The organism is Ruegeria sp. O5, assembly GCF_056535105.1.
In genome coordinates this window covers 1-57,671 of record NZ_JBQERN010000009.1, presented here as the reverse complement: position 1 = coordinate 57,671, position 57,671 = coordinate 1, and the positions used below count along the sequence as shown (strand labels likewise).

Annotated in this window: 52 protein-coding genes (1 of these 52 running past the window's edge); 39 read left to right on the top strand and 13 right to left on the bottom strand. The window is 59.0% G+C overall.

The window, feature by feature from the left end:
• The 6 genes from ychF to ACR0M3_RS12645 all read left to right on the top strand — a co-directional run.
• Positions 1–192, top strand: the 3' end of a protein-coding gene (gene ychF / locus ACR0M3_RS12670) for a redox-regulated ATPase YchF (RefSeq protein WP_480494836.1). The gene continues 906 nt to the left of window position 1, outside the view; only the last 192 of its 1,098 coding nucleotides appear in the window; its start codon lies off the left edge, out of view; its stop codon occupies positions 190–192.
• Positions 193–257: 65 nt separating this feature from the next.
• Positions 258–1,139, top strand: a complete 882-nt coding sequence (locus ACR0M3_RS12665) for a LysR family transcriptional regulator (RefSeq protein WP_267365476.1) — start codon at positions 258–260, stop codon at positions 1,137–1,139.
• A gap of 85 nt (positions 1,140–1,224) precedes the next feature.
• Positions 1,225–2,928 carry an NAD(P)H-dependent oxidoreductase subunit E gene (locus ACR0M3_RS12660; protein WP_480911107.1) on the top strand — a complete coding sequence of 568 codons (1,704 nt, stop codon included), beginning with the start codon at positions 1,225–1,227 and terminating at the stop codon, positions 2,926–2,928.
• A gap of 13 nt (positions 2,929–2,941) precedes the next feature.
• A complete protein-coding gene (gene fdhF, locus ACR0M3_RS12655; protein WP_480484002.1) occupies positions 2,942–5,725 on the top strand; it encodes a formate dehydrogenase subunit alpha in 2,784 nt (927 codons plus the stop codon).
• A 111-nt stretch (positions 5,726–5,836) separates the two neighbouring features.
• Positions 5,837–6,625, top strand: coding sequence for a cyclase family protein (locus ACR0M3_RS12650; protein WP_480484001.1), 789 nt, complete (start codon positions 5,837–5,839; stop codon positions 6,623–6,625).
• Between the two features lie 10 nt (positions 6,626–6,635).
• On the top strand, positions 6,636–7,157 hold the full coding sequence (locus tag ACR0M3_RS12645; protein WP_480774051.1) for a thioesterase family protein: 522 nt from the start codon (positions 6,636–6,638) through the stop codon (positions 7,155–7,157).
• Between the two features lie 22 nt (positions 7,158–7,179).
• Here the strand turns inward: ACR0M3_RS12645 and ACR0M3_RS12640 are convergent, their stop codons facing one another.
• Positions 7,180–11,268: a translocation/assembly module TamB domain-containing protein gene (locus ACR0M3_RS12640; protein WP_480911104.1), complete on the bottom strand. Its 4,089-nt coding sequence runs from the start codon at positions 11,266–11,268 to the stop codon at positions 7,180–7,182.
• Positions 11,265–13,070: an autotransporter assembly complex protein TamA gene (locus ACR0M3_RS12635; RefSeq protein ID WP_480911102.1), complete on the bottom strand. Its 1,806-nt coding sequence runs from the start codon at positions 13,068–13,070 to the stop codon at positions 11,265–11,267. Before ACR0M3_RS12635 ends, ACR0M3_RS12640 begins: the two co-directional genes overlap by 4 nt.
• A 331-nt stretch (positions 13,071–13,401) precedes the next feature.
• Here ACR0M3_RS12635 and ACR0M3_RS12630 point away from each other — a divergent pair, with 331 nt between their 5' ends.
• On the top strand, positions 13,402–14,337 hold the full coding sequence (locus ACR0M3_RS12630; RefSeq protein WP_267366562.1) for a LysR family transcriptional regulator: 936 nt from the start codon (positions 13,402–13,404) through the stop codon (positions 14,335–14,337).
• Positions 14,338–14,373: 36 nt separating this feature from the next.
• On the opposite strand, the gene ACR0M3_RS12625 is transcribed toward ACR0M3_RS12630, so the two are convergent.
• The 3 genes from ACR0M3_RS12625 to ACR0M3_RS12615 form a co-directional block, all read right to left on the bottom strand.
• Positions 14,374–15,360 carry a type I glyceraldehyde-3-phosphate dehydrogenase gene (locus ACR0M3_RS12625; protein ID WP_480911099.1) on the bottom strand — a complete coding sequence of 329 codons (987 nt, stop codon included), beginning with the start codon at positions 15,358–15,360 and terminating at the stop codon, positions 14,374–14,376.
• Between the two features lie 53 nt (positions 15,361–15,413).
• The gene (locus tag ACR0M3_RS12620; RefSeq protein WP_480911097.1) at positions 15,414–15,737 is read right to left on the bottom strand and encodes a hypothetical protein; all 324 of its coding nucleotides are present in this window, start codon (positions 15,735–15,737) and stop codon (positions 15,414–15,416) included.
• 111 nt (positions 15,738–15,848) lie between these two features.
• Entirely contained in the window at positions 15,849–16,682 is an 834-nt protein-coding gene (locus tag ACR0M3_RS12615) for a bifunctional allantoicase/(S)-ureidoglycine aminohydrolase (RefSeq protein WP_267366556.1), read from the bottom strand.
• A gap of 224 nt (positions 16,683–16,906) precedes the next feature.
• Between ACR0M3_RS12615 and ACR0M3_RS12610 the strand changes: the two genes are divergently transcribed.
• Positions 16,907–17,215: a hypothetical protein gene (locus tag ACR0M3_RS12610; RefSeq protein WP_480488225.1), complete on the top strand. Its 309-nt coding sequence runs from the start codon at positions 16,907–16,909 to the stop codon at positions 17,213–17,215.
• A gap of 15 nt (positions 17,216–17,230) precedes the next feature.
• Here the strand turns inward: ACR0M3_RS12610 and ACR0M3_RS12605 are convergent, their stop codons facing one another.
• Positions 17,231–18,166, bottom strand: coding sequence for a 2-hydroxyacid dehydrogenase (locus ACR0M3_RS12605; RefSeq protein WP_480911094.1), 936 nt, complete (start codon positions 18,164–18,166; stop codon positions 17,231–17,233).
• Positions 18,167–18,397: 231 nt separating this feature from the next.
• On the opposite strand from ACR0M3_RS12605, the gene ACR0M3_RS12600 reads away from it, so the two are divergent.
• From ACR0M3_RS12600 to ACR0M3_RS12590, 3 genes are read left to right on the top strand one after another with little or no spacing between them, the layout of a single operon-like run.
• Positions 18,398–19,201, top strand: a complete 804-nt coding sequence (locus ACR0M3_RS12600) for a thioesterase family protein (protein ID WP_480911091.1) — start codon at positions 18,398–18,400, stop codon at positions 19,199–19,201.
• Between the two features lie 44 nt (positions 19,202–19,245).
• A complete protein-coding gene (locus ACR0M3_RS12595) occupies positions 19,246–19,920 on the top strand; it encodes a DUF1007 family protein (protein WP_480911089.1) in 675 nt (224 codons plus the stop codon).
• A complete protein-coding gene (locus ACR0M3_RS12590) occupies positions 19,905–20,819 on the top strand; it encodes a nickel/cobalt transporter (RefSeq protein WP_480911088.1) in 915 nt (304 codons plus the stop codon). Before ACR0M3_RS12595 ends, ACR0M3_RS12590 begins: the two co-directional genes overlap by 16 nt.
• Position 20,820: 1 nt before the next feature.
• Here the strand turns inward: ACR0M3_RS12590 and truA are convergent, their stop codons facing one another.
• Positions 20,821–21,588: a tRNA pseudouridine(38-40) synthase TruA gene (gene truA / locus ACR0M3_RS12585; protein WP_480911085.1), complete on the bottom strand. Its 768-nt coding sequence runs from the start codon at positions 21,586–21,588 to the stop codon at positions 20,821–20,823.
• Between the two features lie 107 nt (positions 21,589–21,695).
• Here truA and ACR0M3_RS12580 point away from each other — a divergent pair, with 107 nt between their 5' ends.
• The 8 genes from ACR0M3_RS12580 to ileS all read left to right on the top strand — a co-directional run bounded on the left by ACR0M3_RS12580 (position 21,696) and on the right by ileS (position 33,056).
• Entirely contained in the window at positions 21,696–23,111 is a 1,416-nt protein-coding gene (locus ACR0M3_RS12580; protein WP_480911083.1) for a YcjX family GTP-binding protein, read from the top strand.
• Entirely contained in the window at positions 23,108–23,563 is a 456-nt protein-coding gene (locus ACR0M3_RS12575) for an N-acetyltransferase family protein (RefSeq protein WP_480483988.1), read from the top strand. Before ACR0M3_RS12580 ends, ACR0M3_RS12575 begins: the two co-directional genes overlap by 4 nt.
• The gene (locus ACR0M3_RS12570) at positions 23,556–24,545 is read left to right on the top strand and encodes a YcjF family protein (protein WP_480911080.1); all 990 of its coding nucleotides are present in this window, start codon (positions 23,556–23,558) and stop codon (positions 24,543–24,545) included. Before ACR0M3_RS12575 ends, ACR0M3_RS12570 begins: the two co-directional genes overlap by 8 nt.
• 62 nt (positions 24,546–24,607) lie before the next feature.
• Positions 24,608–25,318, top strand: coding sequence for a VIT1/CCC1 transporter family protein (locus ACR0M3_RS12565; protein WP_267367744.1), 711 nt, complete (start codon positions 24,608–24,610; stop codon positions 25,316–25,318).
• A 76-nt stretch (positions 25,319–25,394) separates the two neighbouring features.
• Positions 25,395–26,711 (top strand): SDR family oxidoreductase, encoded by a 1,317-nt coding sequence (locus tag ACR0M3_RS12560; RefSeq protein WP_480538590.1) that lies wholly within the window; start codon positions 25,395–25,397, stop codon positions 26,709–26,711.
• On the top strand, positions 26,711–27,190 hold the full coding sequence (locus tag ACR0M3_RS12555; protein WP_480546341.1) for a DUF2269 family protein: 480 nt from the start codon (positions 26,711–26,713) through the stop codon (positions 27,188–27,190). Before ACR0M3_RS12560 ends, ACR0M3_RS12555 begins: the two co-directional genes overlap by 1 nt.
• Positions 27,191–27,270: 80 nt before the next feature.
• Positions 27,271–29,979 (top strand): DUF2339 domain-containing protein, encoded by a 2,709-nt coding sequence (locus ACR0M3_RS12550; RefSeq protein WP_480870774.1) that lies wholly within the window; start codon positions 27,271–27,273, stop codon positions 29,977–29,979.
• A gap of 164 nt (positions 29,980–30,143) precedes the next feature.
• Positions 30,144–33,056 carry an isoleucine--tRNA ligase gene (gene ileS, locus ACR0M3_RS12545; RefSeq protein ID WP_480911078.1) on the top strand — a complete coding sequence of 971 codons (2,913 nt, stop codon included), beginning with the start codon at positions 30,144–30,146 and terminating at the stop codon, positions 33,054–33,056.
• A gap of 42 nt (positions 33,057–33,098) precedes the next feature.
• Here the strand turns inward: ileS and ACR0M3_RS12540 are convergent, their stop codons facing one another.
• Complete coding sequence (locus ACR0M3_RS12540; RefSeq protein ID WP_480507055.1) at positions 33,099–35,069, bottom strand: hypothetical protein; 1,971 nt, start codon at positions 35,067–35,069, stop codon at positions 33,099–33,101.
• A gap of 132 nt (positions 35,070–35,201) precedes the next feature.
• On the opposite strand from ACR0M3_RS12540, the gene ACR0M3_RS12535 reads away from it, so the two are divergent.
• Positions 35,202–35,657 (top strand): methylated-DNA--[protein]-cysteine S-methyltransferase, encoded by a 456-nt coding sequence (locus tag ACR0M3_RS12535; protein ID WP_480507054.1) that lies wholly within the window; start codon positions 35,202–35,204, stop codon positions 35,655–35,657.
• Between the two features lie 76 nt (positions 35,658–35,733).
• A complete protein-coding gene (locus ACR0M3_RS12530; RefSeq protein WP_267364127.1) occupies positions 35,734–36,201 on the top strand; it encodes a hypothetical protein in 468 nt (155 codons plus the stop codon).
• A 22-nt stretch (positions 36,202–36,223) separates the two neighbouring features.
• Here the strand turns inward: ACR0M3_RS12530 and ACR0M3_RS12525 are convergent, their stop codons facing one another.
• The 4 genes from ACR0M3_RS12525 to fsa form a co-directional block, all read right to left on the bottom strand.
• Entirely contained in the window at positions 36,224–36,919 is a 696-nt protein-coding gene (locus ACR0M3_RS12525) for a CDP-alcohol phosphatidyltransferase family protein (protein ID WP_480483981.1), read from the bottom strand.
• Positions 36,920–36,988: 69 nt separating this feature from the next.
• Complete coding sequence (locus tag ACR0M3_RS12520) at positions 36,989–37,909, bottom strand: tyrosine recombinase XerC (RefSeq protein WP_480911075.1); 921 nt, start codon at positions 37,907–37,909, stop codon at positions 36,989–36,991.
• Entirely contained in the window at positions 37,906–38,613 is a 708-nt protein-coding gene (locus ACR0M3_RS12515) for a DUF484 family protein (RefSeq protein WP_480483979.1), read from the bottom strand. Before ACR0M3_RS12515 ends, ACR0M3_RS12520 begins: the two co-directional genes overlap by 4 nt.
• A gap of 197 nt (positions 38,614–38,810) precedes the next feature.
• Positions 38,811–39,464 (bottom strand): fructose-6-phosphate aldolase, encoded by a 654-nt coding sequence (fsa, locus tag ACR0M3_RS12510; RefSeq protein ID WP_209505487.1) that lies wholly within the window; start codon positions 39,462–39,464, stop codon positions 38,811–38,813.
• A gap of 88 nt (positions 39,465–39,552) precedes the next feature.
• Here fsa and ACR0M3_RS12505 point away from each other — a divergent pair, with 88 nt between their 5' ends.
• The 4 genes from ACR0M3_RS12505 (at position 39,553) to ACR0M3_RS12490 (ending at position 44,456) form a co-directional block, all read left to right on the top strand.
• The gene (locus tag ACR0M3_RS12505) at positions 39,553–41,748 is read left to right on the top strand and encodes a primosomal protein N' (RefSeq protein WP_480911072.1); all 2,196 of its coding nucleotides are present in this window, start codon (positions 39,553–39,555) and stop codon (positions 41,746–41,748) included.
• 85 nt (positions 41,749–41,833) lie between these two features.
• Positions 41,834–43,066 carry an MFS transporter gene (locus ACR0M3_RS12500; protein ID WP_480473741.1) on the top strand — a complete coding sequence of 411 codons (1,233 nt, stop codon included), beginning with the start codon at positions 41,834–41,836 and terminating at the stop codon, positions 43,064–43,066.
• Positions 43,067–43,131: 65 nt separating this feature from the next.
• Entirely contained in the window at positions 43,132–44,010 is an 879-nt protein-coding gene (locus ACR0M3_RS12495; RefSeq protein ID WP_480911070.1) for a 50S ribosomal protein L11 methyltransferase, read from the top strand.
• Between the two features lie 89 nt (positions 44,011–44,099).
• On the top strand, positions 44,100–44,456 hold the full coding sequence (locus ACR0M3_RS12490) for a hypothetical protein (protein ID WP_480911068.1): 357 nt from the start codon (positions 44,100–44,102) through the stop codon (positions 44,454–44,456).
• Between the two features lie 106 nt (positions 44,457–44,562).
• On the opposite strand, the gene ACR0M3_RS12485 is transcribed toward ACR0M3_RS12490, so the two are convergent.
• Positions 44,563–44,778 carry a DUF1127 domain-containing protein gene (locus ACR0M3_RS12485; RefSeq protein WP_267364114.1) on the bottom strand — a complete coding sequence of 72 codons (216 nt, stop codon included), beginning with the start codon at positions 44,776–44,778 and terminating at the stop codon, positions 44,563–44,565.
• 333 nt (positions 44,779–45,111) lie between these two features.
• On the opposite strand from ACR0M3_RS12485, the gene ruvC reads away from it, so the two are divergent.
• The 14 genes from ruvC (at position 45,112) to ACR0M3_RS12415 (ending at position 57,439) form a co-directional block, all read left to right on the top strand.
• The gene (gene ruvC, locus ACR0M3_RS12480) at positions 45,112–45,609 is read left to right on the top strand and encodes a crossover junction endodeoxyribonuclease RuvC (protein ID WP_209598197.1); all 498 of its coding nucleotides are present in this window, start codon (positions 45,112–45,114) and stop codon (positions 45,607–45,609) included.
• Positions 45,606–46,283 carry a Holliday junction branch migration protein RuvA gene (gene ruvA, locus ACR0M3_RS12475; RefSeq protein WP_480507047.1) on the top strand — a complete coding sequence of 226 codons (678 nt, stop codon included), beginning with the start codon at positions 45,606–45,608 and terminating at the stop codon, positions 46,281–46,283. Before ruvC ends, ruvA begins: the two co-directional genes overlap by 4 nt.
• Positions 46,284–46,287: 4 nt before the next feature.
• Positions 46,288–47,307, top strand: coding sequence for a Holliday junction branch migration DNA helicase RuvB (ruvB, locus tag ACR0M3_RS12470; RefSeq protein ID WP_267364110.1), 1,020 nt, complete (start codon positions 46,288–46,290; stop codon positions 47,305–47,307).
• A gap of 64 nt (positions 47,308–47,371) precedes the next feature.
• On the top strand, positions 47,372–47,995 hold the full coding sequence (locus ACR0M3_RS12465; RefSeq protein WP_480870758.1) for a hypothetical protein: 624 nt from the start codon (positions 47,372–47,374) through the stop codon (positions 47,993–47,995).
• Entirely contained in the window at positions 47,992–48,375 is a 384-nt protein-coding gene (gene ybgC / locus ACR0M3_RS12460) for a tol-pal system-associated acyl-CoA thioesterase (protein WP_480538577.1), read from the top strand. The genes ACR0M3_RS12465 and ybgC overlap by 4 nt, the downstream gene beginning before the upstream one ends.
• A 109-nt stretch (positions 48,376–48,484) precedes the next feature.
• Positions 48,485–49,180, top strand: coding sequence for a protein TolQ (gene tolQ / locus ACR0M3_RS12455; RefSeq protein ID WP_209505518.1), 696 nt, complete (start codon positions 48,485–48,487; stop codon positions 49,178–49,180).
• 2 nt (positions 49,181–49,182) lie between these two features.
• Entirely contained in the window at positions 49,183–49,659 is a 477-nt protein-coding gene (tolR, locus tag ACR0M3_RS12450) for a protein TolR (protein ID WP_480483970.1), read from the top strand.
• 9 nt (positions 49,660–49,668) lie between these two features.
• A complete protein-coding gene (locus tag ACR0M3_RS12445) occupies positions 49,669–50,772 on the top strand; it encodes an energy transducer TonB (RefSeq protein ID WP_480911066.1) in 1,104 nt (367 codons plus the stop codon).
• On the top strand, positions 50,769–52,088 hold the full coding sequence (tolB, locus tag ACR0M3_RS12440) for a Tol-Pal system beta propeller repeat protein TolB (RefSeq protein ID WP_480911065.1): 1,320 nt from the start codon (positions 50,769–50,771) through the stop codon (positions 52,086–52,088). The genes ACR0M3_RS12445 and tolB overlap by 4 nt, the downstream gene beginning before the upstream one ends.
• A 72-nt stretch (positions 52,089–52,160) precedes the next feature.
• A complete protein-coding gene (gene pal / locus ACR0M3_RS12435; RefSeq protein WP_267364104.1) occupies positions 52,161–52,670 on the top strand; it encodes a peptidoglycan-associated lipoprotein Pal in 510 nt (169 codons plus the stop codon).
• 4 nt (positions 52,671–52,674) lie between these two features.
• The gene (gene ybgF, locus ACR0M3_RS12430) at positions 52,675–53,499 is read left to right on the top strand and encodes a tol-pal system protein YbgF (protein WP_480911221.1); all 825 of its coding nucleotides are present in this window, start codon (positions 52,675–52,677) and stop codon (positions 53,497–53,499) included.
• Positions 53,490–54,749 carry a tRNA lysidine(34) synthetase TilS gene (gene tilS / locus ACR0M3_RS12425; protein WP_480911063.1) on the top strand — a complete coding sequence of 420 codons (1,260 nt, stop codon included), beginning with the start codon at positions 53,490–53,492 and terminating at the stop codon, positions 54,747–54,749. The genes ybgF and tilS overlap by 10 nt, the downstream gene beginning before the upstream one ends.
• A 75-nt stretch (positions 54,750–54,824) precedes the next feature.
• Complete coding sequence (gene ftsH, locus ACR0M3_RS12420; protein ID WP_267367030.1) at positions 54,825–56,741, top strand: ATP-dependent zinc metalloprotease FtsH; 1,917 nt, start codon at positions 54,825–54,827, stop codon at positions 56,739–56,741.
• A 101-nt stretch (positions 56,742–56,842) separates the two neighbouring features.
• Positions 56,843–57,439 carry an MOSC domain-containing protein gene (locus ACR0M3_RS12415; protein ID WP_480911218.1) on the top strand — a complete coding sequence of 199 codons (597 nt, stop codon included), beginning with the start codon at positions 56,843–56,845 and terminating at the stop codon, positions 57,437–57,439.
• Positions 57,440–57,671: the final 232 nt, after the last annotated feature.

The following is a 57,671-nucleotide window of genomic DNA, read 5'->3' as shown; positions in this document are numbered from 1 at the left end:
GCTCCGCAGGCCGCCGGTGTGATCCATGGCGATTTCGAAAAGGGTTTCATTCGCGCCGAGACCATCGCCTATGACGACTATGTCGCCGCCAATGGCGAACAGGGCGCGAAAGAGGCGGGTAAGATGCGGGCAGAGGGTAAGGGCTATATCGTCAAGGACGGCGATGTGATGCACTTTTTGTTTAATACCTGATCAATTGGGCTGTTCCTGTCGGGTGAGCGGGGTATCCTGCCTTATCCGCAGCATTGGAGCTTTCCTTGATCGAAATCCGCGACCTGCAACTGCTCAGCGCTTTGGCGCGGCATCGGCATTTCGCCAAGGCGGCCGAGGAGTGCGGGATTTCACAGCCTGCGTTTTCTATGCGCATCCGCAATCTTGAGGATCGTTTGGGTGTCTCCATCGTCCGCCGCGCCAACCGGTTTCAGGGCCTGACCGAAGAGGGCGAGATGATCGTCCAGCGGGCGCGGCGTATTCTGGACGACACCAAGGCGCTGGAACAGCAGGTGCTCGCTGCCAAGGGCGAAATAACGGGCACACTGATCCTCGGCGTGATACCGACCGCAATCGCTTTCACGGGACGGTTGGTCAAAAGGCTGCGTGACGCGCATCCCCGTATCGTCACACGCATTGAAACCATGTCAGCCACTGCAATTCAGCATCGGCTGGACGAAGGCAGCCTTGATGCCGGGGTGACTTATGGTGACAGTATCGGCACCGATTTCCGGCAGGTTCAGCCCCTTTACGAGGAAACCTATGTGTTGTTGGTGCCCACGCATCTGACGGACCAGAGCGGCCCGATCCCGTGGGCGCAGGTCGCAGAATTTCCGCTCAGCCTTTTAGAGCCGCAGATGCAGAACCGGCGTATTCTGGACCGGGTGTTTGCCGAACAGGGGCTGCACCCTGACATCGTGGCCGAAACCAGCGGTTTCACGGCGTCAATGGTCATGGTGCGGGAGGGGCTGGCGGCGACGGTTGTTCCTCGGGTTTTGGTACGTGCGCTGGGCGATTTGAAGGGAACGAAAGTGCTGCCGCTGATCGAACCTGTTGTCAGCAAACCGATTTGTCTGGCGACCCTCAGCCGGGACCCCGAGTTGCCGACGGTCAAGGCTTTGCGGGATGTGGTGACCTCTTTGCGGTGATAAGGTGTCGTTATCGTGCGATTGCCAAAAGCGATTTGACGATATGTTTGCCTGATGAGAGACGGAACCTCAATCGGAGGGCATCATGGCACCATTAGATACCAAGCCATCAGGCACACCCAAGGGCGTCTGGAAGTCAGGTAAAGGCAAGGGGCGGCACACACCCAAGGGCCGTCAGTTCACGGATGAGGCGCAGGCTGAAATCACACGCCTGCTGGGCGATCGCCCGCGCCGCCGTGATCTGTTGATCGAATTCCTGCATTTGATTCAGGACGAACACGGTCATATCAGCGCCGACCATATCGCGGCATTGGCCGTCGAGATGCGGATCGGTCAGGCCGAGATCTACGAAACCGCGACTTTCTATGCCCACTTCGATGTGGTGAAAGAAGGCGAGACGCCACCTCCGGTGTTGACCATCCGGGTTTGTGATTCCCTCTCTTGCGAAATGGCTGGTGCCCAGCAGTTGCAGAAGGCGCTGGAAGATGGTTTGGACCCTGCCGAAGTTCGCGTTGTTCGCGCGCCCTGCATGGGGCGTTGCGATACCGCTCCGGTATTGGAGATTGGCCACAATCACATTGACCATGCGAGCCTCGAAAAGGTGCAGTCGGCGATTGCAGCAGGGGACACCCATGCGCATCTGCCCGACTATGAGACCTTCACGGCCTATGAGGCCGAAGGCGGCTACGCCAAGCTGAAAGATCTGCGCGACGGCGGTGATTGGGAACAGGTGCAAGAAGACGTCCTGTCCTCGGGTCTGCGTGGTCTGGGCGGCGCTGGCTTCCCGTCGGGTAAGAAATGGGGCTTTGTTCGTATGAACGAAGGTCCGCGCTATCTGGCGGTAAACGGCGACGAGGGTGAGCCCGGCACGTTCAAAGACCGCTATTATCTGGAGCGCACGCCGCATGTCTTCCTCGAAGGTATGCTGATCGCCGCTTGGGCAGTCGAGGCCGAGACCTGCTTCATCTACATGCGCGACGAATACCCGGCAGTGCTGGAAACTCTGCGCCGTGAGATTGCGGCATTGGAAAATGCCGGTATCGTCGCAAAGGGTTACATCGACCTGCGCCGGGGGGCCGGTGCCTATATCTGCGGTGAAGAATCCGCGATGATCGAATCGATCGAGGGCAAGAAGGGCCTGCCGCGCCACCGTCCTCCGTTTGTGGCGCAGGTTGGGGTCTTTAACCGTCCGACCTTGGTGCACAATGTCGAGACGCTGTATTGGGTCTCAAAAATCTGCCGCGAAGGGCCGCAGGTTCTGAACTCTGTTGAAAAGAACGGTCGCAAGGGCCTGCGCAGTTATTCAGTCTCGGGGCGTGTGGCGAAGCCGGGCGTTTACCTGCTGCCCGCAGGTTCGACCATTCTTGATGTGATTGATGCCGCCGGCGGCATGGCTGATGGCCATGTGTTCAAGGCGTATCAACCGGGCGGGCCGTCGTCTGGTCTTCTCCCCTCGAGCATTGACGACGTCCCGCTCGACTTCGACACGCTTCAACCGCTTGGCACTTTCATCGGGTCTGCCGCCGTTGTGGTTCTGTCCGATCAGGACACCGCCCGCGATGCCGCGCTTAACATGCTGCGGTTCTTCGAGGATGAAAGCTGTGGCCAGTGCACCCCCTGCCGGGCAGGCTGCGAAAAGGCGGTCAAGCTGATGCAGGCCGACAAGTGGGACACCGATCTGTTGGAAGATTTGTGCCAGGTCATGAGCGATGCCTCGATCTGCGGTCTGGGGCAGGCGGCCCCGAATCCGATCCGCCTGGTCATGAAACATTTCGCTGACGAAATCTGAGGGAGACAGAGCCATGCTTGACGCAAGCCCAACCAAGACCGTCACCTTCAACCTGAACGGCGATGACGTCACCGTGCCCGCGGGCACCACGATCTGGGAAGCGGCTAATGGCCGGGGCCTGGTGATCCCGCATCTGTGCCACAAGCCTGCACCGGGATACCGCCCCGATGGCAACTGCCGCGCCTGCATGGTCGAGGTGGAGGGCGAGCGCACGCTGGTCGCCTCGTGCATCCGCCCGGCGGCCGATGGGATGGTGGTCAAGACCGACACCGACCGCGCCGAAAAATCGCGCGCCATGGTCATGGAACTACTGGTGGCCGATCAGCCCGAGCAGCCGCATGACGTATCCAGCCATTTCTGGGATATGGCCAAGCTGAACGATGTCAGCGACAGCCGTTTTCCTGCGAAAGAGGCCGAGAAAATCCCGCTTCTGGATGACAGCCATGTGGCGATGCGTGTCAATCTGGATGCGTGTATCAACTGTAACCTTTGTGTTCGGGCCTGCCGCGAAGTGCAGGTGAATGACGTGATTGGCATGGCTGGTCGCGGTCATACCGCGCAGGTGGTGTTCGACCAGAATGATCCGATGGGTACCTCCTCCTGTGTTGCTTGCGGTGAATGTGTTCAGGCCTGCCCCACCGGTGCGCTGATGCCTGCCACCGTGCTGGACGATCAGCAGCAGGGGGACAGCAAGGATTACGATAGCGAAACCGAAAGCGTCTGCCCGTTCTGCGGTGTGGGCTGCAAAGTGTCGCTGAAGGTCAAGGACGGCAAGGTGAAGTATGTCGAGGGCATCAACGGCCCCGCAAACGAAGGTCGTTTGTGCGTCAAAGGTCGCTTTGGCTTTGACTACATCCACCACCCGCACCGCCTGACCAAACCTTTGATCCGGCACGAGGATGCGCCCGCCAAGGGGCTGAACGTTGATCCGGGCGATCTGTCGACTCATTTCCGCGAGGCGACCTGGGAAGAGGCGATGGACTTGGCCGCGACCAAGCTGATGACCCTGCGCGCCGAAGACCCACGTTCGGTTGCGGGCTTCGGTTCGGCCAAGTGCACCAACGAAGAGGCGTATCTGTTCCAGAAGTTCATCCGTCAGGGCTTCAAGCACAACAACGTCGATCACTGCACCCGTCTGTGCCACGCTTCATCCGTTGCGGCGCTGATCGAGAATGTGGGTTCGGGCGCGGTGACGGCAACCTTTAACGAGATCGAAAACGCCGATGTGGCGATCATCATCGGTTCGAACCCGATCGAGAACCACCCTGTCGCGGCGACCTATTTCAAGCAGTTCGCCAAGCGTGGCGGCAAACTGATCGTGATGGACCCCCGCGGCGTTGGCATGCGTAAGTTCGCGGATGAAATGCTGCAGTTCCGTCCGGGGGCCGATGTCTCGATGCTCAACGCGATCATGAACGTGATCGTTGAGGAAGAGTTGTATGACAGCCAGTACATCCACCGCTGGACTGAGAACTGGGAGGCCGAGAAAGAACACCTGCGCGCCTTCACGCCCGAAGCGATGGCACCGATCTGTGGTATTGAACCGGATCAGCTGCGCCGTGTCGCGCGTACCTTTGCGCAGGCTAAAGCTGGCCTGATCTTCTGGGGCATGGGCGTCAGCCAGCACATCCACGGCACCGACAACTCGCGCTGCCTGATTTCGCTGGCTCTGATGACGGGCAATGTCGGTAAACCCGGCGCTGGGCTGCACCCACTGCGGGGGCAAAACAACGTGCAGGGCGCATCGGATGCGGGCCTGATCCCGATGTTCCTGCCGGACTATCAGTCGGTGACTGACGACGGCGTTCGCGCCAGATTCAATGATGTCTGGCATTCGGATGACTTCTCGAACGAGAAGGGTCTGACGGTGACAGAAATCATCGATCAGGCCTATGCGGGCAATATCAAGGGCATGTATATTCAGGGTGAAAACCCGGCCATGTCCGACCCGGATGTGAACCACGCCCGCGCGGCGCTGGCCAAGCTGGATCTGATGATCGTGCAGGACATCTTCCTGACCGAGACGGCGAACTATGCCGATATCATCCTGCCTGCCTCGGCGCTCTATGAAAAGAACGGCACGGTGTCGAACACCAACCGTCAGGTACAGCGTGTACGGCCTGCCGTTACCCCCCCGGGAGAAGCGCGCGAAGATTGGAAGATCACGGTCGAGCTGGCACAGCGCATCGGGCTGAACTGGGATTACACCGATGTCTCTCAGGTCTTTGCCGAGATGAAACTGACCATGGCATCGCTTGACAACATCACGTGGGAGCGTCTGGAGACCGAGACGATTACCTACCCGTCGCTCAGCGAAACCGACCCGGGTCAGGCCATCGTGTTCGGGGATGGTTTCCCCCGCTCGGGCGGTAAGGCGAAGTTCACCCCCGCCAGCGTCATTCCGCCGGATGAGGCCCCGGACGAGGAATACCCGATGATCGCCACCACTGGCCGTCAGCTGGAACATTGGCACACTGGCTCAATGACCCGCCGGTCCAACGTTCTTGACGCGGTGGAGCCCGAGGCAAACTGTTCGATGAATCCACGTACGCTCAAGCTGATGGGCATCGAGCCGGGCGACATGATCCGCCTGACCACACGCCGTGGTTCGATTGAGATCATGGTCCGCGCGGACCGGGCGATTGCCGAGGATATGGTGTTCATCCCGTTTGCCTATGTTGAGGCGGCGGCGAACATCCTGACAAACTCAGCCATCGACCCTTATGGCAAAATCCCCGAGTTCAAATTCTCGGCCATTCGCGTCGAGAAGATCGAAGGCGCAGTTGCGGCTGAGTGAACCCAATACATATCAAGCAAAGAAGGCGGCCAGACGGGTCGCCTTTTTCTTTTCTTGACAGGCGCTTGCGCTCAACCAACCCTGTCCGGGAATATGGTGGAGGAGTTGCTAATGGCCCGTCGTTTCGTCGATCTGTCCGTTCCGTTGGAAACCGGGATCGTGTCTGACCCGCCAATCATGTTGCCGCAAATCGAATATCTGACCCATGATCAGACGGCAGAACAGGTCATATCTTTCTTTCCGGGTCTGGAACGGCAAGACCTGCCGAACGGTGAAGGGTGGGCCATCGAACGGTTGCAGATCGCGACCCACAACGGCACGCATCTGGATGCGCCGTATCACCATCATTCCACGATGAACAAAGGTGAACGGGCGATAACCATCGACGAAGTGCCGTTGGAATGGTGCATGAACCCTGGCGTCAAGCTGGACTTTCGACACTTCGAGGACGGGTATGTCGTTACCGCGGCAGATGTCGAAGCCGAATTGAAGCGCATCGGCCACGAGCTTTGCCCGCTGGATATCGTCGTGGTCAACACTGCGGCAGGGACACGTTATGGCGCGCCGGACTATCTGGTCAAAGGATGTGGAATGGGGCGCGAGGCGACGCTTTATCTGACGGAACGTGGCGTGCGTGTCACCGGCACCGACGCCTGGAGCTGGGATGCACCGTTTCCGCTCACCGCTCAGGAATACGCAGAGACCCGAGATCCATCAATTATCTGGGAAGGCCACCGCGCGTCGATGGATATCGGGTATTGCCACTTGGAAAAGCTGACCAATCTGGAAGACCTGCCGCCCACCGGGTTCGAGATCTCCTGTTTCCCCTTCAAGATAAAAGGGGCCTCTGCGGGATTTGTCCGGGCCGTGGCTATATTTGACGATGAAGGCGCACAGTAAAGGGGGCCAAATGCAGCTGACTTCGACACCTCCTGGCGGGCATGATGGCCCGTATGCCGCGCCTGTGGAAATTCGCGGCTTTGAAGTACGGCCCGAATGGATCGACTATAACGGCCATGTGAATGTCGGGTTTTACGGTGTCGCCTTTGACATGGCGTTGGAAAAGCTGATGGTTGACCATCTCGGGTTGGGCGAGGTGCAGGTCAAGGCGTTGGGGCAGGGGCCTTACATCCTGCAGTCTCATCTGCATTTCGTGCAAGAGGTCAAAGATGGTTCGTCATTTTATTTCAGGTTCCGTATGCTGGATGCTGACAGCAAGAGAGGACATTACTTCGCCCAGATGCTTTTGGCAGAAACTGACGAGATTTGTGCGACGCAAGAGGCGCTTTTCATGAATGTCAGCCATAGTACCGGGCGATCCGCGCCTTACCCGGATTGGGCAGCGGCGCGTCTTGCGCAAATGGTGGAGGATCACAAGTCTCTGGAACCGGCTTCGCAGATCGGCCAACCGATAGGAATTCGCCGGAAATAGTTTGCTGGGGTCGGACGCGATCCTAATAGTCCTTTGAAAAGAACACTCCGATGCCCGTTTCGCCACGACCGTCAACCGTGCCCTTGACCGAGAAATTGTCGGTTACATCAAGGTTCAGGTTCACCTCGGTATTGCCTTCGGTATTGACGGTAAAGTCGGTATAGAGGTTTTCACCCAGGTAGGCCCCGGCACCCAGTCGGCCCGCGCCACCCTCTGACGCACCAACATCAATCGTATCAACACCGGTAGAGTCGCGTAATCCCTTGGTCGCGTCCCCGCCAGCACCGCTGAGTTGCGCCAGCGATGCGGCCATCTGCGCAATCAGGAACGGTGAGATTTCCGAGAACCTGTTCCCAAAGAGCAGCATCGCCAGCGCCTCTTCAGCCGGACGCTCGGGATCGGAAAACACGTTAACCTCGGGTGAATCCAGTGGCCCTGCGATTTCGATGGTCGCGGTGCCGTCCGAGGTGCTGGCAGAGGATTCAAACTCGATATAAGGCGTCAAGTCGCCCTGTAGGGTCACGATGCCTTTGGTCAGGGCCAGCCTGCGGCCCAGAATATCGAAATTACCGCGGATCAATTCAATCTGGCCTGACGGGACCACCGAGGTCGTCGTACCACCAATGGAGATCCGGCCGCCCAATTCGGCATTTACACCGCGCCCTCTAACGAACACAGCTTTGGGTGCCAGCAAGTTGACGTCCAGTGCTATTCTGGACGTGCGTTGCCCCTTGTCTTCGGTGGCTACCAGACCTGCACGCTCACGCGTGATGAAACTGGCTCCGCTTTCGTTGAAATGCTGTATCTCAGGGATAGGTGCGGCACCTACAGCCCCCGAAGCCGCAGCGAGGTTGATATTGGTCTCACCAAAGGTGATCTGCCCGGCCAGCGAACTGTTCCCGGCTAGGGCGCCGGTCATCGCAATCTGACCGTTCAAAGTCGTCTCGTATAAGAGCCGATCGGTCAGGACGAGGTTGTCGATTGTTGTCGTGATCTGCGCGTTGAACGGGGGCGTCAGATCGACAGGTCCATTGACGGTAAAGCCACCACCGGCCCGCACACCACCGTTCAGCGAGATGGTTGCACGGCTTTGCGCCAGGTCCACCTGTCCGTTGATCCCGGTGATGGTCTGGCCTGCACCGGGAAGTGCAAGGGATGTTCCCGAAGTGGTAATCGACCCGCTTAGGGACGCCAGATCAGCCGGGCCCTTGAGGGCCAGATCAAAACGTGCGGACCCTTCAATCTTGTTAGGCGTGATGAAGACGTTTGCTATCCCCAGGTTTACGCCACCCTTCGCTGAAATATCTGCATTGCTGCTGGTTTCATCAAAGGTGCCTGCAACCGTGCTGACGATGTCTGCGGGACCTTGTGCCTTGGCGTCGATGGTCCAAACGCCACTGTCCCGCTTTGCATTGCCCGCAGCGGTAAGGGTGCCGGGAAACTCTGGCACAAACCTTTCGATGCGGTTGAACTTGGCATCAAAGTCCAGATCGGCGGATCCATTTGTGTCCACCGTACCGGCCACTTTGGCATAGGAACTCTCTGGCCCCAGCAGATGAGCTGACCCTTCCAGCCCGGATTGTGTCGGAGCGACGTTGCCGTCCAGTTTCAGAGGCCCGGAGAGTGTTTTCGACAGCCGCCCCAAATCATCCAGCGCAGCGGTAAAGGTCAGCCCGCCAGCATCGCGGTCCAGTTTGCCGGATGCATCCGCAGAAAGGGCGGTGCCGATCAGCTGGAATGTGCGAATATTCAGACCGGCCTCGTCATTCACCGCATCCACCGTCAGGTTCGTTCGCCCCTGGATCAGGTTGTCAACCGCATTGATGCCGGAATTGATGTCATCAGCAGCCAAGTTGCCTTTGACGTCAAATGCCTTGCTGCCAACCGTACCTTTGCCAGCGACGTCCGCTATGACCGAGCCTGCAATATCTCGCCCGGCAAGGCCTGAAAAAGGTGACAGGTCCGGGACGTTCAGACTAACCTTTCCGTCCACGGCCAGTGCATCCGTCGGATCGTCAATTGTTGCAGTGGCGCTTGCCACAAGGGCTGGACCTTTGATCACCGCGTCGCGGATTTCAATCTGCTTCTGGCTCAGCGCGCCATCGAATGTGATCTCGGTCCGACCGACCAACAGCGGGTCAATCTCGGGCAGGCCCGTTTTGATATCCCGGCTCATCACGCTGGCGGTGCCATCAAATTCGAGCGTCTGAACAGTGCCTTTGCCGTCCAGTTTCGCCTGTACCGCACCGCCAAGCTCACGTTTGGCGAGGCCCGAGAACACGGAAAGATCACGCGCGTTGACTGTTGCTTGCCCGTCAATCGTCACGTTGCCATCAGGGGTGGTAACCCTGCCGTCAGCCTGCGCGCGCAGAGTGTCGCCGATCAGAGTAAAATCACGGATTGTTACGCCATCAGCTCCGCGTTTGGCGTCCAGCGCGATTGTTGTGTTGCCCCGGATCACCGGGTCAATGTCGTCGCGCCCTGTGGAAAGATCGCGCCCCTCGACCTCAAGCTTGCCATCGAAGCTGCCTTCAAGCGGTGAACCCTGGCCCGTCAGCCGGGCAGAGGCCTGACCGCCCAACTCCATTTGCGCCAGGCCCGAGAACCGTGCCAGATCGGTCGCCTGCAATGTCGCGGCACCATTGACGGCCAAACCACTGGACAAGCCGCTGATCTCGGCGTCAACGCCCAGTTCGTAGTCCGAGCCGACCATCTCGACCCCGGACAGGTTCAACGTCTGATCCCTGCCATACTGGAACGTACCGTCCAGCGTAATGCGGTCGCCAACGGCGGTGTTCAGGGCATCGTCAGCCAGGTCGATACCATCCAAAGCTGCCTGCAAATCACCGTCGATCCGCAAAACGTCACCCTGTTCCAAGGTCCCTTGCGCCGTAATCTGCGCGCGTTGCAGGTTCAGGGTGTCGGATCTTACGGCGTTTGCGGTCAGGCTCAGGTCCCAGAGGTTGCCGTTTTTCTCATCAAACAACGCAGAAACCTGAGCAGCCTCGATCGATGTGTCGCCACCTGACAACGGAAGGACGACGCTTTGCCCCTCTCGCGGCGTAATGCGTCCTTGCAGGGCCGCCAGTTGCAGCCGACCGCCCGGCGCCAGTTGCAACGCCCCTTTCAGGTTCAGTGCCTGAGAACTGAGTTCCAGATCACTGATATCCAACGCTCCTTCAGGCAGGGTTCGCCCATCCACGATCAACCGCGTTTTGGGGCCGAAAAATGTATCCATATTCTCGGCGACAAAGGGCGTCAGGTCACCGCCCAGATCTGCCGTAAAGGCGATGCCCTCCTCCGCGCTAGCCGCGGCTGTTGGGGCAGAACGCAACCGAACCTGCCCGGTCACCCGTGGCTGCCCATCACTGCTCAGGCCGATATCGGCCGTAAAATCCGTCACCGGCCCGGACCCTTTTGCGGTCAATCCGATCGGAGGGCTGTCCGGCATTTTTAGCGCGGTCGAGATCAGACCCCCCGCAGCTTCGGTGACCTGAAGGTCAAGATCGATCTGGCTGTCAGTGTTCCTAAAACCCGCAGCCAAGGAGATTTCATCACCGGCCCGATCCAGTCGGGTGATGTCCAGTTTGGTGTCCAGCGTGCCGTCGGCCAGCGACAGGTTGCCATTGACGGCCAGTTCCGCCGCGACTCCGATCAAAGGTTTGCCCAATGCCAGCTCGCCAATACGGATTTCGCCGATTTCGATGGCCACAGGCAGTTCAGGCAGTTGAAAAGCGTGGGTCTCGGCAGAAGGTGGCGGCGTGTCCTTGGTCGTGGTGCCCGGCGCACGGGTCACGTCGATTTCCTGTGCGGTCAGCGCGTTGACCGAAAACCGCCCGCGGATCAGCGCCAACCGGTTCCAATCCAGTTCCGCTCCCCGAATGGTCAGCCAGACCCCTTCATCATCGGCCACCGTGATCTCGGCAATGGTGGCGCGTGAACTCAGCGCGCCTTGCAGGCCTTTGACGGTGACATTCTGATCGTCGCCCGACAGCGTGTCCTGTAGGAACCGCTCGATCATGCTGCCGCCTTCGTCCTCCTGCGCGGGGCCGGCCACTGGCACAAGCATCAGCGTGCCAATCAGCAGAGGGTATGAAAGGTGCCGTCTCAAAACGCTTGCCCGATCCCGATATAGAATTGCAGACCGTCGCCGCTGGAGCCGCTTACCGGGAAGGCCAGGTCAAACCGCAGGGGTCCAAAGCCGCCCAGATCATATCTTACGCCGATACCGGCACCTGCATGATCTTCCGCGCCACTTCCTATAAAGGAAGAGGTATCGACGACACCGTAGTCGTAAAACCCGACCAACGACAGCGAATCTGTCACCTTGCCCCGGATCTCGCCGGAAAGTCCAAGAAAGGACTTGCCGCCTGCGACACCGGTCCCGACAGGGATGCCAAGGCTTTCATAGGGTTGTCCGCGCACGGTTCCCGCGCCACCGGAAAAAAACAGAAAGTCCGGTGTAACGCCACTCGCAGGCGGGCCAATGACCGATCCAAGCTGCGCCCGCCCGGCCAGCACAACCCTGCCGCTGGTTCCAAGGCTGGTATAGACCCGCCCGTCAACAAACAGGCGAAGGCCCGTATCGGTGCCGGAAAAGCCAACGAAAGGCATGACTTCGGTATCCAGATAAAAGCCGCGCGTGGCGCTGACTTTGCTGTCGCGCTCATCCCATTCCGAGCGGAAGGGCAGGATAAAGTACCTAAACTTTCGGCCATTTCCATAGGCGTCGTCAGCATCTGACCACTGTAATCCAGCCGAGGCTTCAGCATAGAGCGTGTCAGAGAATGTGCGGCGCGCACCATATGCCACAGACGCAACCGAGACATTGTAGTTTTCGGTGTTGCGGCGCTCAAGCAACGCGTTCCAGAAAGTATTGTCGTCCGGACCCAGACGATCGGGCTGATCCAGGCGCAATCCGATCCGCCCATCAAGATCTTCGGAACCACCGATATTTCGTATCGCTGCCTCAAACCGCAGACGCTCCGCGCGTTTGAACATGTTGCGATGCATCCAGGTCGCGGTCACATCGACACCGTCGCGCGAGGCCAGCTCGAGCCCAAAGGTCAGCTGACGCTTTGGCAGGTCTTCGAATGTGGCGTCGAAATCCAGTGTGCCGTCGGGGTTTGCTGTCTCATGTTCCTGCAATGACACGACGTTGAACGTGCCGGTGCGGCGTAAACGTGTTCCAACCTTCTGGATTTTTTCTGGTGAGTAAACTTCTCCGCTTGGGAAACCGGCGATTTTTTCGATGGACCGGTGGCGCACATCCGTGTCGCCCTTGATGAACATTCTGCCAAACGTCAACCTGCGCCCCGGGTCCAGATCAATCTGCGCATCCAGACGGGCCTGCGCGTGGCGGGCGATGATGGTCTGATCCTCAATTTTCGCTTTCGCATGGCCCGCATTCCGCCACCCCTGCACACCGTCCGAGCCTGCTTTTTGAATGGCTCCGGTCGTTGCCAACTTGCCGGGGGCGAAACCTTCGGGCAGAACGGTGCCAGACGCCAGGGGCTGAACAATGGCCGTGCCGAATTTGAATCTTGGTCCGGTTTCAACGGTAATTGCGGCTCTGTTGATCTGTGCTGGCACTGTCAAAGAGCTCAACTCAGCGGCTTCCTGCCCGTCAAGCTTGATACTGACAACCGGGCTGAAATACCCTTCGTCATACAAAATCTGCACAAGCGTGCGGTAATCCGACAAAGCGGCAGACAGGATCTCAAGTGGCGTATCCAGGCCCCGCTCTTCCGCTGTTGTCACCGATGATGTCTTTTTCAGGCGTTCAACCAGTTCCTTGGATGCGCCCGGCGCCGTCAGAGAAGTTTCCAGCGCCATCAGAGTGGTCGGGGTCAGTGCCAAGACAATGGCACTCAGCCAGCACTTCAAACGGCCTTGCGGCGTGCGCCCTTGCATGAATTGCCCCAACTGTCCCAGTTCCAAATCTCATCTACCGTGTCATGCACGGCCTTATAGTGTCAGGTTAGAACATCTGAATGCCATTGGGAAAAGGGATAAACGCGGGATCGGGTCATTTTGGCCGAATTGTCCCGGCCTTTGCTGACACAATCGCTTTGCCGCACCTCGATTGGCAGACCGGAATTGCCGCGGTCCGGGCCAAAGCCAACCGTATACAACCAATGTCCGGGCCGGTCCGTGGCCTATGCCCTGTGTAATTCACTAGGCAAACGGGTGGTTCTTCGGTATTCCCAATATATTGTCAATTGGTATCAAAAAAACCGAAAAAATGTCCTATCTCGACAACATCCGAACCTTTGTCAGGGTTTACGATCTGGGCAGCATGTCCGCAGCCGGGCGGGATCTTAGGATTTCGCCAGCGGTGACATCAGCGCGAATATCGCAACTTGAAGACCATCTGGGTGTGCGCCTGTTCCAGCGCACCACGCGCAACCTGTCCCCGACAGAGCAGGGAAAGGCATTCTATCCCGGTGCGGTGGCGGTTCTGGATGCGGTGGACGAGGCTGAGGCTCAGGTCACACATCTGACCGAGGCACCGCGCGGGTCGTTGTTCGTAGCGTCTCCACTGGGGGTGGGGCGGCGATTGCTTGCTCCGCATGTGCCCGAATTTCTTGCGGAATACCCCGAGATTGATGTCCGTTTGCGCCTGACGGATCGCTCGGTTGACCTGACGACGGAAGGTCTGGATCTGGCGTTTTTTATCGGCCAGCCCGAGGACAGCACGTTGCGTATTCGCAAGATTGCCGACTGCCAGCGTGCGCTATGTGCTGCGCCGGACTATGTGGCGCGGCGCGGTATGCCTAAGACCGGGGCTGACCTGATTGCCGACAAGCATGAATGCCTGAATCTGCGCTTTCCGGGGGCGACCGAGTTTCAGTGGATGCTGATAACGCCCGATGGTCCGAAACGTTTTGCCGTGTCCGGGCGGTTTGAATGTGATGATGGGGATGTCCTGACGGATTGGGCGTTGTCCGGTCAAGGCATTGCAATGAAGCCGGTTTTCGAGGTGGCCGAGCATCTGAAATCCGGCCGCCTCGTACCGGTTGCGACGGAAACTCCGCCTGTTTCAGTTCAGATGGCCTGCCTATACACGCATCGGCGCCATCAGGATCCAAAGGCACGCCTGTTCATGGATTTCATGATTGAACGGATCAGTAAGGTGGTCCGTGTTACAGAATACCCTGTCGCGGGGCCTAAACCATAGACACCGACTCGACGCTGAGTACGAAGGTAAGTCCGGTCACGGCGCAGCCATCAGGCGGGCCACGTCCAGCATGCGGGCCGAAAAGCCCCATTCGTTGTCGTACCAGCCGAAAACGCGCACCTGATTTTCACCGACCATGCGGGTTTCCGGCCCGGCGATGACAAGCGATTCCGGGCGCGCCCGCAGATCGGACGAGACCAGCGGCATATCTGTCCAACCCAAAACCGGTGAAGCGACAACAGCCTGACGCAAAGCATGATCGAAATCCTCGGCCCGCATACCGCGTTCCAGCGTGACCACGAGGTCGACCGCCGAAACGCTGGCTGTCGGGACGCGAACTGCGGCACCCGAGATGCGCCCGGCCAGATGTGGAAGGACCACGTCGATCAGGTGTGTGGCGCTGGACGTTGTCGGAACCATGGACAGCGCACCGGCCCGCGACCGGGCAAGGTCGCCGCGCGGGGCGTCAACCATGGGTTGGCTGTTGGTATAGCAATGGATGGTTGTCATATGGCCCGACAAAATACCGCCAATGTGGTCCAGCACTTTGACCAGCGGTGCCAGCCCATTCGTTGTGCAGGAGGCGTTCGATACGATCCGGGCGCTGCCCAACTGATCCTCGTTCGCCCCCAGAACGACGGTTAAGTCGGCCGCAGGCGAAGGACCCGAGATCAGGACCTTGCTGGCGCCCGCAGACAATCCGCGACGCGCCACGTCGGATGCGCGCGCGACCCCGGTACAATCCAGCATCACGTCTACGCCGGATAAATCAACGCGTGTCAGATCGGCACTGTGCGTCATAGGAACAGAGCGTCCGTCTACGATCAGCGCGGCATCGCCCTGTGACACATCGCCGGGATAGGGGCCGAAGGTGCTGTCGTATTTGAACAGGTAAGCACAGGTCTCCAGCGGCGCGATGTCATTGATCAGCACCAGCTCGATATCCGACCCTTCAGGCAGGGCCAGAACCTGCCGCAGGATCGTGCGGCCAATGCGGCCGAATCCATTAATCGCGAGTTTCATGCGCAAGCTATGGCAGGGCGTCGGGGCGACCTCAATGCCTGATCAACAACAGCTTACTTGCACCTGACCTGAGAAAAGAACTGACCCGAAATATTCTGGTACATGCTGTTGAAGATCACCTTGCATCCCGTCGCTTGTTGAATGGCAGCAATTGCTTGCGTTGTCCGAAGGCGTGGGGGCGGACCGAATGGGTTCAGGTTGTTGTTGTCGCGTGTGGCGCGATAAATGACCGGTTCGTCTGCGACCTGTGTCACAGCCCAGTTGCGGCTCATGACGAAGACGGATTTGGTCTCTTCCCCCGCAATGGCGGGTGCGGTGTGCAGGATTGCAGAGGTAGCGAGTGCGGCAACGGCTATCAGGGCAAGGCGCAGTTTCATGGACAAATCTCCAATGCTCAAAACAAGAAGTTACCTGGATTTCAGCAAATTCCGACCCTTGTGTGAAGCCCCGGGGCAAAAGATCACTGCGATTCCCAGCCAGCCCAGCGTTTAGCGGCGCGACAGGGACAGGGGCATATGCCGGTTGACGTCCTTGTAAAGCAGATACCTGAACCGGCCCGGCCCCCCTGCGTAACAGGCTTGCGGGCAAAAGGCGCGCAGCCACATGTAATCTCCGGCCTCAACTTCGACCCAGTCCTGATTGAGGCGATAAACCGCTTTCCCTTCCAGAACATAAAGCCCGTGTTCCATCACATGGGTTTCGGCGAAGGGAATGACCCCGCCTGGTTCGAAATTGACGATGTTCACATGCATGTCATGGCGCAGGTCCTGCGGGTCTGCGAACCGCGTGGTGGACCATCGGCCTTCGGTGCCCGGCATTTCGACAGGCGTCACATCGCGTTCGTTGGTGATGATCGGGTCTGGCGCGGACAACCCGGGAACGGACTCATAGGCTTTGCGGACCCAGTGGAACCGGGCTGCCGTCTGGCCAGTGTTCCGCAATGTCCAGTCGCTGCCGGCGGGGATATAGGCGTATCCGCCTGTCTCCAACACATGGTTTTCCGAGTTCAGCGTCAAAGTGACTGTTCCTTCGACGACAAAAAGCACTGCCTGTGCTTGCGCGTCTGTCTCTGGCTGATCGCTGCCGCCGCCGGGCTGCACTTCCATGATGTATTGCGAGAACGTTTCGGCAAATCCGCTGAGCGGGCGTGAAAGAACCCACAGGCGTGTTCCTTCCCAGAACGGCAGATAGCTGGTGACAATGTCGCGCATCGTACCTTTGGGAATGACCGCATACGCGTCTGTGAACATGGCGCGGTCGGTCAGCAACTGGTTCTGGCCGGGGTGGCCGCCGGTCGGGGCGAAGTAGGTCGGATGGGTCATTTGTGTGCCTCGGGATCGTTTGAATGGCACTATGGGGACAAAGGCGCGGCGCTATTAGGTCCTGACGCGCGATAGGTTTGTTCGGGATATTTTGAAGGTCGGCACCCCGGGGCTTGGCCCTGCTGAAACAGAGGTATATCCTTGGTCGTAAATGATTTCAGTTCTGTGAGGCCACAATGAAAGCCCAGTTTTTACCCGTCATTGCCGCGTGTGGCGCCCTATTGATGACCGGTTCCGCCGGCGCCAAGTCACTCTCCCGAATCATAGCTGAGATGGGGCTGTCCCCGGCAGACTTTGAAGTGGTCAGTGAAACCTCGAATGCCCTTTTGAACAATGGCACGCCCTCCGTAGGGCAGGAACGGTCCTGGCAAAACGACGAGACCGGCTCAAAAGGAACGATCCGGGTGCAAAACGTTCAGGGCAACTGCGTCGGCCTTCAGCATGTCATCCAGCCGGAAGGCAGCGATCAAAGCCGCGAGATCAGAACCCGCCGGTGCAATGACGGTAACGGAAACTGGATCCTGACGCCCTGATCTCTGACTTGGTTATCAGTACCCCAGATCGCGACTGACTTCGTGCAACAGGGGATCGCCGGACCTGAGCCTATGGTAGTTCTCAGCCACATCCGACAGTGCGTCCCCCAGATACCAGCCCGAGACATGCGGTGTGATCGTCACAGAAGGGTGCCGCCACAAGGGACTGTCTTTTGGCAGCGGTTCCTGTGACGTGACGTCCAACACGGCATGGCCCGGTGAGCCGTTATCCAGCGCCGCGATCAGCGCCGCCTCGTCAATCAGGTTTCCGCGTCCGGCGTTCAGCAACTGACTGCCCGGCTTCATCGCGGCCAGCGTCTGTGCGTCAAACAAACCCGCGGTTTGCGGCGTCGAAGGAAGGATGGCACAGACGTGATCACATTGCCCCAATAGCCGAGGCAGCGCGTCTTGCCCATGCAGGCAGGTGACACCATCGATGGACTTTGGTGAGCGGCTCCAGCCCATGACCTGAAACCCGACGGCATGTAACATGCGGGCAGTGCGGGCCCCTATATGGCCCAGACCCAGAACGCCCACAACCGTATCAGGTGTGAAGATAGGTGCGCGCGGCAACCATTCGGCGCGGCTCTGGGATGCCTCGTGAAAAACCATATGGCGCTGAGCGCGCAGAATATAGGCCAGAAACCATTCGGCAATGCCCTGCGCAGGCGCGTCTGGCTTCAATCGCGCCACACGGATATGCGGAGGCAGGTTCGGATGGCCAACTATGGTCTCAACCCCGGCCCCCAGCTTCTGAACCAGTTTCAGGTTGGGCAACTTCGCCGGGTGATTGCTTTGCATGCTGACCACTGCAAGCATCGTAATGTCGTTGGGGTCGCCCAGCGTTCCGGGTGTGCGGATGTCTGCACCGGGCGCTAAGGCTTGTAGTGAGGTGGCGATTTCCTCATCCCCAATCCAGTCCGACAACCCGGTTTCAATCAACAACGCCATATGCGACCCCACTTGGATGTGATGTGGTGACGTCCCGTCACAGCGGTGGACAGGATCAGGTCTGTTAAGCCATCCTCGTGCCTAAAAGTACAGCCCGGTTTCATAACCCGAAAAGGACAGTTTCGTGAAGATACCACTCACCTCGTGCAAGGGAAACCACGTTACTTCGCAACCGGTTACCGGTATGAGTGAGCCGAGGCACACAACGCAGCGAATGACCAGAGGGGACTGATGGCAGGGCTCGACTTCACGGATCAGACCTATTTTCATCAGCGCGAGGATGGGGCGTTTGTAGGACATGATCCTGCACGCGGTCCGTGGTCTGCCGATCATTGCCACGCAGGGCCGGTCAGCGGGTTGATAGTGCGGGCAGCGGAAACTGAGGTTGGCCCCGAAAAGATGCTGACCCGCCTGACAGTTGACCTGTTGCGCCCTCTGCCCTTGGCCGGGTTGCGGGTTGCCGCAGAAACCACGCGCCATACCAAGACGCTGGCGACCACACGGGTTACGGTGCATGATCTGGATGACACACTCTGCGCCACGGCCACCACCATGCATCTGGCGCGACGCGATCTGGGCGCGGTGGCAAACGTCGAAACCAGTGCGCCACAGTTGGAAGACGCAGTAGAAGGTCCTTTTCCAATCGGCGAGATTCGTCATGATTTGAAGGGGTTTGCCCACTACAGTGACATCCTTTATCCCAAAGACGGCAAACAGGGGGCCGGACCGAAAACGGTCTGGATGCGCACCCCAAAGCTGTTGAGCGGCGAAGATCAGTCGCCCATTCAGGCACTGTGCCCGTTGGCGGATTGCGGCAATGGAATCTCGTGGAATGCTCCGACGTCGGAAATGGGGTTCATGAACACCGATCTGACCGTGAATATCCACCGCGAACCGGTGTCAGATTGGCTGGCGTCCCGTTCGGTTTCACATTGGCAACCTACGGGCATCGGCATGTCTCAGTCCGTGCTTTTCGACACGCAGGGTCCTGTAGGAACCGCTCTGCAAACACTTGTGCTGTTCCCGCCAGTCTGAAGGTCGGCCAGTTTCCGCATGTGTGTGTAAAGGCCGTTGTCGCCGTGTCCCTTCAGACCTATCTTGCGCATATGCGCTGGCTGTTCACTGTCATGACCTGTTGCCTGCCGATCCCGGCACTATCCCACCCGCATGTCTTTATCGACACCGGGCTGGAATTCATCGTGGATGAGGCCGGTCACCTGACCCATATCCGGGTGACTTGGGCATATGACGAATTCTACTCTCTGCTTGTTCTGGAAGACATGAATTTGGATCAGGATGCTGACGGCATTTTGACGAAAAGCGAAGAAGAACGTCTGAGCGGGTTCGATATGCAATGGGTCGAGGGGTATAACGGCGACTTCGTGCTCACCAAAGACGGAGCGCTGGTTGCACTGTCCGGTCCAATGGAGCCCAGTGCGACAACGGAAGATGGGCGGGTCGTGACCACCCATATGCGCGCGGTCGAAGGCGACGCGATACCTGCCATAGGGCTTTCCGCCAAGGCATTTGATGAGTCCTTCTATACGGCCTATGAGATAACGCGCCCTGTAACCGTGACGGGCCCGGATTCTTGCCAGATGGATCGTAACGACCCTGACATAGACGGGCAGCTTGCACAGATGCAGGCGTTTCTGTTGACACTGGACGCGGATTACGACCTGGAGGAAAACAATATTCCCTTGGTTGGTGAGAGCTTTGCGACCGAGATCCTGATTTCATGTCCCGTTTCCTGATTGTTCCGGTCGCTCTGGCCTTTGGTTTGCTGCTTTGGTTCTGGGGCAGTGGTGGGTTTGACAGTCTGGCAGGTTGGGCAGCCGGAGAGCAGCGGGACTTTCAGAACCAGATCGCGCGGTCCTTGCGTTCAGCGCGCGCGGAACAGCCTCAGGCGGTGGCCACGCTTCTGACTGTCTGTTTCGCCTATGGGTTCTTTCATGCTGTGGGTCCGGGCCACGGGAAGGTTTTGATCGGCGGCTACGGTTTGGGTCGGCGCGTCGCCTTCTGGCGGTTGTCCGCGATCAGCGTATTGTCCAGTCTTGGTCAGGCGGTGACGGCAGTTGTGCTGGTCTACGCGGGGGTGCTGGTCTTTCAGATGTCCCGCGAAAGCCTTGTTGGGGCGACCGAACAGGTCATGGCTCCGATCAGCTACGGAGCCATTGCGTTGATTGGGCTTTGGCTGGTTGTACGGGCTGTGCGCAATTTCGCACGACAGCAAAAAAAGCATGTCTCTAACGATCACACCCATCAGCACCATCATGATGACGGAGCCTGCGCGGAGTGCGGTCATCGTCATGGTCCAACCGCGGACGAGGTCGCGAATGTGGGCACGTTGCGCGAAGCCCTGATCCTGATCGCAGGCATAGCAGCTCGGCCTTGTACCGGTGCCTTGTTTGTATTGATTCTGACGTGGCAAATGGGCATCGCCATGGTGGGGATCGCGGGTGCTTTCGCCATGGCGCTTGGCACGGCGACTGTGACTACGCTGGTCGGATGGACGTCTTTTGGCCTGCGCGGCGGGCTGCTGGCTTCGGCTTCGGCCACGCGCTTTGCGTCGGTTTTGGCACCCTCCATCGAACTGGTGGCCGGACTTGTCATTGCGGTGATTGCAGGCGGGTTGCTTCTGCGCGCGGTTTAGATCAGTCGAACACCGGTTCCGGGTATCCGACCCGCGCCAGATACAGCCCGTGCGGCGGACATACCGGCCCGCAGGCAGCGCGGTCGGCGGCTTCTAAAGCCTCACGCACATCTTCCGGGGTCCACGCTCCGGCGCCCACACGTTCCAACGTTCCGACGAAACTGCGTACCTGATTGTGCAGGAACGACCGGGCGCGCACGTGGAAATGAACCTCGGGGCCGGAAAAGCCTGCGACCCGTTCAACGCGCAGTTCATCCAGGGTTTTGACCGGGCTGGCCGCCTGGCAGATCGACGACCTGAACGTGGTGAAATCATGCCGGCCCAGCAGCATGTTTGCCCCTTCCTGCATGGCGTCGACATCCAGAAGGTGGCTAATCTGCCAGACCTGTCCCCGGTCGTGGGTTGCGGGCGCCCGGCGCATCAGGATGCGGAACAGATATTGCCGTTCAACCGCTGAAAACCGCGCGTGCCAATCCTCGGTCACGGGGGCGGCCTTTACGATGGCCACTGGGAGTGGCTTGAGGTGATAGTTCAGCGCCTCAGACAGGCGGAACGGGTCCCATTCCTTTGCCATGTCGCAGTGGGCAACCTGCCCCAGGGCGTGAACACCGGCGTCCGTGCGCCCCGCTGCGGCAATTGTGTGGTCGCCCGGCTGAATACGGGACAGGGCCTGTTCGATGGCGCCTTGTACAGATGGTTGATCCTTTTGCCGCTGCCATCCGGCAAACGGTTCCCCCTGGTATTCAACTTTCAACGCATATCTGGGCATGTGCCGCTGGTACAGCGCAGCGCAGGATCGGGCAAGGGGGCGAAAGCGCTGGTATGTGCCGCGACCGCTACCTATCTTGGGTAAAAGGAAAATTGCGGGGCGGCGGATTGGTGATCTCTTCACTGGCAGACAGTCTTGCACGTGGCGTCGAAAGTATCGGCGACAGCGTGTCCGAGACATTTTTCGAGCCGGTCATCCGTTTGGGTGTCACCGGGCTGGCGCGGTCCGGTAAAACAGTATTCATCACTTCGTTGGTTGCCAATCTGCTGGATCGGGGCCGTATGATCGGGCTGGTTGCGCAGCAGGAGGGGCGAATCAATGCCGCCTTTCTGCAACCCCAACCGGATGACACTGTGCCCCGGTTTGATTATGAATCGCACCTGTCCGCCCTGACGGGACCGACACCGCACTGGCCAGACAGCACGCGCGCGGTATCTGAATTGCGCTTGTCCTTCAAAGCCCGTCCCGCCGGGCTGCTTGCCGGGCTGCAGGGGCCGCGCACGGTCCATCTGGATATTGTCGACTACCCCGGTGAATGGCTGCTGGACCTGGCCTTGCTGGACAAGTCTTACGCAGACTGGTCTCAGGAAACACTGGCACGGATTAAGACCCGCGCCGAGGCTGCCGCGTATCTGGCGCTGGTCCAAGATACAGACCCGTCGGTAGGGCACGACGAACCTGCCGCACAAGCTCTGGCCGCGTCGTTCACCGCCTATCTCAACGCAGCGCGCGATGCCGGGTTTTATGACTGTACTCCCGGTCGGTTCCTGTTGCCGGGTGATCTGGCGGGATCTCCGGTTCTGACCTTTGCACCGTTGGCAATCACTGGCCCGTCGCGGCGCAGGACCCTTCAGCGCGAGATGGAACGGCGGTTCGACGCTTATAAATCTCAGGTCGTGAAACCGTTTTTTCGGGATCACTTCTCGCGGATTGACCGGCAGGTGGTTCTGGTTGACGCGCTGGGCGCAATTCACAAAGGTCCTCAGGCCGTTGAAGATATGCGCCGCGCGATGGCCGATATCCTGTCGGCTTTTCGTCCGGGACGGAACGCATGGCTGAGCCAGCTTTTGTTGGGCAAAAAGGTCGAGCGCATCCTGTTTGCAGCGACAAAAGCGGACCACCTGCACCACACTCAGCATCCCCGCCTGACCGCGATTATCGAAGCTTTGACGCGCGAGGCACGCGATCGTGCGAATTTCGCCGGGGCCCGGACTGCGGCCCTGTCTCTGGCCTCGCTGCGTGCAACGACCGAAGAGATACGCAGCCATGACGGAACCGATCTGCCATGCGTGCGTGGCACTTTGTTGGACAGCGGCAAACAGGCTGCTTTTTATCCCGGAGAATTGCCCGAGGATCCGGCGCATCTGTTGGGTCCGGCGCGAAATGGGGCGGAGAGCTGGTTGAACGAAGATTATGGGTTCATGGCCTTTGCGCCTGCAAAACTAACCCTGAAACCTGGTGACGGCCCCCCGCATATTCGACTGGATCGTGCAGCGCAGTTTCTGATCGGAGAAAGATTATGATCGCGACACTGCGCCCCGCACGCACCACAGATGCCGGTACAATCGGTACGATCCTGCACGATTTCGCTTTGGAAAACGACTGGATGCCCAAATTGCACAGCTGTGCTGAAACCATCGCCTTTTGCGGCCGGATGATTGATCAGGGCTGGGTCACTGTGGCCGAGGCAGAGACGGGCGTGGTCGGGTTTCTGGCGCTGAATGGTGGTGAAATCCATTCACTTTATCTGGATGCACAAGCTCGGGGGCAGGGGATTGGTCAGCAATTGCTGGGTCACGCGAAAGCAAGCCAGCGGCGGCTGGGCTTGTACTCGTTTCAGGATAATTCCCGCGCCTGTCGGTTCTATGAGCGAAACGGCTTTGCCGAGGTGGCGCGCAGCGATGGGGCAGAAAACGATGAAAACCTGCCGGACATAAGGTTTGTCTGGCACAGCAGGGATACGACAAATGGCTAAAGGTCCGGTTTTGATCGATCTTGACGATGATGAACCCGCTGCTGATGTCGCGCAGGCAAAACCGGTGCCGGATATTGTGCCGCCTCAGGGGCAGGCGATGCAAAGCGCGGCCCGGCTGGCGGCCCGCAAACCCTCGGCCCTTGCGCGCTGGTTCTGGGGGCTTGCGCTTTCGGTGGTCGGGGCGGCCATATCGGTGGCTGCCTGGGATTTTGTAACCTCTCTGGTGGAGCGGACGCCCGTATTGGGTTGGATCGTTGCCGGACTGTTGGCTGCATTGGTTCTGGTGGCGGTGATCATCGCGCTGCGCGAGCTCGCGGCTTTGGGGCGGTTGTCCCGTGTTGATGGGATGCGCCGTGCTGCAGATACTGCACTGGCTGATGAAAACCTGGCTCAGGCGCGGGCCGTCACACACCGGATTATCGCATTCTACAAAGGGCGCGAGGATACTCGCTGGGGTCGTGAGCGATTGTCCGAGCGTATGGGAGAACAGTTCGATGCAGAGGCGCTTTTAATCCTTGCCGAGGATGAGCTGTTGGCCCCGCTCGACGCCGCCGCCAGCCGTGAGGTTGAGGCCGCAGCACGGCAGGTTGCCACCGTGACCGCTCTGGTCCCTCTGGCACTGGCGGATGTTGTAACGGCACTGGCTGCGTCCCTGCGGATGATCCGTCGCATTGCGGAAATCTACGGGGGGCGGGCTGGCACGTTGGGAAGCTGGCGTCTGACGCGTGCCGTCTTTGTGCATCTGGTCGCAACTGGGGCGGTGGCCGTTGGTGACGATCTGCTGGAACCTGTTCTTGGCGGATCCGTTCTCAGCAAGTTGTCCCGACGGTTCGGAGAAGGTTTGGTCAACGGTGCGCTCAGCGCCCGAGTGGGCGTGGCCGCGATGGAAGTCTGCCGCCCCTTACCATTCTCAAAACGCCACAAACCTTCCACGCGAGGCATCATTAAACGCGCCTTGCAGGGTCTGTTCTCCAAGGGTTGATCCAGAGCAAAGCGTCAGACCACACCCTTCTGCACTCTGCCAGTGAACAATAGGAGCAAACCATGACGGATCACGGTCACAGTCCGCAGGAAATTGCCGACCGGATCAACGCTCCGCCCGGGCGCGGTGTGTTACGCGACGTTGTGTATGGCGGCATTGATGGTTCCGTCACCACATTTGCCATTGTCGCCGGTGTCGCGGGGGCGGGCCTTTCCCCGTTTGTTATCGTGGCACTTGGTTTGGCAAACGTTCTGGCGGACGGGTTTTCAATGGCTGCCGGGAATTACTCGGGCACCAAGGCCGAACTGGACAACATACGGCGCATTCGGGCGATCGAGGAACGCCACATCGCACTCTACCCCGACGGCGAGCGCGAGGAGGTCCGTGAAATTCTGTCGCAAAAAGGGTTGTCAGGGGAAATTCTGAACGAAGCCACCGCCGCGATCACGTCGAGCCACGAACATTGGGTCAACCTGATGATCGAGGGTGAATATGGGCTGGGCAGTGTCGACCCACATCCGATGAAAGCCGCGTTGGCAACGTTCTTCGCGTTCCTTGTGGCCGGGATGATCCCGCTGTTGCCGTTTTTGGCGTCGGTGGAGAATGCTTTCGAGATGTCGGTCTGGATGACGATGGGGGTCTTCTTTGCGATTGGTGCGTTCAAAAGCCGGTGGTCGTTGGCGCCCTGGTGGCGGTCAGGTATCGAAACGCTGTTGATCGGTGGTCTGGCGGCACTGATCGCGTATCTCGTCGGGTCTCTGTTCCATCCATAAATGTCGCAGCACGGTAGTCGCGACTGGTCAAAACTTCCCGGATAGGTAGAGTGGCGCAAAACAGGTGCAAAGGACGATGGCAGATCACGAGCTTTCTGGAAAGAACGTATTGGTTCTGGGTGCTTATGGGTTCATCGGCACCGCCGTCACGCGGGCATTGTCGGCCGCAGGTGCCACGGTTCAGGGCATGGGGCGCAATCTTGCTCAAGGGGCAAAGGTCCTGCCGGGGGTTTTGCTGAAACAGGGCGATATGCGCGATCTGTTGCACAAGGACGATTGGCAGGACCTGCTGGCCGACGTCGATGTCGTGGTGAATTGCGCAGGGGCTTTGCAGGATAACGCGCAGGACAACCTTGAAGCGGTGCACCATATGGCGGTCGCAGCCCTTGCAGGGGCCTGCGCGGAAGGTGGCATAAGCATTGTTCAGATTTCGGCCATCGGAGCAGAGCCGGACGCCAGCACGCATTTCCTGTGCAGCAAGGCACGCGGAGATGCCGCTTTGCGCGCATCGGGCGTAACACTTTGGATTCTAAAGCCAGGGCTTGTTATCGGGCAAACGGATTATGGGGGAACGGCGTTGCTTCGAATGCTGGCGTCTGTTCCTTTTATTCAACCGCTGGCTTACCCCGATACACCCGTTCAATGCATCGGGATGCCCGATCTGTGTGACGTCGTGATTGCTGCCGTTGCCGGTCGTCTGCCGCAGGGTAATTACGATCTGGTCGAGGATACCCCGCATAGTTTGTCGGACGTGGTGCGCTGCACGCGGCAGTGGCTGGGGTTTCCCGCTGCGCGCTTCCATCTGGTCCTGCCGCCTGTCCTGACAAAAGCCGTTGCGGCCATGGCGGATTGTCTGGCCCTGTTGGGTTGGCGGTCTCCGCTGCGCAGCACGGCGATGACGGTCATGGCGGATGGCGTGATCGGCGACCCTGGCCCCTATCGTGCAGCGGCCGGGCGCGGAAATGCCGCCTTGCCTGAGGTTTATGCCATGCTGCCTTGCGCGCGCGAGCATCGGTTGACCGCGCGGATGACGCTGTTGATGCCGCTGATCGTTGCAACACTCAGCCTGTTCTGGTTGCTGTCGGGCCTGTTTGGGCTGGCGGGTTTGTCTACGGCTTCTGGTATGCTGGTCGAAGCGGGGTGGTCATCCGCCTTGGCGGTGACCAGCGTTGTGTTCTGGTCCCTGATCGACATAGCACTTGGTCTGGCCATCCTGTGGCGCCGATGGGCGGCGCGGGCATGTATGGCGCAGTTGACTGTGGCCATATTCTACCTGATTGCCGCTTCGGTCACGATGCCGGACTTGTGGTTGGACCCGCTGGGGCCGCTGGTGAAAATCCTGCCCGCGATGATCCTGTCGCTTGTGGCGTTGCCCTTGTTTGAGAGCCGATGATGGACCCTGAACTGATCTTGCGATGGCTGCATGTCATCGGTGCATGTGTGCTGCTGGGAACAGGGGCAGGGATCGCCTTTTTCATGCTGATGGCGCACCGGACAAACGACCCGCGCGTCATCGCCCATACGGCGGGTATCGTGGTGCTTGCCGACCTTCTGTTCACCACGACTGCTGTCATCCTGCAACCAGTGACCGGAGCGCTGCTTGCCTGGCAGATCGGGTGGTCTTTGGGTGAAGGTTGGATCGTGTTGTCTCTGGTGCTTTATGTTTTGACGGGCTTTTTCTGGTTGCCGGTGGTTTGGGTTCAAATCCGGTTGCGCGACCACGCGCGAATGGCGGCAGAGCGGGGAACGCAACTGCCACCGGAGTATCACCGCTTGTTTCGGTTCTGGTTCGCCTGCGGGGTTCCGGCGTTTCTGGCGGTTTTGACTATCCTGTGGCTGATGATCGCCCGTCCGGCGATTTCGGTACTTTAGACTTTGTCACGGCTTTCCTGACTGTTGCTGACCGACAGCACAAGATAGCTTGGCCGAAATTACGGATCGGAGAGACTCGGTTGGAAACGTTGCTTGTTCTTATTGGCCTGGTTGTTTTGGCCATCCCGGTGACATTGATTGCACTTCTGGTCGGGCATTCCCGATTGCGTCGCCGGGTCGAACAACTGGAAGCGCAGATCAATGCGTTGGTGTCGGGCGATGCGCTTGCATCGCTGCAACCGGAACAGGATGCACCTGCACCGCAACCTATGGCAGAGGAACAGGTTCACAGCCCGGGGCCGTGGGACGCGCCAAAGCGACAGGAAGACGAAAGCGCCGAAGATGTAGACACCGACGCCGCTACGCCTGCAATTGTATTTCGCCATGACAGGTTTGCCGCGCTGGGCGCGTGGCTGCGTGAGAACTGGTTTTATGCGGTCTCAGCACTGTCGCTGGCATTGGCCGGTATTTTCCTCGTGCAATATGGCGTTGAGAACGGATTGTTACCTCCGGCGGCCCGCGTTTTTGCCGCGCTTGGCTTCGGCTCGGTTTTGATTATCGGGGGTGAGGTTCTGCGCCGCAGGTTCGGGGATGACGAAGCGGTGGCCACTGCCTATTTGCCATCGGTCTTTTCCGGGGCCGGCCTTGTTACCTTGTTCGGCGCCATCCTGTCTGCGCGGCAGCTTTATGGCCTGATCGGGGCCGAGACGGCCTTGGCAGGAATGGTTGTCATCGCGCTTGTTGGGCTTGTTCTGGGGTGGTTCCACGGCCCGCTGCTGGCTGCGGTTGGACTGATCGGAGCTTTTGCAGCACCCTTTCTGGTTGGAGGCGCATCTGACGATCCATCGTGGCTCTATGCCTATTTTCTTTTGGTTGCCGTTTTGGGGCTGGGAATCGACACGGTGCGGCGCTGGGCGTGGATTTCGGTTCTGACGTTGGTCGGGGTATATGCGGCAAACCTGCTTTTGGTCAGTGGCGCTCCGAATACGGAACCGGGATATCTGGTCGCGACAACAGTGCTCGCACTTCTGGCGACGGCCATTCCGGTGCGGCGCGTTTGGCCCGATCATGCAGGGTGCATGATGTCTCAGGTGATCCGCACCCCCGGAACCCGCCCGTGGCCCGAGTTTCCAACTCGGCTCGCCGCCGGAGCGATTGCGGCCAGCACAGCAATCCTGTCCTGGCATTGGGCAGACTCAGCGGCTGAATTCTGGTTGGGTGTCTGCCTGCTGTCCGCCCTGCTTCTGGCGCTGCTATTGTGGGCCAAGGATGCGCCTGCGTTACAGGATCTGACCGTCCTGCCTGCGGCGGGCCTTGTGTTTTTTGTGGCCTCTCACGGCCTGGAATACGGAGTAGTTCTGCGCAGTTTCACCGACACTTATGCCGAGACGCCCGAGGCCGACTTTCCGAGGGCGGCCACCGCGCTGGTTGCTTTGGGCGCGTTTATGTCGATTTTGATGGCATGGCGGTCATTCAGGGCAAACCAGTATCGTGCAATCTGGGCCGGGGGCGCTGTAGTTTTTGCACCCGCGCTGGCTATCGCTTTGGAAATGGGCTGGCATCCTGCCACGGTTATCGGTGCGTACGCTTGGGCCCTGCACGCGATTGTCCTGGCAGTTCTGATGGTGGTTCTGGCCGGGCGTTTTGGTCGCGCCGATGGCGATGACCGGATGCGGGCTGCTCTGGCCACGTTATCGGCGCTGTCCTGTCTGGTCTTTGCTTGCGTCATCGTGCTCAGCTCGGCCGCGCTGACGATTGCGCTGGTGGCCAGCATCGTCGCAGCAGCAGCCTTGGATCGCAGGTTCACCTTGCCGCAGATGAGTTGGTTTATCTGGGCCGGTGTCTTTACGGTCACGGTGCGCTTGGTGCTTGACCCGGGTCTGGACTGGGCCAATGCGGCCCCGGTGCCCGAAATGGCGATGGTCTATGGTGCGGCCACGTTGGGTTTCGTGGCTGGCTGGTGGCTGTTGCGTCCCTTGCAGCGGCCGGTTGCAGCACTGTTGCTGGAAAGCGCGGCATGGGCGACGGGCGGCATCCTGCTGTCCCTGTTGCTACTGCGGTGGCTTGAAGGTTTCGGAGAAGGCGGGGCCGACAACAGCCATTGGGGTCTTGGCCTGCTGGCGGTCATCTGGCTGCTGCTGGCCTTCGCTCAGGTTCAGAGGTTTGGGCTGGGTGGCAAACTGAATTATGCACGGTACGTGTTGGCGGCGTTCTTTGCCGGTCATGGCGTGTTCCGACTGACCCTGGCTTTGACCGACCAAAACCCGCTTCTGAACCCCAACGCCGACCCGGTGCTTGGCCCACCGGTTCTGAACACTCTTGTCCTTGCCTATCTGGTGCCTGCACTGACCATCGGATTCTCGGCATGGCGGATCAGGGACATGCCAAAGCAGATCAGGCTGGCAAGCTATGCCATTGCGGGTGCGTTGGTTGCCGTGTGGTTCGGGTTGACCATCCGCCATTTCTGGCAGGGCGCAGCAGGCATGTTTGAAGGCAACGGCGTCACGCAGCCCGAGCTTTATACATATACCCTTGTTCTGCTGCTGGTCGGGGCGGCGCTGTTCTACCAATCTCTGGCACGTGGTTCGGATGCGATGCGCAAGGCGGGGTTGGTGGTGATCGGGCTGGCGGTGGCCAAGGTCTTTCTGATCGATATTGCCGGTCTGGGCGGGCTGATCCGCGTGTTCTCACTGCTGGCGCTGGGGCTTGGGCTGGCCGGTCTGGCATGGTTGAATCGCTGGGCCAAGCTGCGCCATTCGCCGCATGGGCCGGAACCTCTGGACCATTGAAGGCAGGCGTCTTATAAGCGCGGCCATGTATGACCGGACGGCCATCATTATTCGAATTATATCCCCGGCGCTCTGACCCTCTGAGACGCCGGGCAAAGGTGTTTGAGAATTCGCACCGACCGCTTCGATCCTAGTACGACCAGATCATCCAAAGGACGCTCAAAATGTGCGCCGACACGACCCAAACGCCTGACTATAAAGACACGCTGAACCTGCCCAAAACCGATTTTCCCATGCGCGCGGGCCTGCCTGCACGCGAACCCGCATGGCTGGAGCGGTGGGAGACCATCGGTGTCTATGACCGCCTGCGCGAGAAAACGGGGCGCAAACCCTTTACTCTGCACGACGGCCCCCCCTATGCGAACGGCCACCTGCATATCGGCCACGCACTGAACAAGACGATCAAGGACATGATCGTGCGCTCTCATCAGATGATGGGCTTTGACGCGCGTTACGTGCCCGGTTGGGACTGCCACGGCCTGCCGATCGAATGGAAGATCGAAGAACAGTACCGCAAGAAGGGCAAGAACAAGGACGAGGTGAACATCGTCGACTTCCGTCAGGAATGCCGCAAGTTCGCCGAAGGCTGGATCGACATCCAGCGGGAAGAGTTCAAACGTCTGGGCATCACCGGCAACTGGCCTGATCCCTACATCACCATGGACTTCCATGCCGAGGCCGTGATCGCCGACGAGTTCATGAAATTCCTGATGAACGGCACGCTCTATCAGGGTTCCAAGCCCGTGATGTGGTCGCCCATCGAAAAAACTGCGCTGGCCGAGGCCGAGGTCGAGTATCACGACAAGGAAAGCTTTACCATCTGGGTGAAGTTCAAGGTCGTGAACGCGGGTGATCTGGATGATGCGTTCGTCGTAATCTGGACCACCACTCCTTGGACAATGCCGTCGAACAAGGCGGTCGTGTATGGCAAAGACATCTCTTACGGCCTGTACGAAGTCACCGGCGCGCCTGAGGAATGCTGGTCTAATGTGGGTGACAGATTCCTGCTGGCTGACAATCTGGCCGCAGATGTGTTGGGTCGTGCCCGTCTGAACGACGATCAGTGGACCCGTGTACGCGGTGTCGCCACCGATGAACTTGAAGGTGTTCAACTGACCCACCCGCTGGCCGGTGCCGAAGGTGGCAATGGCGAATGGGACGATATCCGCGACTTCCGCGCGGCTGACTTCGTGACCGATACCGAAGGCACCGGTTTCGTCCACTGTGCACCGTCACATGGTATGGAGGAATTCGAACTCTACCGCGATTTGGGCATGTTGGAGCAGGTCATCACCTATAACGTGATGGATGATGGTTCGTTCCGCACCGATCTGCCGTTCTTTGGTGGCAAATACATCCTGTCCCGCAAGGGTGGTGAGGGTGACGCGAACAAAGCTGTCATCGACAAGTTGGCCGAGGTCGGCGGGCTGCTGGCGCGTGGCAAGATCAAGCACAGTTATCCGCATTCGTGGCGCTCCAAGGCTCCGATCATCTACCGCAACACGCCGCAGTGGTTTGCATCCGTTGACCGCAAGCTGGATGACGGCATGGGTGAGATGGGCGACAGCATCCGCGAACGTGCGCTGCGCTCGATCGACGAGTTGGTGAAGTGGACGCCGCAGACCGGTCGTAACCGCCTCTATTCGATGATCGAAGCGCGTCCGGACTGGGTTCTCTCGCGCCAGCGTGCCTGGGGCGTGCCGCTTACCTGTTTCACCAAGAAAGGTGCCTTGCCAACCGACGCGGATTACCTGCTGCGCAACGCCGAGCTCAACGCGCGCATCAAGGCGGCGTTTGAGAAAGACGGCGCGGATATCTGGTACACCGACGGGTTCAAAGAGAAAATTCTCGACGGCATCGCCAACCCCGATGACTACGATCAGGTGTTTGACGTGCTGGATGTGTGGTTCGATTCTGGATCCACTCACGCCTTTGTTTTGCGCGACCGCGAAGATGGGACCGAGGACGGTATCGCCGACGTCTACATGGAAGGCACCGACCAGCACCGTGGTTGGTTCCATTCGTCCATGCTGCAGGCTTGCGGCACCAAGGGCCGTGCGCCATATCGGAACGTCGTCACCCACGGCTTCACGCTGGATGCCAAGGGCAACAAGATGTCCAAGTCGCTGGGTAACACCATCGTACCGGAAGAGGTCGTCAAGCAATACGGCGCCGATATCCTGCGTCTGTGGGTGGCACAGACCGACTATACCGCCGATCAGCGGATCGGGCCGGAGATCCTGAAAGGCACCGCCGACAGCTATCGCCGTCTGCGCAACACCATGCGGTTTATGCTGGGCTCGCTGACGGATTTCACCGAGGCCGATCGCGTTGCGCCCGAAGATATGCCGCGCCTGGAACGCTGGGTGCTCAGCCGGCTGGCCGATCTGGATGAGCAGGTTCGCAAGGGCTATGCGTCTTTCGATTTCCAGGGCGTATTCAGCGCGGTCTTCACCTTTGCCACGGTTGACCTGTCGTCCTTCTACTTCGACGTCCGCAAGGATGCTCTTTATTGTGACGGCGACACGCCGCGCCGTCGTGCTGCGCGGACGGTGTTGGATATCCTGTTCCATCGCCTGACCACGTGGCTGGCGCCGGTTCTGGTTTTCACCATGGAAGAGGTCTGGCTGGAGCGCTTTCCGGGCGACGATAGCTCGGTCCACTTGGTCGACTTCCCGGAAACGCCTGCGGATTGGCGTTTCGCCGAACTGGAAGAGGCCGTTGCCAAAGTGCGCCGTGTACGCCGTGCAGTGACAGCTGCGCTTGAGATCCAGCGGCAGGACAAGGTGATCGGCTCCAGCCTCGAGGCGGCACCGATTGTGCATGTTGAGGACAGTGAAACCCTTGATCTGCTGGCGACCTTTGACGTGGACGATCTGTGCATCACGTCAGGCCTGACCGTGACCGGCGACCCGGCCCCGGCCGAAGCATTCCGCGTACCCGAAATCGAAGGCATTGCCGTCGTGTTCGAGAAGGCCGAAGGCGAGAAATGTCAGCGCTGTTGGAAAATCCTTCCTGACGTGGGCCGCCACGCCCATGTCGGAGTTTGCCGACGCTGCGATGAGGCGCTAAGCTGATTGAAACCGCCCTCTCGATCCTTCGAGGGGGCGTTTTTCGTTTCACGTCTGCGCGGACTGCGGTGTCGGATTAAACAGGTCAAAGCCTATAGCTGAGTCCTTCAGGGCCTTCCAAACCTGATAATCCGTGAAATATCCGGTGTGACCACCGGGCTCGACCGGAATGTTGCGGTTTGCGGAAATCAGCCCGCCTTCAATCTCGGTCCCTACAAAGTCATCCTGCCTGAAGATGTTGAACCATGCGGCGTTCAGGTTTTTGGGAACGACTGTGAACATCTCGGGAAAATAGCGCTGATAAATATGGGTCACAGGACAGCCCATCGTAATCAGCGTCACGTTGCGCCCGTTGATAAGCTTTTGCACGCGTGGATCAGCCAGCATTTGCGTGGCAATCACGGTGCCTTGTGAATGTGAGATCACCGTGATGTGGTCCGCGGCAAAGATATCCACCACATAATGCAGTGCACGATAAAATCGTTCATCAATCGCCTTGCGATCCGGATAATTGCGCAGCCTCGTTTTCAGGTCCGCTTTCAGTAAACACTTGTCGCGAATGGCATAGGTGACAATGTCCCGTGCCACACCCAGCCCTGCTGCGACGAAATCGGAAAAGCGGTACATCAATGCTGTTGCACCCAGGACGATCAGGCCAATCTCGCCCTGTTTGCTTGCCAGTTTGTTCAAAACCCGGCCAATCAGGTTGCAATTGTCCGTTCCGATCTGACACAGGGGATCGACGTGCTGGCTCAACGCGATTTCTCGGATAGTGACCATCGCCAGTACGATTGCACCGAACAAAAAGACCCATTGTGCAAAACGATTGAGGATGGCGCGGCTGATCAGCCCGTCGCGGATATGCAGGTTTGCCTTCAGCCCTCTGCGACCGGCAAACAGGCCAACACCGACAAACGCAAGCAGGACAATTGCCGCGAAGGCAACACTGAGTGTTTCGATGGAGTCACTGAGGAAATTGTCAAAAAGACCGGTCAGTTTTCCATCTGACAGCCCCGGAACCGTGTCGAGCATTTCCCGCAGCATTAGCCACAACCCGGATATAAAGAACATCCAGAACACCAACATGCCTGCACATATGCTGGGGTACAGCCGCCTGTGTTCTTTCAGATTGTCTGCCTGAACCTTTTCATCAAGGCTGGTCGCAGAAAGCACGTACAAAATGATTGTCATGAAGATCAGCGAAGCCCAGAAAAACGCGAGCAGGTAGACCTGAAAGGCCACAAACTGCTCTAGCGCCGAAGGGCAAACCGGGCTGTCCGGCAAGGGTGTGCAGGCTCGGATTTCCAGACCAAGCGGACCAATGATCAGGCAGATCAGCAGCAAAAACCCTATCCCGAAAATGCCGCGCCAGAATACGCGTCTTAGATAAGTCGGGGCTGCAAAGCTGCGCCTTAGTCCGTATGCGGCCCCTCCGGCGTAAAGCGTGAACAAGAGCCAGAACAGCAGGATCGTGCTTTGAAAGAAGATCCCGGGAACGCGATCAACCATAACGGCTATGGCACCGATCAGAAGATAGGCATTCAGGGTCGCAACTGCGCCGAAGAAAACCCAAGTAAAAAGGTGAACCAGCCGCGCGGGAAAAGTGTTCCTGCCGTTGGCTTGGTCCGAGGCCACATCCGCGCGGCTATGCGTTTGTTCGGCATTGTCCATGGCCAGATAACCCAGCGCAAGAACAACCCAGATCAGGTCCAATGCTGTCTTAATGGCTCCTTTCGGGGCGGGTGAGCGGTCGGCCCAGAAAACCTCGGCAAACATGGCCTCGTCCTGCGGTACTGACGGTTTCGTCACCTTGCGCAGGTTGACCGGGAACAGTTTCGCGCTTCGGGGGGTGCCGTCGAAGGTTGTTTCGGCCAGCTCGATCATCCCACGCTGAACCTCAATCGGGGGTTCGGGATTGCCATCCAGCCAGGTTGTCGCGGCCCCGACGACCTGATCGACGGTCTCACCGGGTATTTGTTCGCCAATTCCGTGAACCGTCAGGATCAAATGACGACCCATCTCATGCTCCAAATCTCTTTTTGACAATGCGGCTAGGCTAACATGATTGCCGCAACTCGCAAAATCCGCGCGTCGCGCAGCCCCATGGCTTCGCCACTTGAACTTGGAGGATTGATCTGAAACCGTCAGCCCATGGCGATGATTGCAGTTGATACTCAGTTCGGAAGACTTGGGATCGAGGAAACGGATGGTGCCCTCACGCGGCTGGTCTGGGACGGTCAGGACGACGGCGAACCAACAGCTCTGCTGCGCGAGGCGGCGGCGCAGCTGATGGCCTATGACGCTGGACGACTTGACCGCTTCGATCTGCCCTACCGCATCCATGGATCGCAGTTTCAAAGGCGGGTCTGTGATCTTATGTATGCCATTCCTCTTGGGGAAACGCGCACCTACGGGGATATCGCCAAGGCGCTGGGACAACCGGCGCAACCGGTCGGTCAGGCCTGTGGGGCAAACCCGATTCCCGTTATTATTCCCTGCCACCGGGTGCTGGCTGCCAATGGGCTGGGCGGGTTTTCGGGGTGCGGCGGGATCGAGACAAAGGTTGCACTGCTACGGCATGAACGGGCGGCGGGTCTTTTGATCTGAGCCTCGAAATTCGGTTGCAATCCGGTTCTGGGAAGCACAACTTATATCAGTTGCTGAATTTGAAGGATCGCATTGAATGAGCACCGAAAAAGATCGCGCAGCCCAGAAGAAGGCCATTATCGACCGGTTGATGTCGCTTGAGGCAGAGGAGCTTGCAACGGCGCAGGCCCATTACGATGCATTTCTGAAGGATGCCCAACTGGATGACCGGGAAGGCCACGACAAGGATGACATAGCCGCATCGCGCGAAAATGCCGATCTGGCAGCTGCATTTGACGCGCCTGTTCATGCGCATCATGCCAAAATCGATGTGATTGAGAATACCGATTTTGGTCTGACAGATACAGTCAGGCCGGGATCGGTGATCAGGTTCAACAACCGCAGCTTTGTCGTCTGCGTTTCGACGACCCGGTTCGAGGTGGGTGGAGATACATATATGGGGATCTCGACACAAAGCCCGATCTACCTAGCCATGGCGGGCCTGCAAGCAGGCGACGTCTTTACCCATAACGGTACTGAATTTGAGGTTCAGGACGTTCTTTAAATCCGGTCCGGCAGCGCTCGTGTCAGGTACGGCGCTGCGGAACAACCTGTTGTGCGATACCCGCAAATGTCAGGTACAGGCTGGCGATGACCAGACCCCAGTGGGCCCAGCTTTCGGGATGAAAATCGACCCATGCGGCCCAGCCCGCAAAGAACGTCCAGGCAAGGGCGACCGGCAAGGTCAGACTGCGCCAACGCTCGGTGCGCACGGGGTGAACGAATTTCAAAGGTAGAAACATCGCAAGCGACAGCAGCGTGACCAGCAGCAGGATGATCCAGAAATTGGGCTCCAGTGCGAAGATCACGACAACGAACATGTTCCAGCATCCGGGAAAGCCGGAAAAGGAATTGTCCTTTGTTTTCATCCGGGTGTCCGCGAAATACATCGCGCTGGCAAAGGTGATGACGATGATTGCGAACCAGCCGGTCCATCCATCCATCAATCCGGATTTGAACAGCGCAAAGGCTGGGATGAACACATAGGTCAGATAATCGATGATCAGATCCAGCAAGACGCCGTCAAACTCGGGTGCGTTTTTCTTGACGTGATAGTGCCGCGCCAACGGGCCGTCGATGCCATCGACAATGAAGGATACAACCAGCCAAAGGTACATGAGGCTCCATTTCTCTTCCACGGCGGCCAGCATGGCCAGCATTGCGAAAACAGCACCAGTGGCAGTGAAGAGATGTACGGCAAGAGCTTTGAATCTGAGTGTCATGCTAGGGTCATGACCGATGCACGCCAGAGATGCAAACCAAAAGCCCGAGGTTTCTGTTCGATGTGTCGGTCACGCCTTTGGATGCGCACGGTTGTAGACCTCCATCAGCCGTGCGGTATCCACGGCGGTATAGGTCTGTGTGGTTGACAATGAGGCGTGTCCCAACAGTTCCTGAATGGCTCGCAGATCTCCTCCGGCGGACAGCAGATGGGTGGCAAAGCTGTGTCGCATGGCATGAGGCGTGGCGGTTGAAGGCAGCCCCAGTTGCATACGCGCCTTGGCCATGACGCCCTGAATCGCGCGCGGGTTCAGCGGACCGCCACGGGCGCCCCGGAATAGGGCGGCGTTCTTCGCTTGCGGGTGGGGGCAAAGTTGCAGATACCGGTCAACCGCGTCTCGGGCGGCTGGAAGAACCGGAACGATCCGTTCCTTGTCGCCCTTCCCGACAATGCGCAATGTCTCGGGCAGGGGCGCGTCTGCACCGGTCAGGGACAAGGCCTCGGATATCCGCAGGCCGCATCCATAGAGCAGCGTGACAACCGCAACATCACGGGCCGCGACCCAGTCGGACACAGATTGCAGCTCGACCGTGTCAATCATGGCGAGCGCGGCGTCTTCGGCCAGAGGGCGGGGCAGTTTCTTGGTGAATTTGGGCGCGCGGGTCGACAGAACGGCGGTGGGTTCAAATCCCTCTCGCTCGGCCAGCCAACGATAGAAGCTTTTGACGGCGGACAGTTTGCGCGCAAGGGATCGCGCGCCGATATCCCCGCTGCGCTGATCTGCCATCCAGGCGCGCATGTCCGAGACGGTGATCCGTTCCAGCGCCTTCAACCCTTGTCGTTCCCCGTGATGAAGGGTCATGAAAGACAAAAACTCGGTGACATCGCCGCGATAGGCGGTCTGGGTGTTCTGGGACCGCCCCGCCAGCGCGCCCAGAGTGTCCAGCCAGTGCTGGAGCGCGTCGCGGCAAGCAGGTGAGATAAGGTTCACGACAGCCAGTGGCGCATCGAGCGTTCGAATACGCCGGAAAAGAAGGTGAGAAGATCGGTGCCGAGTTGCGGTGTGAAATGCCGCGGATCACGGGCCCCCATGACGATCATGCCCGGCAGGCGACCCGGACCGAGGTCCAGCTTCAGGCAGGCTTCCGAGCGCAACTGATCCGCCAGCGCGCCGAAAACACGTCGGTTCGGCTGATGAGTTTCGCGCAAGGTCACGTCGCGGACAGGGCCGCCGCGACCATTGGTCAGGTATTGGTTGATGAAGCCGGGCTCTGCGATCGTCAGAACGCCTCCAAGCCTGTCGATGGCAGGATCGTTCTGAGCCACGGTGGTTTCCAGAACCAGCGTGATATGGTCAACCCGCAGGATATTTGCGACATCGGCGCCAAGGGCACGCAGGAAATCCTCGAATTCGACGGGTTCCAGCAAGCGCAAAATCGCGCGGTGTACCTGATTGGTGCCTGCAAGGTTTTCATAGGCCGCAGCGATGACCGAGCGGTGGGTATCTTCCAACCGGTCCAGCCGCGCCTCGAGCCGCTGCATGGCAATGCCGCGCAGATCGATCACATTATCACCCCGGGCGCGTTCGTTCGCGGCCACAAGGGCTTGCATCAGGTCCTTGTCGTCCAGAACGACGTCGGGCTCGGCCAGAATTGCCGCGCGGAGATTATCCTCGAGTTTGGGATTGCTGCTCATGTCCTGTCCGGTCTTTTTTTGTTGGGCGGGTTATAGCATGCCGAACCGGATTTGCCTTGGGAAAAATGCACGCAAGAGTGGATTTCCCCGGATGCTGTGGCGGATAGGCTCCCGCCTGCCACGCCTGATCACAGATCAGGCATTGGGCCGTTGGGCCGGGCGCGGCGCCTGATAGCGCCGCGCGGTTGCACACCAGATCAGAGGATTTTCTGACCGGTTTTGGCCCAGTCTGCCAGAAAGGTTTCCAGACCTTTGTCGGTCAGCGGGTGATCGGCCAGTTTCTTGATTACGGCTGGCGGCGCGGTGATGACGTCCGCACCAATGCGGGCACTTTCGGTGACGTGGTTCACGGTGCGGATCGAAGCAGCCAGAATTTCGGTTTCGAATCCGTAATTGTCATAGACCTGACGGATGTCGGCGATCAGATCCATGCCATCCAGGTTGATATCGTCCAGACGGCCGATGAAGGGCGAAATGAAGGTCGCACCTGCTTTTGCAGCCAGAATCGCCTGATTGGTCGAAAAGCACAGGGTGACGTTGACCATCTGCCCTTCGTCGCTGAGCGTCTTGCAGGTTTTCAGACCGGCCCATGTCAACGGAACCTTCACGGCGATATTCGGGGCAATCTTGGCCAGCTTGCGGCCTTCGGCGATCATGTCGTCAGCTTCGGTGGCGACAACTTCGGCGGAAACGGGACCGTCGACCAGATCGCAGATCTCCTTTGTCACTTCCAGAATGTCGCGGCCCGATTTCAGGATCAGCGAGGGGTTGGTGGTCACGCCGTCCACCATGCCCAGATCGTTCAGTTCAGCAATGGCGTCGATCTCGGCAGTGTCTACGAAGAATTTCATGAGGGCAGTCCTTTGATGGGTTGGCCTTGGTCGCGGATGGCTTTACCTCAAAGAGAGCCATGCTGGAACCCCCTGCAAAGGATATGCTGTGAGCGCTAACGGATTTTTCGACGAGGGAGAGCTGATTGCGGTGCTGACAACGCAACCGCTGGACCGGACGTTGGATTACAAAGCGCCGGAAGGAGGATGCTTTCTGGGTGCGTTTGTCGAGGTGCCACTTGGTCCGCGCAAGGTGTTGGGCGTGGTCTGGGGGCCGGGGCAGGGCGGTTTCGATCTGAACAAGGCGCGATCGGTGATCCGTCTGCTGGAAGTTGCACCGATGCGCGAGGAAATGCGGGCATTCCTCGGCAAGGTTGCCGACTATACCCTGACACCGATGCCCGCGATGCTGCGGCTGGCGACCCGCGCGCCGGGGCTGGGTGACCCGCCGTCCATGCGCAAGATCTATCGTTTGGGAGCCACCCTGCCAGACCGGATGACCGACGCCAGAACCCGTGTACTTGACGTGTTGCGCGACTATGGCGGGTTGGCATTCACGTTAAAGGAACTGGCGGAACAGGCAGGGGTAACTTCGTCCGTTGTCAAAGGCTTGGTCAAGCAAGGCGCGGTTCGTGAAGAAGACAGCCCGCGCGACCTGCCGTATCCGCATCTTGATCCCGATTTGCCGGGAAAGGACCTGACCGAAGATCAGGCAAGTGCGGTTGCGCAGCTTCGCGCCGGGCAACGGACGGGGAATTACGGCACGACGCTGCTGAAAGGCGTGACGGGTTCCGGCAAGACAGAAGTCTATCTGGAGGCCGTGGCCGAAGCGCTGCGCATGGGGCGGCAGGCGCTTGTCCTTTTGCCTGAAATTGCGCTGACCGCAGAATTCCTGACACGGGTTGAGGCGCGGTTTGGCGCGCGCCCTGCCGAGTGGCATTCGGGCGCGACCATGACTGAACGCAGGCGAGTCTGGCGGATGGTCGGGCAGGGGGAAGCTCAACTGGTTGTTGGCGCGCGGTCAGCCCTGTTTCTGCCATATCGCGATCTGGGGCTGGTCGTGGTCGACGAGGAACACGACACCTCGTACAAGCAGGAAGACGGGGTGCATTACAGCGCGCGCGACATGGCGGTCCTGCGGTCGGCCATCTGCGGCGCGCGGGTGATTCTGGCAAGCGCAACCCCCTCGCTGGAAAGCTGGGCAAATGCTGAGGCAGGTAAATATGATCGGATCGACCTGACTTCGCGCTTCGGCGCGGCAGTGTTGCCCGAGATGAAGCCCATCGACATGCGGGCCGAACAGATGCAGGCCGGAACGTGGATATCTCCGACTTTGCGGCAAGCGGTGCAGCAGCGGATCGAGAAAGGCGAGCAGTCGCTTTTGTTCATCAATCGTCGGGGATATGCTCCTGTAACCCTGTGCCGCGCCTGCGGGGAACAGATCGCTTGTGACCATTGCGACGCGCGCATGGTCGAACACAGATTCCTGAAGCGCCTGATGTGCCACCAATGCGGCGAGACCAAGCCGATGCCCGAGATCTGTCCTTCCTGCGGGGTCGAGGGCAAGCTGGCTCCGGTGGGGCCGGGCATTGAGCGTTTGGCCGAAGAGGCCGAGGTGACTTTCCCCGAGGCCAAAATTGCCATGCTAAGTTCTGATCTTTTCGGCTCAGCCCGCGCACTAAAGGCCAAGATCGAAGAGATTGCGGCCGGGGATGCCGATATCGTTGTCGGAACGCAGCTGGTGGCCAAGGGGCACAACTTTCCCAAGCTGACATTGGTGGGGGTGATCGACGCGGATCTAAGTCTGCATGGCGCAGACCTGAGGGCTGCCGAGCGAACATTTCAGTTGATGCGGCAGGTTGCGGGGCGTGCCGGTCGGGCTGAAAAACCGGGGCAGGCGCTGTTACAGACTTTCCAGCCGGAACACCCGGTGATCCGGGCGATTCTGTCGGGTGACGAAGAGGGCTTTTGGAAGGCCGAGGCCGCCGGTCGGCAAGCGGCCGGTGTGCCGCCTTATGGACGTATGGCGGGGATCGTGTTGTCGGGCCCCGAGGTCGGCCCGGTCTTTGACATCGGCAATGCCATGGCGCGCAACGACGGTCCATTGCGCCAGATCGGTGCACAGGTGTTTGGCCCCGCCCCGGCGCCGATTGCCCGTATTCGCGGACGTCACCGTGTCCGCCTGTTGGTCAAGGCACCCAAGGGCGCACCAATCCAGGATGCTATCGCCCGTTGGATTGCCCCGTTACGCCTGAAAGGCGATATCCGCCTGACCGTCGATATCGATCCACAAAGCTTTTACTGACGGTGACGTCTGCATTAACGCAGGGCCATTGTGCGCCGGTCGCTTCCCCCTCGCCAAAGTTGGGAAATGGGCGTAGAGGATTCTCATGCTGAAACCTATGCCCCTTGCCGAGGCGCAGAGCCTTCCGTTCTGGCGTCGTCCTGTCACGCTTCTGTTCGTGATGGCCTTGACCATGCCCATCGCGTTTAATGCGTGGAGCGCGCTGTTGAACAACTTCGTCATTGAGGCAGCGAATTTCGACGGGGCCGATATCGGCCTGCTACACACGGTGCGCGAGATTCCGGGCTTTCTGGCGGTCGGCGTGATTGCCGTCATCATTTTCATTCGCGAGCAGGTGCTGGCCATGATCTCGCTGATGATGCTTGGGGTCGCAACGGCTTTTACGGCCTGGTTCCCAAGCCTTGGCGGATTGCTGTTCGTGACCTTGTTCAGTTCAATCGGGTTTCATTACTATGAGACTGTAAACCAGTCGCTTCAGTTGCAATGGCTTCCCAAGGATCGCGCGCCGCAGATATTGGGATGGCTGGTCGCAATGGGCTCGGCTGCAACGATGGTGGTTTACGGGCTGATCGTTCTGACCTGGGAGCGGTTCGATCTGTCCTATAACTTTGTCTTCATGGCTGCTGGCGGTGCAACAGCTTTGCTAGCCCTGTTTTGCCTGTTCGCCTTCCCGCAATTCGATGCCCCCACACCGCAAACCAAGAAACTGATCCTGCGCCGTCGATACTGGCTATATTACGCGCTGCAATTCATGGCCGGTGCGCGGCGACAGATCTTTGTCGTCTTTGCCGGGTTCATGATGGTCGAGAAGTTCGGCTTTGAAGTGCATGAGCTGACCAGCCTGTATCTGATCAACCTGATGATCAACATGATGGTTGCTCCGTTGCTGGGTAAAGCGGTGGCCAAGTTTGGCGAACGGCGCACGTTGATCTTTGAATACACCGGTCTGGCGATCGTGTTCGCAGCCTATGGTGGCATCTACTGGTTTGGCTGGGGCGTGCTGTTGGCGGCGACGCTCTATGTCATCGACCATGTGCTGTTTGCGCTGGCGCTGGCGCTGAAAACCTATTTCCAGAAAATCGCCGATCCGGCGGATATTGCGCCAACTGCCGCAGTCGCGTTCACGATCAACCATATCGCTGCTGTTTTCCTGCCCGCGTTGCTGGGTTTGCTCTGGGTCATGTCGCCAGGCGCCGTATTTGGCCTAGCGGCGGCGATGGCGGTCGTTTCTCTGCTGCTGTCCCTGCTGGTTCCACGCCACCCGGAACCGGGCAATGAGACCGTCCTGAGCAAATACGCGCCAGCCCCGGCGGAATAGGTCGCAAGCTTGACGTTGGCGGCGCACCGTCCTACGCGCAGTGCCAACTGAAACAGGAGTTCCCCATGCCCACATTCACTGCGCTGACCACGCTGACAGGTAAGAAAGCCGCCGAAGGTTTGGGCGAAGCGATGGAGCGGCTGGAGCCCGAACCAACCGGCGTCGGTGTGTTCGAGGTCGAAGATGGCTCGGGCCTGTGGGAAGTGGGTGGATATTTCACCGAAGCCCCTGACGAGGCCGCACTGGCCGTTCTGGCAGTTGCCTTTGAAGCCAAACCTTTTGTTGTGTCGGAATTGCCTGAAACCGATTGGGTGGCCCATGTGCAGCGAGAGCTTGCCCCGGTTGAGGCGGGCCGCTTTTTTGTCTATGGCAGCCACGATGCCGACAAGCTGCCCGACGGTCGCATTCCACTGCTGATCGAGGCGGCAATGGCCTTTGGTACCGGGCATCATGGCACCACGCTGGGATGTCTGAAAGCTCTGGACCGGTTGTTGGATGAAGGATTCAGTGCCTCGAAAGTAGCGGATATCGGTTGCGGCACGGCCGTTCTGGCCATGGCGGCAGCCCGGGTATGGGATGGCGATTTCATTGCCAGCGATATCGACGAAGTGGCCGTTGAAGTGGCCGAAGCCAACCTGAAGGCAAACGGTATGTCCGGCGCGGTTCGGTGTGTTGAAGCCGCAGGTTTCGATCATCCCGACCTCAAGGCACACGCACCCTACGATCTGATCTTTGCCAATATCCTCAAAGGGCCTTTGGTGGCCTTGTCACCCGAAATGGCAGCGAATCTCCGCCCAGGTGGGCATGCGATCCTGTCGGGAATCCTTAACGAACAGGCCGATGACGTGGTTTCCGTTTATTCACAAAACGGGTTCAATCAGACCTATAGGGCCGAGATTGGTGAGTGGACGACCCTAATTTTAACCAAACAGGGCGCGAATTAGGCTATTTGCAGGAGTTTTATAGGTTTTTGCCACGTTTTTGTCGCAATCTCTTTTTACCGTTTTCTGAATGAAGTCGAGGGGGGCGGTTTTTGGAGGCTGCCATGACGGGTAAACAACTGGAGTTCAATCAGCGCGTAAATCGCCTGAACAAGAAACACCAAAAGATGAGCCGTGGCTATCGTGCGACGATGCGCAAGGATGGCCTGGTTGTGATGAGGCCGCAGCGGGTGAGCTCGGCGGTGCCAGCAAAGGTGCTGCTGCTTACGCTTGTGGGTTTCTTCGCCTTCAAAGCATTTCTTTTGTCCCACCTTGGCCCGACCGGCTATCAATATCGGATCGACAGCCTGAACGAAGGTACGCCAGTCGAAAAAGCCGGTGCCTGGGTGATGCAAATCGACCCTGTGTCGCAAGCCCTCGCCGCTCAGCTGAACAAAGTTTTCTACTAATCCGCTCCCTCGGATTAAAAAAACACCGCGTACCCTTATGGTGCGCGGTGTTTTTGTGTGCCCCTCAAGGGAGGAGGAAGGGGCAAATAAGCGTAGTGGCCGGTTCTTAGCGGCGACCTTCGGCGATGGAGTCGATGTCACCACGGCACAGGCCGATATCGTCCAGTTCGCGGTCGGTCAGACCGGTCAGCGCGTTGCGGGTTACGCGGGCGTCATTCCATTCAACTGCGGCGTTAACGGCCGACACGAAAAATGCGCCGATACGGCCAACAAGGCCGAACGAGCCAGTGGTAGCGACGCGGGTTGTGTCCAGTGCAGCCATATCCTGTTTCCTTCTGGTTAGTGTTCACATTGCATTTCTGCGATCTGCGGGGCATCTAGTGCTGTCATTTCGTTAGCACAAGTTCAGTTTTTGCATGTGTCCTATGCGTTTTCTGCAAGGCTTCACGAAGCTGTAATCCCCTTTAACAATTGGTGAAAAAGCCTTTGGGAAAGTGTCGAATTCAGACTTCACTGGGTCGCAAAATGCGCCCGAAGTCGCGCCTGAGACACGCGTGTCGTTTTCAGCCCTAGGGTCAATTCGCTTGGAAAATGTTCACGCTTCGTGCTAGGCGTTGAAAAAAGATCACACAACCCGAGCAGGCCGAGGCAAAATATGCGAATTCTGGGCATCGATCCGGGGCTTAGAACCCTGGGATGGGGCGTCATCGAATCAAATGGCAGCCGCCTGAGCCATGTGGCCAACGGGTTGTGCAAATCGGATGGGGACGATCTGGGCGAGCGGCTGCTGTCGCTGCACAATCAGATTGTCGAAGTGATTGCGGATCACAGACCCGACCAGGCTGCTATCGAACAGACATTCGTGAACAAGGATGGGGCCGGAACCCTCAAATTGGGGCAGGCGCGTGGTGTGGCGTTGCTGACGCTGGCACAGGCCGGTTTGCCGGTGGGGGAGTATGCACCCAACCGGGTGAAAAAGACCGTGGTGGGCGTGGGTCATGCCGAGAAAGAGCAGGTTTTGCATATGGTCAAACTGCAATTGCCGGGCTGTTTGCCGAAAGGGGCCGACGCGGCGGATGCACTGGCGATTGCGATCTGCCATGCCTATTACGGGAAAACGCAACAGGCGCGTGTGAAAGAGGTGCGGGCATGATCGGCAAACTGACAGGGCGGCTGGATTACCGCGCGGTGGATCATGTGCTGATCGATGTTCGGGGCGTCGGCTATCTTGTCTATTGTTCCGACCGAACCTTGGCGGCATTGCCGGGGGCGGGCGAGGCGGTCTCGATCTACACTGACATGGTCGTCCGCGAAGACCTTATGCAGCTTTACGGGTTTCTGTCGCTTGTCGAGAAAGAGTGGCATCGCCTGCTGTGCTCCGTTCAGGGGGTCGGCGCGAAGGTGTCGCTGGCGATCCTGAGTGCATTGGGGCCCGACGGTGTCAGCCGCGCAATTGCCCTGGGGGACTGGGGTGCTGTCAAGGCGGCCAAGGGCGTCGGGCCAAAAACCGCCCAGCGGATCGTGTTGGACCTCAAGGACAAGGCACCCGGAGTGATGGCCATGGGCGGCACGATTGCTCAGGCGATGGACGGGCCGGAACTTGAGGTTGTTGAGCCGAATGATTCTACACCCGCGCCGAGACGTGTTCCGAAACCGCCATCGGGTGCCGCGGCCGCGTCTGCCGGGGCGTTGTCGGCGCTGGCCAACCTTGGATATGGGCCATCCGAGGCGGCAGGTGCCGTGGCTGAAGCGGCTGCAAGCCAGCCGGATGCGGACGAGGCTGATCTGATCCGCGCGGCCCTCAGGCTGCTGGCTCCGAAAGGGTAAGTGAATGGTTGACGCTGATCCCACCCTGCGCCCGGAGCCCCTGCCGGAAGACAATGACCGCGCTTTGCGTCCTCAGGGGCTGGATGAATTCATTGGTCAGGCTGAGGCGCGTGCCAACTTGCGCATCTTTATTCAATCCGCCCGGCAACGCGGCGAGGCGATGGACCACACCTTGTTTCACGGACCTCCGGGGTTGGGTAAGACGACCCTCGCACAGATCATGGCGCGTGAACTGGGGGTGAACTTTCGCATGACCTCTGGCCCGGTTCTGGCCAAGGCGGGGGATTTGGCGGCGATCCTGACCAATCTTGAATCGCGGGATGTGTTGTTCATCGACGAGATTCACAGGCTCAACCCGGCGGTGGAAGAAGTGCTGTACCCGGCGATGGAAGATTTCGAGCTGGATCTTGTTATCGGCGAAGGCCCTGCTGCGCGCACTGTACGGATCGAGTTGCAGCCATTCACACTGGTGGGGGCCACCACGCGGATGGGCCTGCTGACAACGCCCTTGCGTGACCGGTTTGGTATCCCGACCCGGCTTCAGTTCTACACGGTTGATGAATTGCACGAAATTGTCACTCGGAACGCGCGAAAACTGGGCGCGCCTGCGGATAACGATGGTGCGCGCGAAATCGCGCGCCGGTCGCGCGGAACGCCACGTATCGCCGGGCGATTGCTGAGGCGTGTTGTGGATTTCGCGATTGTCGAAGGGGACGGGCGGATCACACGGGACCTTGCCGATGGTGCCTTGACCCGTCTGGGCGTCGATAATCTGGGCCTTGATGGTGCGGACCGGCGGTATCTGAAGCTGATTGCCGAAAACTATGCAGGTGGCCCGGTGGGGATTGAAACCCTGTCTGCCGCGCTGTCCGAAAGCCGCGACTCGCTTGAGGAAGTGATTGAGCCCTATTTGCTGCAACAGGGGCTGATCCAGCGTACTCCGCGCGGGCGGATGTTGGCGCAGAAGGCGTGGACGCATCTTGGGATGGCCGCGCCCAAGCGGCAAAGCGATCTGTTCGGTTGAAGCCAGCGCGCTTAGATTTTATGCCTTTCGGCGAGAGTATTTTTGAAAAGATGAAGGGCTGGCGGTGACACCGGAAGAAATTGAAGCGCTGTTCACACGCGAAAGCGGCGAGTTTCTGTTTGCGCGCTGGGGGCGGCCTATTGTTCCGATCGTTTTCGGCGTCGAAGACGAGACGCTGGCCACCGTAAAAGGGGCTTTCGAAGCCGTTGTCACGCTGGCCGGTCACCAAATGGCCGAGACGGACCCTGAGCTTGGCGCGAATTGCATGGTTTTCTTTTTCCGGGACTGGCAGGAGCTGCTGGAGGTACCGGACCTTGATCGATTGATCCCGGATCTGGAACCTTTGGTCGCGCGTCTGGTCGCGGCAGATGCAAACCAGTACCGCATTTTCCGGTTCGAAGAAGATGGCGCGGTCCGCGCGGCGTTTGTGTTTCTGCGCATGGACAAGGAATTGTCCAAGGTTCCGGCGGAAACCCTTGCGCTCAATCAGGTCGTGCAGACCATCTTGCTCTGGTCGGACACTGCATTTCGCAATCAATCTCCACTGGCAATCGCAGGTGAGGCCACGATCCTGCGTCCCGACATCGCGTCCTTGATCCGGGCGGCCTATGATCCGGTTTTGCCACGGGCGGCACAGGATGCCTCGCATGCGTTAAGGCTGTTTGCCCGACTGGAGGCGTTGCAATGAAACACACCTACCCCATCCGCGTGTTTTATGAAGACACCGACATGGGTGGGGTTGTCTATCACGCGAACTACCTGCGCTATATCGAGCGCGCGCGCTCGGACTGGGTGCGTAATCTGGGCAATGACCAAAACGCCATGCGGGAGGAGGGCATTGTTTGGGTCGTGCGGCGGGTCGAGGCCGAGTATCTGGCGCCTGCAAGGTTTGATGATGAATTGATTGTTGAAACCGAGGTCACCGAAATCTCGGGCGTGCGTCTGACTATGGCGCAGCTTGTTCGCCGCGGTGAGACCGAAATATTTCGTGCATCTGTCACGGCTGTTTGCATCAATAAAGCGGGCAAACCGATCCGATTGCCGGCAGAGATTCGCGCATTGATGTAACAATTTGCGGACCATGGGTGGTTCTGTTGGCTTTTCATGACCAACTGAGATAGCGTTTGGCAAAACAAGGCCAAACGAACGGCCATCAGGCAAAACAAAGAGCAGGTTCATGGAAGCTGAAACGCTGGCGCTGGCGCAGGAGATCGACTTCTCCATGTGGGGGCTGTTTGCCCGCGCGACCTTTATCGTCAAACTGGTGATGCTGGTACTTACCGGCGCATCCATCTGGTCCTGGGGGATCATCATTCAGAAGCTGATCAACTATCGCGCGGCCCGACGCGAGGCGCAGGTTTTTGATGAAAGCTTCTGGTCGGGCAACCCGTTGGATGAGTTGTTCGAGCAGATCGGGACGCAGCCGGATGGCAGCTCGGAAAAGATCTTTGCGTCAGGCATGATCGAATGGCGCAGGTCGCATCGAAATGACGGCGGGCTGATTGCCGGGGCAACCGCGCGGATCGACCGGTCGATGGATGTCGCCATCGCGAAAGAGGCGGAAACCCTGCAAAAAGGTCTTCCCATTCTGGCAACTGTCGGCTCCACGGCTCCGTTTATCGGGCTGTTTGGCACCGTTTGGGGCATCATGAATGCATTCATCGAGATTGCCGAACAGCAAAACACCAACCTTGCCGTTGTGGCCCCCGGTATTGCCGAGGCGTTGATGGCGACAGGGTTGGGCCTTTTGGCGGCGATCCCGGCGGTGATTTTCTATAACAAACTCAGCGCCGATAGTGACCGGATCGTTGGCGGCTATGAAGCCTTTGCGGATGAATTCGCAACCATTCTGTCGCGCCAGTTGGACAGCTGACGATGGGCGCTGCGATCCAGCAATCTTCGAACGGCAATGGGCGCAGACGTGGTCGGCGTCGCGGTCGCGCGCAGCCGATGGCCGAGATCAATGTGACGCCATTCGTGGATGTCATGCTGGTGTTGCTGATCATCTTCATGGTGGCCGCGCCATTGCTGACGGTCGGTGTTCCGGTCGATCTGCCCAAGACCGCAGCCAGTGCGCTGCCCGGCGACAATGAAGAGCCTTTGACCGTGACCCTGACCGCAGACGGCCGCGTGCAGATCCAGACCACCGACGTGTTGCGCGAAGAATTGATTGGCAAGCTGCGTGCCATTGCGGCAGAGCGGAGCAGTGACCGGGTTTTCCTGCGGGCCGATGGCGCAATCCCTTACGCACAGGTGATGCAGGTCATGGGTGCGCTGAACGCGGGCGGGTTTTCCAACGTTGGCCTTGTGACCGATACCGGCGGGCCGACGCTGGATGAAGGTGGAGAGTGAGGTCGCACGGTGGATACCGGCACCAAGATTTCAGCGATTGCGCATGTCAGCCTGATCGGATGGGCGATGTTCGGCGGCACCTTCCGGTCCGAACCGTTGCCGATGGCTGTGCAGGATGTCTCTGTGATCACGGCTGAACAATTCGCGGCCATGACGGTCCAGCGGGATGCGCCGGAACTCCCCGAAGTGCCGACCGCGTTGCAGCAACCGCCCGAGCCGGAGGCTGTGACCAAGCCCCCGGAACCCGAGAGTGACGAACAGCCCCGCCCTGAACCTGTTGCACCGGCTGAACCGGAACCAGAGCCAGAGCCCATCATCGTGGAAGCGCCGCCAGAACCCGAGGTGCCTGACGAGCCTCCGGTTCTGACGGAACCTCAGGTTGAACCTGTTGCACAGCCTGCGCCGCCCGGTCCGGAGGCACAGCCGCGCCCATCAGACCGCGTCGCGCCCGAGGCAATAGCTCCGCCACCGCCCGAGGCAAAGCCTGATGATTTTGAAACGCCTCCGGTATCCCTGGATGAAGGCGCAGAGGTTCAACAGGAACAGCAGGATCAGACCGCGCCGCAAGAGGCAGCCCCGGAGATTGTGACCGAGGCCGAGGAAACCAAGGACCAGTCGCCCCTGACATCTCCGCGACCGCGCGTGCGCCCAAACCGGCCAAGCCCGCCGCCGGAACCCGCAGTGGCCAAAACGCCTGAGGCGACCCCGGAACCTGAGAAACAAACCGATGAAACGGCAATCAACGACGCCCTGGCCGAAGCCTTGGGCAGCGGGTCCGAACCTTCTGGCCCACCGCTGACCAGCGGAGAGAAAGACGCGATGCGACTGGCTGTCTCTGGGTGTTGGAATGTGGGTTCCTTGTCCACGGATGCGCTGAACACTGTGGTTGTTGTCGCGTTTTCACTGAACCGTGATGGTACGGTCGTCGGTGGCAGTGTTCGGATGCTGGACAGCTCTGGTGGCTCTGCCGGAGCCGTTAAACAGGCCTACGAGGCTGCGCGACGCGCTATTTTGCGCTGCGGGGCCAAAGGATATGAATTGCCTGCTGACAAATACGAACATTGGCAGGATGTTGAGATTACATTTAACCCCGAGAGGATGCGGATCAAATGATGAAGCTTCTGACCAGCCTCTTTGTCGGCCTGACACTGATGTCTGCGCCGGTTTATGCACAGAACGGGCCTTTGCGTCTGGAACTGGATGAGGGGATTATCGAACCCTTGCCCTTTGCCGTTCCGAATTTTGTGCCGGACAGTCCGGCCGCAGCACAGTTCGCGCAGGATATCTCGCGCGTGGTGGCGGCTGACCTGACCGGGACCGGGTTGTTCCGCGAAATCTCCTCGGATGCGTTCATCAGCCGGGTCAGCAGCTTCGAAGCTCCGGTTCAGTTTGCGGATTGGAAGGCGATCAACGCTGACGCGCTGGTCACCGGCGCTGTCAATGTGTCCGGTCAGAAACTGACGGTCCGGTTCCGGGTGTGGGATGTGTTTTCGGGCCAGGAACTGGGCAATGGCCTTCAACTGGCAGGTACCACAGACGGGTGGCGGCGCATGGCGCACAAGGTGGCCGATCAGGTCTATAGCCGGATCACAGGTGAAGGCGGTTATTTTGACAGCCGCGTTGCCTTTGTTTCGGAAAGCGGGCCGAAGGACCAGCGCCTGAAGCGTTTGGCGATCATGGATTACGATGGCGCGAATGTGCAGTACATGACCGACAGCGCCGCAATCGTTCTGGCGCCCCGGTTCTCACCCACCGGTGACCGGCTGCTCTATACCAGTTATGAAAGCGGCAGCCCGCGCATTTACGTGACTGAAGTCGGGCGCCCGAAACCACGGGAACTGAAGACGCAGGACGGAACGATGAGCTTTTCGCCTCGGTTCTCGCCGGATGGCCGGTCGATTGTCTATTCGCTGATTCAGGGCGGCAATACCGATCTGTGGAAGATGGATATCGTTTCGGGTCAAAGCACGCGCCTGACCAACACGCCCGCAATTGAAACTGCCCCCAGCTATTCACCCGATGGCAGCCGGATCGTCTTTGAAAGCGACCGCTCCGGCACGCCGCAATTGTACGTGATGGCAGCAAACGGGGGCGAAGCCACGCGGATCAGCTTTGGTGCAGGTCGCTATGGTACCCCGGTCTGGTCACCGCGCGGCGACCTGATCGCCTTTACCAAGCAGAACCAGGGCCGGTTCCATATCGGCGTGATGCGCATCGACGGGTCAGAAGAACGTTTGCTGACAGCGTCTTTCCTGGATGAAGGCCCCACCTGGTCGCCTAATGGCCGGGTCATCATGTTCACCCGCGAAACGCAGGGGGCCAGTGGTAGGGCATCGCTTTACTCGGTGGATATCTCGGGCAGGAACCTGCGCCCGGTACGTACACCGGACGGCGGCAGCGATCCGTCCTGGGGCCCATTGCAGAATTGATCGCAGCAAAGTTCACAACAAATCGTCCCTGTGGTAGACAGGCGGCAATAAACATAACACGAGGCACCTGAAATGAACGTATTGAGCAAAGTTCTGGCGCTGGGCGCGCTGAGTGTGATCGCCGCCTGCACAAACAATGACCCCTCAGCCTTGGGTGGCGGTGGTGGTAGCGGAGGCATTGGATCCATTGTCCCCGGATCACCGAGTGATCCGCGCTCGCCCGCGTATTTCCAGCAAACAGTCGGGGACCGTGTCCTGTTTGCCGTTGACCAGTCAACCCTGTCGCCCGAGGCGCAAACAGTGCTGCAAGGGCAGGCGGACTGGCTGCTGGCCAATCCGGATTTTGTCGCAACGATCGAAGGCCACGCGGATGAGCAGGGCACGCGGGAATACAACCTTGCGCTGGGCGCACGCCGGGCGAACGCTGCGCGTGAGTACCTGATTTCGCGCGGTGTTGCGGGCAGCCGCCTGAACACCGTGAGCTATGGCAAGGAACGCCCGATCGAGATTTGCAGCACCGAGGAATGTTATTCCAAGAACCGCCGTGCGGTAACGGTTCTGACCGGGTCAACTCTGGGGTAAGATGATGCGCATTGCAGGATGGGTTTTGGCGGCGGTTGTGGCGACGGCTGGTGTAGCACAGGCACAGGATCAACAGACCCTTGCGGACATCCGTCAGGAACTGACGGTGCTACATGTGGAAATTCAGCGTTTGAAACGCGAATTTTCCACTACGGGTTCACCCGCACCTAACCTGTCCGGCAGTTCGGTCCTTGAACGGGTGGATGCCATCGAGGCCGAATTGCAGCGCCTGACCCGCCAGACCGAGCAATTGAACCAGCGGGTGCAGAACATTGTCACCGACGGCACCAACCGCATCGGTGACCTTGAGTTCCGGCTGGTTGAACTGGAAGGCGGCGATTTGTCGACGTTGGGTGAGACCTCGACACTTGGTGGTGACACGGCCACTGTGATAACCGGACCAACAAGTATCGAAACGCCAACGGCAACTGATCATGGTGAACTGGCCATAGGTGAACGCGCTGATTTTGACGCAGCTTCGCAAGCGTTGGCCGACGGCGATTTCCAGACTGCTGCCACGTTGTTTGCGCAGTTTGAAACAAGCTATCCCGGCAGTCCGCTGGCGCCCGAAGCCAACCTGAAACGCGGTCATGCCCTAGAAGGGATTGGCGACACACGAGAAGCAGCCCGGGCATTCCTGGCCAGCTTCACGGGTGATTCCGAGGGAGCATTTGCACCCGAGGCACTGTACGAACTGGGCGCGGCGCTTGGCCGTTTGGGACAGACCGATCAGGCCTGCATCACGCTTAATGAGGTCGGAGTACGCTTTCCTTCTGCGCCAGAGTTTTCGAGCGCCACGCAGGAGATGACCGCGTTGGGATGTACTTGAACCATCACTCCGGCAAACTACTTGCGGACCTGCGCGCCCGGCTACCCGAAACACTTCCGCGCAAGTTGGGGATTGCAGTTTCGGGAGGCGGGGATTCCGTCGCCTTGATGCATCTTTTGCATCAGGTGGCGCAAGATGAGGCCATCACCTTTTTCGTTGCCACGGTCGACCACGGTTTGCGACCCGAATCCGCGTGCGAGGCCGAAACCGTATCCCGGCAGGCGGCTGCGTTGGGGATGTCTCATGATACGCTGCGTTGGTCGGGATGGGACGGTACCGGCAACTTGCAGGACCGGGCACGTCAGGCGCGATATGATTTGTTATCCGAATGGGCGAAGGGCCGCAGAATCGATGCCATTGCGCTGGGCCACACCGCAGATGATCAGGCGGAAACACTGCTGATGCGGTTGGGCCGATCATCCGGGGTCACGGGCCTGTCTGGCATGTCGGCTATTCGGAAACAGAGGGGTCTGACGTTGCTGCGTCCGATGCTGGGGATCACCCGTGAACAGCTGCGCACCTATCTGACTGAGGCTGGCGTAGCATGGGTGGACGATCCTTCGAATCAGGATGCCCGTTTCGATCGGATCAAGGCGCGCGAAGCTTTGGGTGGGCTGGAACCTTTGGGAATTGATGCGCTTTCATTGTCCCGCGTGGCGGACAATCTGGCGCAGGCACACACGGCACTTGGCCTCTGTGCGCAAGAATCCGCAGGGTCCGTGGCGCAGGTGGATCAAAGTGACGTGAGGGTGAACAGGGCTGGATTTACCGCGTTGCCCCTTGAGATTCGGCGTCGTGTCCTGCTGGGAATCCTCTCATGGATTGCCGGGTCGGGTTATCCTCCACGTCAGGCGGCAGTGGATCAGGCAATGGATGCAGTTGCGAATGGGCAATCGGGGTCAGTGGGCGGTTGTCTGATTGTTCCACAAGGCGGGAGTGTTTGGATTTGCAGGGAATTTAATGCCGTGAAATCTCAGATCGCGGCGCCCGGTGCTGTGTGGGATGGCAAATGGCGGCTCAGCGGACCGGCAATAATGGGCGCAGAAATCCGCGCTTTGGGCGGTGAGGGGTTGCAACAGGTGCCCGAGTGGCGTGCAACCGGGCGTCCCAGGATAGCGTTGACGGCGACGCCTGCGGTTTGGATTGCGGACAGGGTGCTGGCCGCCCCGCTTGCGGGGCTCGCGAATGGTTGGCAGGCCAGGCTTGCGTCAGATTGGCCCGAGTTCCACGCATCTTTTTTATCGCATTGAACATACGACAATCCTCTCTATTTTAAGAGGTAACTTGGCAGCGTCTCACCTGCCGGAACTTTTAGGAGAATTTCCTTGGGCAACGCTCGCAATATCGCGTTTTGGGTCGTTTTGTTCCTGCTCATCCTTGCACTGTTCAATCTGTTCAGTGGACCGGGCGGAACGCTTCAGAGCAACGAGAAAACCTATTCCGACTTTGTCGGTGCCGTCCAAAGCGGTGAAGTCAAGAACGTGACCCTGGATGGTGAACAGATTCGCTATACCCTGCAAAGCGGTGCCAGCTATGTCACGATCAAACCCGGCGACGCCGAAGTGACCAAGCTTCTGATCGAGGAAAACATCCCCGTTCAGGCCGTAAAACAACAGCAATCAGGCTTTCAGTCGTTCCTGATCACGCTGCTGCCTTTCCTGCTGCTGATCGGTGTCTGGGTCTATTTCATGAACCGGATGCAGGGCGGCGGCAAAGGTGGTGCGATGGGCTTTGGTAAGTCCAAGGCCAAGATGCTGACCGAAAAGCATGGCCGCGTGACCTTTGACGATGTTGCCGGTATCGACGAGGCCAAGGAAGAGCTGGAAGAGATTGTCGAATTCCTGCGCAACCCGCAGAAGTTCAGCCGCCTTGGTGGCAAGATCCCCAAGGGCGCGCTGCTGGTTGGCCCTCCGGGTACCGGTAAGACGCTTCTGGCCCGTGCCATTGCGGGTGAGGCGGGCGTGCCGTTCTTCACCATCTCGGGTTCGGATTTTGTCGAAATGTTCGTTGGCGTGGGTGCGTCCCGCGTGCGCGACATGTTCGAGCAGGCGAAAAAGAATGCGCCCTGTATCGTGTTTATCGATGAGATTGACGCTGTGGGTCGTCATCGCGGCGCCGGGTATGGTGGCGGCAACGACGAGCGGGAACAAACGCTCAACCAGTTGCTGGTCGAAATGGACGGGTTTGAGGCCAACGAAGGTGTAATCATTCTGGCAGCGACAAACCGCAAGGACGTTCTGGACCCCGCGCTGCTGCGACCGGGCCGGTTTGACCGTCAGGTCACAGTCGGCAACCCGGACATCAAGGGCCGCGAGAAAATTCTGGGCGTTCACGCACGCAAGACGCCGCTGGGCCCCGATGTTGATCTGCGCATCATCGCGCGCGGTACGCCCGGCTTCTCGGGTGCGGATCTGGCCAACCTCGTGAACGAGGCCGCGTTGATGGCCGCGCGCGTGGGTCGTCGCTTTGTCACCATGGAAGATTTTGAAAACGCCAAGGACAAGGTGATGATGGGGGCCGAGCGCCGCTCGATGGTGCTGACGCAGGATCAGAAGGAAAAGACAGCCTATCACGAAGCGGGTCATGCTGTTGTTGGTCTGTCACTGCCGATGTGCGATCCGGTCTACAAGGCGACAATCATACCGCGCGGGGGTGCGCTGGGTATGGTGGTTTCGCTGCCGGAAATGGATCGCCTGAACTATCACCGGGATGAGTGCGAACAAAAGCTGGCGATGACCATGGCGGGTAAAGCTGCCGAAGTCATCAAGTATGGCGAAGATCACGTGTCGAACGGCCCTGCCGGGGACATCATGCAGGCCAGCCAACTGGCACGCGCCATGGTGATGCGCTGGGGTATGTCGGACAAGGTCGGCAATATCGACTATGCCGAGGCGCATGAGGGATACCAGGGCAATACTGCCGGGTTCTCGGTATCGGCTCATACCAAGGAACTGATTGAAGAAGAGGTAAAGCGCCTGATCCAGCAAGGCTATGAACAGGCGCACAAGATTCTGACTGATCAGAACGAGGAATGGGAACGTCTGGCCCAAGGTTTGCTGGAATACGAAACACTGACCGGTGACGAAATCAAACGCGTCATGAACGGGGAGTCGCCCGGCGACAGTGATGACCGGAACGACAAGTCAGACGAGGGCAGTGCGCCCAGCGTGACAGCCATCCCCAAGACCAAGGCGAAGAAATCACCGCCTGAGGGTGGGATGGAACCTGAACCGACAGCATAACCAGCAAGAACCCGGGCTCTGCCCCGGGTTTTTTTTATCTTTCCATCAGAGCGTTACTGGGCATTATGCGCTGGCAGGCACCAATGGGAAGGGAAGCACGTATGCCGCTTTTGCGGGAAACCGAATTTGCAGCCGAAGTTCTTTGGCTGGGCCTTGTTCCTGCCGGCGGATCGCTTCGTGCCAAGCCCGTTGAGTTGCTGGATCTTGGGTTTGAGGGCGTGAAAGGCGAACGGCACGAAGGTCTGAACCGTGCGTCCTGTGTTCGGGTCTCGAACCTCTATCCCAAGGGCACTGAAATCCGCAATGTTCGTCAACTGTCGGTGCTGTCCTTGGAAGAGTTGCAGCAGATCGCGCAGAACATGGGGCTGGACCAGCTTGACCCGTCTTATCTGGGCGCATCCATAGTGCTGAAAGGTATTCCGGATTTCTCGCATATTCCGCCGTCCTCGCGTCTTCAGGCGGTCAACGGGCTGACGATCACTGTGGATATGGAAAACGCACCCTGCGTACTGCCCGGTCGCGAAATCGAAGCGGATCATCAGGGGTATGGTGCAGGGTTTAAACCTGCTGCCGTCGGGCGTCGCGGTGTCACGGGTTGGGTCGAACGTCCTGGGCGCATTCAACTGGGCGATCACCTCAAGCTCTTTGTTCCGGACCAGCCTGCCTGGAGCCCTGAAAATATGCAGGTTTCCGATTAGTTACCGATGAAGTGACCTGACGACGCTTCGCGACGCCAGAATGTCGGAATCCATGGCTAATCAGATTGTACACAAGGGTATGGAATGCGTAGCGCCGACGTTGGACGTCGGTTTTGCACGGTATTCAATCAAGGACCCCGGCCAATGAGCTATAAATCCGACATCGAAATTGCGCGTGAAGCGAATAAGAAGCCGATCCAGGAGATCGGCGCGAAGCTTGGAATATCCAGTG

What these genes read in the sequence shown, in the direction of transcription:
- ybgF (WP_480911221.1), top strand. Translation starts at nt 52,675, where the DNA reads ATGCGCATTGCAGGATGGGTTTTGGCGGCGGTTGTGGCGACGGCTGGT.
- ACR0M3_RS12525 (WP_480483981.1), bottom strand. Translation starts at nt 36,919, where the DNA reads ATGACACTCAGATTCAAAGCTCTTGCCGTACATCTCTTCACTGCCACT.
- ACR0M3_RS12415 (WP_480911218.1), top strand. Translation starts at nt 56,843, where the DNA reads ATGCCGCTTTTGCGGGAAACCGAATTTGCAGCCGAAGTTCTTTGGCTG.
- ybgC (WP_480538577.1), top strand. Translation starts at nt 47,992, where the DNA reads ATGAAACACACCTACCCCATCCGCGTGTTTTATGAAGACACCGACATG.
- fdhF (WP_480484002.1), top strand. Translation starts at nt 2,942, where the DNA reads ATGCTTGACGCAAGCCCAACCAAGACCGTCACCTTCAACCTGAACGGC.
- pal (WP_267364104.1), top strand. Translation starts at nt 52,161, where the DNA reads ATGAACGTATTGAGCAAAGTTCTGGCGCTGGGCGCGCTGAGTGTGATC.
- ACR0M3_RS12535 (WP_480507054.1), top strand. Translation starts at nt 35,202, where the DNA reads ATGGCGATGATTGCAGTTGATACTCAGTTCGGAAGACTTGGGATCGAG.
- ACR0M3_RS12575 (WP_480483988.1), top strand. Translation starts at nt 23,108, where the DNA reads ATGATCGCGACACTGCGCCCCGCACGCACCACAGATGCCGGTACAATC.
- ACR0M3_RS12610 (WP_480488225.1), top strand. Translation starts at nt 16,907, where the DNA reads ATGACCGGTTCCGCCGGCGCCAAGTCACTCTCCCGAATCATAGCTGAG.
- fsa (WP_209505487.1), bottom strand. Translation starts at nt 39,464, where the DNA reads ATGAAATTCTTCGTAGACACTGCCGAGATCGACGCCATTGCTGAACTG.
- ileS (WP_480911078.1), top strand. Translation starts at nt 30,144, where the DNA reads ATGTGCGCCGACACGACCCAAACGCCTGACTATAAAGACACGCTGAAC.
- tolR (WP_480483970.1), top strand. Translation starts at nt 49,183, where the DNA reads ATGGGCGCTGCGATCCAGCAATCTTCGAACGGCAATGGGCGCAGACGT.
- tolQ (WP_209505518.1), top strand. Translation starts at nt 48,485, where the DNA reads ATGGAAGCTGAAACGCTGGCGCTGGCGCAGGAGATCGACTTCTCCATG.
- ruvC (WP_209598197.1), top strand. Translation starts at nt 45,112, where the DNA reads ATGCGAATTCTGGGCATCGATCCGGGGCTTAGAACCCTGGGATGGGGC.
- ACR0M3_RS12565 (WP_267367744.1), top strand. Translation starts at nt 24,608, where the DNA reads ATGACGGATCACGGTCACAGTCCGCAGGAAATTGCCGACCGGATCAAC.
- ACR0M3_RS12500 (WP_480473741.1), top strand. Translation starts at nt 41,834, where the DNA reads ATGCTGAAACCTATGCCCCTTGCCGAGGCGCAGAGCCTTCCGTTCTGG.
- ACR0M3_RS12540 (WP_480507055.1), bottom strand. Translation starts at nt 35,069, where the DNA reads ATGGGTCGTCATTTGATCCTGACGGTTCACGGAATTGGCGAACAAATA.
- ACR0M3_RS12515 (WP_480483979.1), bottom strand. Translation starts at nt 38,613, where the DNA reads ATGAGCAGCAATCCCAAACTCGAGGATAATCTCCGCGCGGCAATTCTG.
- ACR0M3_RS12485 (WP_267364114.1), bottom strand. Translation starts at nt 44,778, where the DNA reads ATGGCTGCACTGGACACAACCCGCGTCGCTACCACTGGCTCGTTCGGC.
- ruvA (WP_480507047.1), top strand. Translation starts at nt 45,606, where the DNA reads ATGATCGGCAAACTGACAGGGCGGCTGGATTACCGCGCGGTGGATCAT.
- tilS (WP_480911063.1), top strand. Translation starts at nt 53,490, where the DNA reads ATGTACTTGAACCATCACTCCGGCAAACTACTTGCGGACCTGCGCGCC.
- ACR0M3_RS12660 (WP_480911107.1), top strand. Translation starts at nt 1,225, where the DNA reads ATGGCACCATTAGATACCAAGCCATCAGGCACACCCAAGGGCGTCTGG.
- ACR0M3_RS12605 (WP_480911094.1), bottom strand. Translation starts at nt 18,166, where the DNA reads ATGGCGTTGTTGATTGAAACCGGGTTGTCGGACTGGATTGGGGATGAG.
- ACR0M3_RS12615 (WP_267366556.1), bottom strand. Translation starts at nt 16,682, where the DNA reads ATGACCCATCCGACCTACTTCGCCCCGACCGGCGGCCACCCCGGCCAG.
- ACR0M3_RS12625 (WP_480911099.1), bottom strand. Translation starts at nt 15,360, where the DNA reads ATGAAACTCGCGATTAATGGATTCGGCCGCATTGGCCGCACGATCCTG.
- ACR0M3_RS12555 (WP_480546341.1), top strand. Translation starts at nt 26,711, where the DNA reads ATGGACCCTGAACTGATCTTGCGATGGCTGCATGTCATCGGTGCATGT.
- ACR0M3_RS12495 (WP_480911070.1), top strand. Translation starts at nt 43,132, where the DNA reads ATGCCCACATTCACTGCGCTGACCACGCTGACAGGTAAGAAAGCCGCC.
- ACR0M3_RS12570 (WP_480911080.1), top strand. Translation starts at nt 23,556, where the DNA reads ATGGCTAAAGGTCCGGTTTTGATCGATCTTGACGATGATGAACCCGCT.
- ACR0M3_RS12630 (WP_267366562.1), top strand. Translation starts at nt 13,402, where the DNA reads ATGTCCTATCTCGACAACATCCGAACCTTTGTCAGGGTTTACGATCTG.
- ACR0M3_RS12650 (WP_480484001.1), top strand. Translation starts at nt 5,837, where the DNA reads ATGGCCCGTCGTTTCGTCGATCTGTCCGTTCCGTTGGAAACCGGGATC.
- ACR0M3_RS12635 (WP_480911102.1), bottom strand. Translation starts at nt 13,070, where the DNA reads ATGCAAGGGCGCACGCCGCAAGGCCGTTTGAAGTGCTGGCTGAGTGCC.
- ACR0M3_RS12600 (WP_480911091.1), top strand. Translation starts at nt 18,398, where the DNA reads ATGGCAGGGCTCGACTTCACGGATCAGACCTATTTTCATCAGCGCGAG.
- ACR0M3_RS12530 (WP_267364127.1), top strand. Translation starts at nt 35,734, where the DNA reads ATGAGCACCGAAAAAGATCGCGCAGCCCAGAAGAAGGCCATTATCGAC.
- ACR0M3_RS12645 (WP_480774051.1), top strand. Translation starts at nt 6,636, where the DNA reads ATGCAGCTGACTTCGACACCTCCTGGCGGGCATGATGGCCCGTATGCC.
- ACR0M3_RS12590 (WP_480911088.1), top strand. Translation starts at nt 19,905, where the DNA reads ATGTCCCGTTTCCTGATTGTTCCGGTCGCTCTGGCCTTTGGTTTGCTG.
- ACR0M3_RS12560 (WP_480538590.1), top strand. Translation starts at nt 25,395, where the DNA reads ATGGCAGATCACGAGCTTTCTGGAAAGAACGTATTGGTTCTGGGTGCT.
- ACR0M3_RS12620 (WP_480911097.1), bottom strand. Translation starts at nt 15,737, where the DNA reads ATGAAACTGCGCCTTGCCCTGATAGCCGTTGCCGCACTCGCTACCTCT.
- tolB (WP_480911065.1), top strand. Translation starts at nt 50,769, where the DNA reads ATGATGAAGCTTCTGACCAGCCTCTTTGTCGGCCTGACACTGATGTCT.
- ruvB (WP_267364110.1), top strand. Translation starts at nt 46,288, where the DNA reads ATGGTTGACGCTGATCCCACCCTGCGCCCGGAGCCCCTGCCGGAAGAC.
- truA (WP_480911085.1), bottom strand. Translation starts at nt 21,588, where the DNA reads ATGCCCAGATATGCGTTGAAAGTTGAATACCAGGGGGAACCGTTTGCC.